At 66.1% G+C, this 54739-nt stretch carries 61 protein-coding genes (2 of these 61 running past the window's edge); 36 read left to right on the forward strand and 25 right to left on the reverse strand.

Features of this window, described 5'->3' with window-relative positions; translation table 11 throughout:
• From L8F96_RS07415 to rsmA, 4 genes are all read left to right on the forward strand, one after another.
• On the forward strand, positions 1-1751 hold the 3' portion of the coding sequence (locus L8F96_RS07415) for an LPS-assembly protein LptD (RefSeq protein ID WP_145119143.1). The gene continues 499 nt to the left of window position 1, outside the view; 1751 of the gene's 2250 nt are visible here — the last part of the coding sequence; its start codon lies off the left edge, out of view; it ends in the stop codon at positions 1749-1751.
• A gap of 81 nt (positions 1752-1832) precedes the next feature.
• Positions 1833-3194, forward strand: a complete 1362-nt coding sequence (locus L8F96_RS07420; protein ID WP_046410625.1) for a peptidylprolyl isomerase — start codon at positions 1833-1835, stop codon at positions 3192-3194.
• A 1-nt stretch (position 3195) separates the two neighbouring features.
• Positions 3196-4200, forward strand: coding sequence for a 4-hydroxythreonine-4-phosphate dehydrogenase PdxA (pdxA, locus tag L8F96_RS07425; RefSeq protein ID WP_136451315.1), 1005 nt, complete (start codon positions 3196-3198; stop codon positions 4198-4200).
• The gene (rsmA, locus tag L8F96_RS07430; RefSeq protein ID WP_125944967.1) at positions 4197-5012 is read left to right on the forward strand and encodes a 16S rRNA (adenine(1518)-N(6)/adenine(1519)-N(6))-dimethyltransferase RsmA; all 816 of its coding nucleotides are present in this window, start codon (positions 4197-4199) and stop codon (positions 5010-5012) included. Before pdxA ends, rsmA begins: the two co-directional genes overlap by 4 nt.
• Before the next feature lie 21 nt (positions 5013-5033).
• On the opposite strand, the gene L8F96_RS07435 is transcribed toward rsmA, so the two are convergent.
• The 3 genes from L8F96_RS07435 to guaB are packed head-to-tail and all read right to left on the reverse strand — an operon-like array spanning position 5034 to position 8204.
• A complete protein-coding gene (locus L8F96_RS07435) occupies positions 5034-5534 on the reverse strand; it encodes a tetratricopeptide repeat protein (protein WP_125944968.1) in 501 nt (166 codons plus the stop codon).
• Between the two features lie 33 nt (positions 5535-5567).
• Positions 5568-6740 (reverse strand): RsmB/NOP family class I SAM-dependent RNA methyltransferase, encoded by a 1173-nt coding sequence (locus tag L8F96_RS07440; RefSeq protein WP_334655679.1) that lies wholly within the window; start codon positions 6738-6740, stop codon positions 5568-5570.
• 6 nt (positions 6741-6746) lie between these two features.
• Positions 6747-8204 carry an IMP dehydrogenase gene (gene guaB / locus L8F96_RS07445; RefSeq protein ID WP_046410632.1) on the reverse strand — a complete coding sequence of 486 codons (1458 nt, stop codon included), beginning with the start codon at positions 8202-8204 and terminating at the stop codon, positions 6747-6749.
• Between the two features lie 122 nt (positions 8205-8326).
• Here guaB and L8F96_RS07450 point away from each other — a divergent pair, with 122 nt between their 5' ends.
• The gene (locus L8F96_RS07450; RefSeq protein WP_046410634.1) at positions 8327-9310 is read left to right on the forward strand and encodes an SPFH domain-containing protein; all 984 of its coding nucleotides are present in this window, start codon (positions 8327-8329) and stop codon (positions 9308-9310) included.
• Positions 9307-9756 (forward strand): NfeD family protein, encoded by a 450-nt coding sequence (locus L8F96_RS07455; protein WP_334655680.1) that lies wholly within the window; start codon positions 9307-9309, stop codon positions 9754-9756. Before L8F96_RS07450 ends, L8F96_RS07455 begins: the two co-directional genes overlap by 4 nt.
• Here the strand turns inward: L8F96_RS07455 and L8F96_RS07460 are convergent.
• A complete protein-coding gene (locus L8F96_RS07460) occupies positions 9753-10841 on the reverse strand; it encodes a mechanosensitive ion channel family protein (RefSeq protein WP_334655681.1) in 1089 nt (362 codons plus the stop codon). The genes L8F96_RS07455 and L8F96_RS07460 overlap by 4 nt on opposite strands.
• A 104-nt stretch (positions 10842-10945) precedes the next feature.
• Here L8F96_RS07460 and L8F96_RS07465 point away from each other — a divergent pair, with 104 nt between their 5' ends.
• The 9 genes from L8F96_RS07465 to L8F96_RS07505 are packed head-to-tail and all read left to right on the forward strand — an operon-like array spanning position 10946 to position 17497.
• Complete coding sequence (locus tag L8F96_RS07465) at positions 10946-11650, forward strand: response regulator transcription factor (RefSeq protein ID WP_136451209.1); 705 nt, start codon at positions 10946-10948, stop codon at positions 11648-11650.
• Positions 11619-13187 (forward strand): sensor histidine kinase, encoded by a 1569-nt coding sequence (locus L8F96_RS07470; RefSeq protein WP_334655682.1) that lies wholly within the window; start codon positions 11619-11621, stop codon positions 13185-13187. The genes L8F96_RS07465 and L8F96_RS07470 overlap by 32 nt, the downstream gene beginning before the upstream one ends.
• Before the next feature lies 1 nt (position 13188).
• A complete protein-coding gene (locus L8F96_RS07475; RefSeq protein WP_334655907.1) occupies positions 13189-13620 on the forward strand; it encodes an HPr kinase/phosphorylase in 432 nt (143 codons plus the stop codon).
• Entirely contained in the window at positions 13617-14531 is a 915-nt protein-coding gene (gene rapZ / locus L8F96_RS07480) for an RNase adapter RapZ (protein ID WP_301090049.1), read from the forward strand. Before L8F96_RS07475 ends, rapZ begins: the two co-directional genes overlap by 4 nt.
• A 17-nt stretch (positions 14532-14548) precedes the next feature.
• A complete protein-coding gene (locus L8F96_RS07485) occupies positions 14549-14962 on the forward strand; it encodes a PTS sugar transporter subunit IIA (protein WP_046411740.1) in 414 nt (137 codons plus the stop codon).
• A complete protein-coding gene (locus L8F96_RS07490; protein WP_046410643.1) occupies positions 14959-15228 on the forward strand; it encodes an HPr family phosphocarrier protein in 270 nt (89 codons plus the stop codon). The genes L8F96_RS07485 and L8F96_RS07490 overlap by 4 nt, the downstream gene beginning before the upstream one ends.
• Positions 15229-15241: 13 nt before the next feature.
• The gene (locus L8F96_RS07495; RefSeq protein WP_334655683.1) at positions 15242-16048 is read left to right on the forward strand and encodes a TrmH family RNA methyltransferase; all 807 of its coding nucleotides are present in this window, start codon (positions 15242-15244) and stop codon (positions 16046-16048) included.
• Positions 16049-16054: 6 nt separating this feature from the next.
• Entirely contained in the window at positions 16055-16531 is a 477-nt protein-coding gene (locus tag L8F96_RS07500; RefSeq protein WP_046410647.1) for an RNA pyrophosphohydrolase, read from the forward strand.
• Positions 16532-16588: 57 nt separating this feature from the next.
• Positions 16589-17497 (forward strand): DUF481 domain-containing protein, encoded by a 909-nt coding sequence (locus L8F96_RS07505; protein ID WP_231621995.1) that lies wholly within the window; start codon positions 16589-16591, stop codon positions 17495-17497.
• A 57-nt stretch (positions 17498-17554) separates the two neighbouring features.
• Here L8F96_RS07505 and L8F96_RS07510 read toward each other — a convergent pair whose 3' ends face one another.
• From L8F96_RS07510 to thiE, 4 genes are all read right to left on the reverse strand, one after another.
• Positions 17555-18367 (reverse strand): inositol monophosphatase family protein, encoded by an 813-nt coding sequence (locus L8F96_RS07510; RefSeq protein ID WP_125944975.1) that lies wholly within the window; start codon positions 18365-18367, stop codon positions 17555-17557.
• Between the two features lie 108 nt (positions 18368-18475).
• A complete protein-coding gene (efp, locus tag L8F96_RS07515; protein ID WP_046410650.1) occupies positions 18476-19039 on the reverse strand; it encodes an elongation factor P in 564 nt (187 codons plus the stop codon).
• Positions 19040-19073: 34 nt separating this feature from the next.
• The gene (locus L8F96_RS07520) at positions 19074-19667 is read right to left on the reverse strand and encodes a M23 family metallopeptidase (protein WP_334655684.1); all 594 of its coding nucleotides are present in this window, start codon (positions 19665-19667) and stop codon (positions 19074-19076) included.
• Positions 19668-19790: 123 nt separating this feature from the next.
• Positions 19791-20468: a thiamine phosphate synthase gene (gene thiE, locus L8F96_RS07525; RefSeq protein WP_334655685.1), complete on the reverse strand. Its 678-nt coding sequence runs from the start codon at positions 20466-20468 to the stop codon at positions 19791-19793.
• Between the two features lie 105 nt (positions 20469-20573).
• Here thiE and L8F96_RS07530 point away from each other — a divergent pair, with 105 nt between their 5' ends.
• Positions 20574-21254: a fasciclin domain-containing protein gene (locus L8F96_RS07530; protein ID WP_136451215.1), complete on the forward strand. Its 681-nt coding sequence runs from the start codon at positions 20574-20576 to the stop codon at positions 21252-21254.
• A 20-nt stretch (positions 21255-21274) separates the two neighbouring features.
• Here the strand turns inward: L8F96_RS07530 and L8F96_RS07535 are convergent, their stop codons facing one another.
• From L8F96_RS07535 to pgsA, 3 genes are read right to left on the reverse strand one after another with little or no spacing between them, the layout of a single operon-like run.
• Positions 21275-21724 carry a molybdenum cofactor biosynthesis protein MoaE gene (locus L8F96_RS07535; RefSeq protein WP_136451216.1) on the reverse strand — a complete coding sequence of 150 codons (450 nt, stop codon included), beginning with the start codon at positions 21722-21724 and terminating at the stop codon, positions 21275-21277.
• The gene (gene moaD / locus L8F96_RS07540) at positions 21721-21972 is read right to left on the reverse strand and encodes a molybdopterin converting factor subunit 1 (RefSeq protein WP_136451217.1); all 252 of its coding nucleotides are present in this window, start codon (positions 21970-21972) and stop codon (positions 21721-21723) included. The genes L8F96_RS07535 and moaD overlap by 4 nt, the downstream gene beginning before the upstream one ends.
• 6 nt (positions 21973-21978) lie before the next feature.
• Positions 21979-22545 carry a CDP-diacylglycerol--glycerol-3-phosphate 3-phosphatidyltransferase gene (pgsA, locus tag L8F96_RS07545; protein WP_046411745.1) on the reverse strand — a complete coding sequence of 189 codons (567 nt, stop codon included), beginning with the start codon at positions 22543-22545 and terminating at the stop codon, positions 21979-21981.
• 159 nt (positions 22546-22704) lie between these two features.
• On the opposite strand from pgsA, the gene L8F96_RS07550 reads away from it, so the two are divergent.
• The 3 genes from L8F96_RS07550 (at position 22705) to L8F96_RS07560 (ending at position 25865) form a co-directional block, all read left to right on the forward strand.
• Positions 22705-24000 carry an MFS transporter gene (locus tag L8F96_RS07550; protein ID WP_046410657.1) on the forward strand — a complete coding sequence of 432 codons (1296 nt, stop codon included), beginning with the start codon at positions 22705-22707 and terminating at the stop codon, positions 23998-24000.
• A gap of 287 nt (positions 24001-24287) precedes the next feature.
• Positions 24288-24812, forward strand: coding sequence for a gamma carbonic anhydrase family protein (locus L8F96_RS07555; RefSeq protein WP_046410659.1), 525 nt, complete (start codon positions 24288-24290; stop codon positions 24810-24812).
• 75 nt (positions 24813-24887) lie between these two features.
• Positions 24888-25865 (forward strand): NAD(P)H-dependent flavin oxidoreductase, encoded by a 978-nt coding sequence (locus L8F96_RS07560; RefSeq protein ID WP_046410661.1) that lies wholly within the window; start codon positions 24888-24890, stop codon positions 25863-25865.
• Positions 25866-25965: 100 nt separating this feature from the next.
• Here L8F96_RS07560 and L8F96_RS07565 read toward each other — a convergent pair whose 3' ends face one another.
• Positions 25966-26244 (reverse strand): DUF3297 family protein, encoded by a 279-nt coding sequence (locus tag L8F96_RS07565; protein ID WP_125944984.1) that lies wholly within the window; start codon positions 26242-26244, stop codon positions 25966-25968.
• A gap of 101 nt (positions 26245-26345) precedes the next feature.
• Positions 26346-26711: a hypothetical protein gene (locus tag L8F96_RS07570; RefSeq protein WP_046410664.1), complete on the reverse strand. Its 366-nt coding sequence runs from the start codon at positions 26709-26711 to the stop codon at positions 26346-26348.
• 140 nt (positions 26712-26851) lie between these two features.
• Here L8F96_RS07570 and L8F96_RS07575 point away from each other — a divergent pair, with 140 nt between their 5' ends.
• Positions 26852-27259: an EVE domain-containing protein gene (locus tag L8F96_RS07575; RefSeq protein WP_334655686.1), complete on the forward strand. Its 408-nt coding sequence runs from the start codon at positions 26852-26854 to the stop codon at positions 27257-27259.
• A 28-nt stretch (positions 27260-27287) separates the two neighbouring features.
• On the opposite strand, the gene L8F96_RS07580 is transcribed toward L8F96_RS07575, so the two are convergent.
• The 4 genes from L8F96_RS07580 to L8F96_RS07595 all read right to left on the reverse strand — a co-directional run bounded on the left by L8F96_RS07580 (position 27288) and on the right by L8F96_RS07595 (position 33627).
• Positions 27288-27992 (reverse strand): hypothetical protein, encoded by a 705-nt coding sequence (locus L8F96_RS07580; RefSeq protein ID WP_296220682.1) that lies wholly within the window; start codon positions 27990-27992, stop codon positions 27288-27290.
• 30 nt (positions 27993-28022) lie between these two features.
• Entirely contained in the window at positions 28023-29114 is a 1092-nt protein-coding gene (locus tag L8F96_RS07585; protein ID WP_334655687.1) for an oxidoreductase, read from the reverse strand.
• A 176-nt stretch (positions 29115-29290) separates the two neighbouring features.
• A complete protein-coding gene (gene typA / locus L8F96_RS07590) occupies positions 29291-31114 on the reverse strand; it encodes a translational GTPase TypA (protein ID WP_046410670.1) in 1824 nt (607 codons plus the stop codon).
• Positions 31115-31239: 125 nt separating this feature from the next.
• Positions 31240-33627, reverse strand: coding sequence for a TonB-dependent receptor (locus L8F96_RS07595; RefSeq protein ID WP_334655688.1), 2388 nt, complete (start codon positions 33625-33627; stop codon positions 31240-31242).
• A gap of 202 nt (positions 33628-33829) precedes the next feature.
• Here L8F96_RS07595 and L8F96_RS07600 point away from each other — a divergent pair, with 202 nt between their 5' ends.
• From L8F96_RS07600 to dcd, 7 genes are all read left to right on the forward strand, one after another.
• Entirely contained in the window at positions 33830-35041 is a 1212-nt protein-coding gene (locus tag L8F96_RS07600; RefSeq protein ID WP_046410673.1) for a toxic anion resistance protein, read from the forward strand.
• Complete coding sequence (locus L8F96_RS07605) at positions 35038-35766, forward strand: hypothetical protein (RefSeq protein WP_052742597.1); 729 nt, start codon at positions 35038-35040, stop codon at positions 35764-35766. The genes L8F96_RS07600 and L8F96_RS07605 overlap by 4 nt, the downstream gene beginning before the upstream one ends.
• Before the next feature lie 90 nt (positions 35767-35856).
• On the forward strand, positions 35857-36636 hold the full coding sequence (locus L8F96_RS07610; RefSeq protein ID WP_334655689.1) for a tyrosine-protein phosphatase: 780 nt from the start codon (positions 35857-35859) through the stop codon (positions 36634-36636).
• 135 nt (positions 36637-36771) lie between these two features.
• Positions 36772-37365: an EF-hand domain-containing protein gene (locus L8F96_RS07615; protein WP_334655690.1), complete on the forward strand. Its 594-nt coding sequence runs from the start codon at positions 36772-36774 to the stop codon at positions 37363-37365.
• A 95-nt stretch (positions 37366-37460) separates the two neighbouring features.
• Entirely contained in the window at positions 37461-38180 is a 720-nt protein-coding gene (locus L8F96_RS07620; RefSeq protein ID WP_125945079.1) for a response regulator, read from the forward strand.
• Between the two features lie 7 nt (positions 38181-38187).
• Positions 38188-39507 (forward strand): sensor histidine kinase, encoded by a 1320-nt coding sequence (locus L8F96_RS07625; RefSeq protein WP_417158951.1) that lies wholly within the window; start codon positions 38188-38190, stop codon positions 39505-39507.
• Between the two features lie 85 nt (positions 39508-39592).
• A complete protein-coding gene (dcd, locus tag L8F96_RS07630) occupies positions 39593-40147 on the forward strand; it encodes a dCTP deaminase (RefSeq protein ID WP_046410677.1) in 555 nt (184 codons plus the stop codon).
• 104 nt (positions 40148-40251) lie between these two features.
• Here the strand turns inward: dcd and L8F96_RS07635 are convergent, their stop codons facing one another.
• The 5 genes from L8F96_RS07635 to L8F96_RS07655 all read right to left on the reverse strand — a co-directional run bounded on the left by L8F96_RS07635 (position 40252) and on the right by L8F96_RS07655 (position 43373).
• Positions 40252-40596 carry a tetratricopeptide repeat protein gene (locus L8F96_RS07635; protein WP_145119173.1) on the reverse strand — a complete coding sequence of 115 codons (345 nt, stop codon included), beginning with the start codon at positions 40594-40596 and terminating at the stop codon, positions 40252-40254.
• A gap of 244 nt (positions 40597-40840) precedes the next feature.
• Positions 40841-41269 (reverse strand): ExbD/TolR family protein, encoded by a 429-nt coding sequence (locus L8F96_RS07640; protein WP_046410680.1) that lies wholly within the window; start codon positions 41267-41269, stop codon positions 40841-40843.
• Positions 41270-41292: 23 nt separating this feature from the next.
• Positions 41293-41778, reverse strand: a complete 486-nt coding sequence (locus L8F96_RS07645) for an ExbD/TolR family protein (RefSeq protein WP_082103117.1) — start codon at positions 41776-41778, stop codon at positions 41293-41295.
• Positions 41779-41865: 87 nt separating this feature from the next.
• Positions 41866-42663, reverse strand: coding sequence for a MotA/TolQ/ExbB proton channel family protein (locus L8F96_RS07650; protein WP_046410681.1), 798 nt, complete (start codon positions 42661-42663; stop codon positions 41866-41868).
• Between the two features lie 44 nt (positions 42664-42707).
• Entirely contained in the window at positions 42708-43373 is a 666-nt protein-coding gene (locus tag L8F96_RS07655; protein ID WP_046410683.1) for an energy transducer TonB, read from the reverse strand.
• Positions 43374-43616: 243 nt separating this feature from the next.
• Here L8F96_RS07655 and L8F96_RS07660 point away from each other — a divergent pair, with 243 nt between their 5' ends.
• Entirely contained in the window at positions 43617-44477 is an 861-nt protein-coding gene (locus L8F96_RS07660; protein ID WP_417158958.1) for a hypothetical protein, read from the forward strand.
• A gap of 8 nt (positions 44478-44485) precedes the next feature.
• Here L8F96_RS07660 and L8F96_RS07665 read toward each other — a convergent pair whose 3' ends face one another.
• Complete coding sequence (locus tag L8F96_RS07665; RefSeq protein ID WP_046410684.1) at positions 44486-44857, reverse strand: dihydroneopterin aldolase; 372 nt, start codon at positions 44855-44857, stop codon at positions 44486-44488.
• 103 nt (positions 44858-44960) lie between these two features.
• Here L8F96_RS07665 and L8F96_RS07670 point away from each other — a divergent pair, with 103 nt between their 5' ends.
• From L8F96_RS07670 to L8F96_RS07685, 4 genes are all read left to right on the forward strand, one after another.
• Complete coding sequence (locus L8F96_RS07670; RefSeq protein WP_334655908.1) at positions 44961-45461, forward strand: GNAT family N-acetyltransferase; 501 nt, start codon at positions 44961-44963, stop codon at positions 45459-45461.
• A gap of 63 nt (positions 45462-45524) precedes the next feature.
• A complete protein-coding gene (locus L8F96_RS07675) occupies positions 45525-46085 on the forward strand; it encodes a DUF1285 domain-containing protein (RefSeq protein ID WP_046411757.1) in 561 nt (186 codons plus the stop codon).
• Between the two features lie 41 nt (positions 46086-46126).
• Entirely contained in the window at positions 46127-46684 is a 558-nt protein-coding gene (locus tag L8F96_RS07680; protein WP_046411759.1) for a CoA pyrophosphatase, read from the forward strand.
• Positions 46672-47859, forward strand: a complete 1188-nt coding sequence (locus L8F96_RS07685) for a CCA tRNA nucleotidyltransferase (RefSeq protein ID WP_334655692.1) — start codon at positions 46672-46674, stop codon at positions 47857-47859. Before L8F96_RS07680 ends, L8F96_RS07685 begins: the two co-directional genes overlap by 13 nt.
• On the opposite strand, the gene L8F96_RS07690 is transcribed toward L8F96_RS07685, so the two are convergent.
• Together L8F96_RS07690 and parC are read right to left on the reverse strand one after the other, a co-directional pair.
• Positions 47832-49523: a putative bifunctional diguanylate cyclase/phosphodiesterase gene (locus L8F96_RS07690; RefSeq protein WP_334655693.1), complete on the reverse strand. Its 1692-nt coding sequence runs from the start codon at positions 49521-49523 to the stop codon at positions 47832-47834. The two genes, L8F96_RS07685 and L8F96_RS07690, sit on opposite strands and share 28 nt — an antisense overlap.
• Before the next feature lie 52 nt (positions 49524-49575).
• The gene (parC, locus tag L8F96_RS07695) at positions 49576-51831 is read right to left on the reverse strand and encodes a DNA topoisomerase IV subunit A (protein WP_334655694.1); all 2256 of its coding nucleotides are present in this window, start codon (positions 51829-51831) and stop codon (positions 49576-49578) included.
• 197 nt (positions 51832-52028) lie between these two features.
• Between parC and L8F96_RS07700 the strand changes: the two genes are divergently transcribed.
• The 4 genes from L8F96_RS07700 to purQ all read left to right on the forward strand — a co-directional run.
• Entirely contained in the window at positions 52029-52907 is an 879-nt protein-coding gene (locus L8F96_RS07700) for an alpha/beta hydrolase family protein (RefSeq protein WP_334655695.1), read from the forward strand.
• Positions 52908-53034: 127 nt separating this feature from the next.
• A complete protein-coding gene (purC, locus tag L8F96_RS07705) occupies positions 53035-53814 on the forward strand; it encodes a phosphoribosylaminoimidazolesuccinocarboxamide synthase (RefSeq protein ID WP_046410689.1) in 780 nt (259 codons plus the stop codon).
• A gap of 61 nt (positions 53815-53875) precedes the next feature.
• The gene (purS, locus tag L8F96_RS07710; RefSeq protein ID WP_046410691.1) at positions 53876-54106 is read left to right on the forward strand and encodes a phosphoribosylformylglycinamidine synthase subunit PurS; all 231 of its coding nucleotides are present in this window, start codon (positions 53876-53878) and stop codon (positions 54104-54106) included.
• A protein-coding gene (gene purQ, locus L8F96_RS07715) for a phosphoribosylformylglycinamidine synthase subunit PurQ (RefSeq protein ID WP_334655696.1) crosses the window boundary here: on the forward strand, positions 54103-54739 show its 5' portion. The gene runs 29 nt beyond the window's last position; 637 of the gene's 666 nt are visible here — the first part of the coding sequence; its start codon is at positions 54103-54105; the stop codon falls past the right edge of the window. The genes purS and purQ overlap by 4 nt, the downstream gene beginning before the upstream one ends.

Raw genomic sequence — 54739 nt, forward strand, 5'->3', positions numbered from 1 at the left:
TCGTCAGCTCGGATGGCTGCCCGAAGGAGCCGACGTGGAAGGTCACGGCGGTCCGCGTAACCTACCGCCCCGATCGGGAGCGAGTCTATTACGTCGGCGCCCAGGTTCATCTGTTTGGGCTGCCGTCGATCCCGCTCCCCAAGTTCTCGCATCCAGTTGGAGAAGCGACCGCGAGCGGGCTGCTCTCGCCCACGATCCGCTATGACCGGGTCAACGGTCTGGAAGTGGCCACACCCTATCTGTTCAGCCTCGCACCCAACCGAAAGCTGACGGTGACGCCGCACGTCTATTCGGCGGTGTTGCCGATGATGCAGGCCAATTATGAGCAGTTGGACGAACTGGGCGCCTTCAGCGTGACCGGCTACGGGACGGTCAGCCGGCGGAGCGACGATCTGGCAAGCGGCTTCAATTCTTCGACCGAACAGGCATTCCGCGGCTATCTCGACGGTGTCGGACGTTTTCAGTTCAACGAGAATTGGAGCCTTTCCGGATCGCTGCGGCTGGCAACCGATCGCACGTTCTTGCGCCGATACGACATCTCGAACGCCGATCGTCTGCGGACGACCGCGGCGCTGGAGCGGATCGATCAGGATAGCTACTTCTCGCTTGCCGGATGGGCGACCCAGACACTTCGCGTCGGTGAACGCCAGGGTATGCAGCCGGTTGCCTTGCCGGAAATGGACTATCGCCGGCGCCTGCAGGAAAATGTGCTTGGCGGGACGGTGCAGCTGCACGTCAATACACTCGCGATCGGGCGCAAGGCCGGCCAGGATACCCAGCGTGCCTTCGCCAGCGCGCGATGGGATCTCAGGCGCCTGACCAACTGGGGCCAGGAAGTCACCTTTACGGCATTCGCACGGGGCGACGCCTATAACACCAGCGACACGGCGGCGACGCGGATCGCGAGCTATCGCGGGCTGGACGGTTTCCACACACGCGCCATCGGTGCCCTGGCGGTGGACGTGCGCTGGCCGTTTGTTGGAGCGGTCGGCAATGGCACGCAACGCATCTCGCCCCGCCTCCAGATCGTCGCCTCGCCGAGGATCAAGAATCTCGATATTCCCAACGAGGACGCACGATCGATCGACCTGGAGGATTCGAACCTCTTCGCGCTCAACCGCTTCAACGGCTATGATCGCTGGGAAGACTCGACCCGCGCGACCTATGGCTTTGAGTATGCTCTAGATCTTCCGGGCTTCAGCGCGACGGCCAACATCGGACAAAGCTATCGCCTGTCAGATCGCGTCGCGATCTTCCCGTCCGGTACAGGGCTGAGCGACCGGTTTTCCGACATCGTCGGCCGCACCACACTTCGCTTCCGCGATTTCGTGTCCTTCACGCATCGCTACCGCGTCGACAAGGACAGCCTGGCGGTCCGGCGCAATGAAATCGACGCCACGGTCGGATCTCGGTCCACCTACGTGGTCGTCGGGTACCTGAGGCTCAACCGTGACATCGACGAGTTGGAGGACCTTCAGGACCGCGAGGAAATCCGCGTTGGTGGCCGCGTGCAATTCGCGCGCTTCTGGTCGGCGTTCGCGTCGGGCCTGATCGATCTCACCGATCGCAGCGATGACGTATTCTCGGTCGCGGACGGGTTCGACCCGATCCGGCACAGGCTCGGCGTCCAGTACGAGGATGACTGCCTCACTTTGGGCCTGACCTGGCGCCGGGACTATCGGACCACGGGCGACGCACGCCGGGGCAGCAGCTATCTGTTGACGCTGGCATTCAAGAACCTCGGACGCTAAGCCGCGGTTCAGCTACGGATATGCATGTGCCGTGATGGGCACCATGGCGTGCAAGATGGGATTCCGGAACGAGTGACGACGATGGGCAACAAGGCGGCACGACTCGGCCGGCTCGCAGGCTTGGTTCTGGCTGTCGCTGCTGCAGGAGCAGCGACCGGCCAGACCGGAAGCACGACTGTTGAGGATCAAGCAGTTCCGGAAACGGGCCTGAACATCCCACAGAACCTGCAGATCTTCGGCAATGTCGATCCGAACGTCCGCAAGGCGACAGCGATCGTGAACGACAATGTGCTGACGCGTACCGATGTGGACCAGCGTGTGGCGTTGATCCGCGCAGCGAACAACGTGGACCTCAGCCCGGAGGATATGGACCGCCTGCGCCTTCAGGTCCTACGCCAACTCATCGACGAAGTGCTCCAGATCCAGCAGGCAAAGACCGCTGATATTACGATCACCGATGACGAGCTGAACCAGAGCTTCGCGCGCGTCGCGCAGAACTTCAACCGTACCCCGGATCAGTTCCGCGAATTCCTGCGTCAGCAGGGCTCCTCGGAACGGTCGATCAAGCGGCAGATCGAGGGCGAACTGGCATGGCAGCGGTATCTGCGCCGCCGCGTCGAGCCGTACGTCAACGTCGGTGAGGAAGAGGTGAAGGCGATCCTGGATCGTCTGGAAGCTGCCAAAGGCACCGACGAATATCACCTGAACGAGATTTACCTGTCGGCCACGCCTGACCGCACCGAGGAGGTGTATGGCGCGGCTCGTCAGTTGATCGGTGAGATCCAGAAGGGCCAGGCTCCGTTCGGCTATTTCGCCCGCAACTTTTCCGAAGCGTCGACGCGCGGCGTGAACGGCGACCTTGGCTGGGTACGCGCGGCGCAGCTGCCGGCTGAACTGGCCGAAGCCGCGGGCCAGATGCAGGTCGGTCAGGTGGTCGGCCCGGTGGCCGTCCCGGGTGGCTTCTCCATCCTGTATCTCGTCGACAAGCGTCAGGTTCTCATGGCGAACGCGCGCGATGCGCGGCTCAGCCTGAAGCAGATGACGATCAAGTTCCCGGCCGGCACGACGCAGGCGCAGGCAACCCAGCGCACGGCGAAATTCGCTGACACGATCCGCCAGCTTCAGGGCTGCGGCTCGGTTGAAAAGGTGGCCGCGACGATCAACGCCGAAGTCGTCCAGAACGACGCGATCCGGATCCGCGATCTTCCTGCGCCGCTGCAGGACATCATGGTCAACCTGCAGGTCGGCCAGGCGACCCCGCCCTTCGGCAACCCTGAGGAAGGCGTGCGCACGCTGGTCCTTTGCGGCCGGGACGACAGCGCCTCTGCCCAGCTTCCGGGCTCGGAGCAGATCCAGAGCCAGCTCGAACAGCAGCGCGTCAATCTGCGTGCGCAGCAGGCGCTGCGCGACCTGCGGCGTGACGCGATCGTGGAGTATCGTTGACATCGCGAGCCTAGCACCACTTGCCGTTTCGATGGGCGATCCGGCTGGCGTCGGGCCAGAGGTGATCGCCAAAGCCTGGGCTGCACGTTCGATTGCCGCCCTGCCCCGCTTCTTCGCCGTGGGCGATGCGCGCGCGATCGAGCGGGTGTGGAAAGGGCCGGTCGCCAAGATCAACGATTTGCGTGAGGTGGACGGGGCGTTCGATCAGGCGCTCCCGGTCCTGACCGTCGAGGACGCCGGAGAGATTACGCCGGGAGAGCCGGACGCGGACGGTGCGCGATGTGCGCTGCACTCGCTGGAGCTGGCGGTGGGGCTTGCACGATCGGGTGCTGCGCGTGCGCTTGTCACCGGACCGGTGTCGAAGGCGCAGCTTTATGATATTGGCTTCAACTATCCCGGCCAGACGGAGTTCGTGGCCGAGCGGTTCGGCGTCGCGCGCGAGAATGCCGTGATGATGCTCGCCGGCCCATCGCTGCGGGTCGTGCCGATGACCACCCATGTGGCATTGGCGGACGTACCCGGGCTGCTCTCGATCGACCTTATCGTTGCGAAGGCCCGCGCGACGGCCAGGGGCTTGCGCCGCAACTTCGGCATCGAAAAGCCGCGTCTCGCCTTCGCCGGCCTCAATCCTCACGCCGGAGAATCCGGCGCGTTGGGGCATGAGGAGATCGAGGTGATCGAGCCTGCCATCGCGATTTTGCGCGAGGAGGGTATCGCCGCGGTGGGCCCGTTTGCGGCCGACACGATGTTCCATGCGCGTGCGCGCAGCCATTATGACGCGGCCTTGTGCTGCTACCATGATCAGGCGTTGATCCCGCTAAAGGCGCTCCATTTCGATGATGGCGTCAACATCACATTGGGGCTGCCCGTGGTTCGCACCTCGCCCGATCATGGCACCGCCTTCCCGCTCGCTGGCCAGAACCAGGCGGAGCCGGGCGCCATGATTGCCGCGATCCTGATGGCCGCAGAGGCTGCTGCCCATCGGGCTGCCTGCCCAAATCTATGACGGAGCTGCCGCCGCTGCGCGACGTGATCGCGCGGCATGGATTGAGCGCGTCAAAGGCGCTTGGTCAGAACTTCCTGTTTGACGCGCAGCTGCTCGCGCGCATCGCGCGTATTCCGGGCGACCTTGCTGGCGCCGAAGTGCTGGAGGTCGGCCCCGGGCCGGGCGGGCTGACGCGTGCCTTGCTGCAAGCTGGCGCGAACGTGACCGCCATTGAGCGCGACCGTCGCTGCATCCCTGCGCTCGACGAACTGAGCGTCGCGTTCCCCGGCCAGTTGTCGGTCATCGAGGGCGATGCGCTGGCGATCGACCCTCGACCGCTGTTCAAGGGCAAGCCGCACATCGCCGCCAACCTTCCGTACAACGTCGGAACCGCGCTTCTCGTCGGCTGGCTGTCGGCAGAGTGGTTTCCGTGGTGGCAATCGCTTACCCTGATGTTCCAGCGCGAGGTTGCCGATCGCATCGTGGCTGCACCGGGCACCGACGCCTACGGGCGGCTGGCGGTGCTGGCGCAGTGGCGCAGCGTTCCGCGGATCGCGATGCCCGTTCATCGCTCGGCGTTCACGCCGCCGCCAAAGGTGATGTCTGCGGTCGTTCACATAGTGCCGAAAGAAGCGCCGGAGGGCGTAGACCTGCGCCGCTTGGAAGCGCTGACCGCCGCCGCATTCGGCCAGCGTCGAAAGATGCTGCGCCAGAGCCTCCGCAGCCTTCCCGGCGCGCTCGAGGCATTGGAGGCGGAGGGTATCGACGCAACCCGACGCGCCGAGACAGTCAGCGTGGCGGAGTTCGTCGCTGTGGCTCGCCGGCTCAGCTAAACGCCCTCCGGGGCTTGGCGATCAGTCCTTTGCGGTAGGTTTCACCGGCACCGTGCTGGCGGTCGCAACCGGCGGCCCCTTGGCGATCACACTCGCCAGCGCGTTGGCCTGCGGACAAGCGGTCTTGCAGAGGGTCTTTACCCGCGCCAGATTTGCCTTGGCCCGCTCGACCGCGCCCTTCGCCACCAAGGCTTCGCCCTGGCCCTGAAGGGCGTTCACGTCATTGGGCTCCAGCAACAACGCCTCGCGATAAAGCCGGATCGCCTTGCCCGGCAGGCCACGCGCCCGCGACAATTCGGCCAGCTCGATGAAGCCCTGCCGATTGCGCGGATCAACGACGACCGCCGTTTCAATGAGGTCGATCGCGCCCTCGACATTGCCTGCAGCCCGGGCTGCACGGCCCTGCTCCAGCAACGCCATCGACTTTGCATCAATCTGGTCGTCCGGCCGCGCGCCGTGCAGCGACGTCGAGATCGAAACCATCGCGAGAGCGGCTGCGACGGCGACGGACGTGTAACGCATCAAGGGCTCCAGCTTCGGCACGACGTCAACGAGTTAGCATGGCGCCAGCAGCCGCGCGACGAAAAAACCGTCCGTGCCGTCACGCGCCGGGGTCAGCCGATGGCCATTGCCGTGAGCAGCGCCAAGGGGAAGATCGATGGGAGCGGCGCTCCAGCCGGCATGACCGCGCAGGAACGCATCCACCTGGTTGCTCCCCTCCTCGTCAAGGAGCGAGCAGACCACATAGACTAGCGCCCCGCCCGGCCGCACCAGCGTTTCTGCCACCTCGAGCACGTGTGCCTGGGTCGCGGTCAGTCGAGCAAGCCGATCCGGCGTGAGGCGCCACCGTGCCTCGGGGTTACGCCGCCAGGTCCCCGTCCCCGAGCATGGCGCGTCGACGAATACCACGTCTGCGGTGCGCTGCAGGTCGGCAAGCGCCTCCAGCTCCCGGTTAGGGTTGAGGAGGCGAGTCTCCACGATCGAAAGCCCCGCCCGGGCGGCGCGCGGCGCCAGACGCGAGAGACGTGCGCGATCAACATCGCAGGCGACGATGCGACCTTCACCGCCCATCGCGTCGCCCAGTGCCAGCGTCTTGCCGCCAGCTCCCGCGCACAGATCCACTACCGTCATGCCTGCGGACGCCGCTGCGGCGAGCGACACCGCCTGGCTGCCAGCGTCCTGCACCTCCACCGCGCCCGCCATCGACGCGACATCGGTTCCCGAGGGCAATCGCAGCCCCTGCGGCAATCCCGGGATCACCTGCGCATCGGGCCAGCGTGCGAGCACCTCTGCATGGCCCACATCCTTGCGCAGACGTACGTCCAGCGGCGCCCGCTCAATCAGTGCGGGCCATTCGTCCGGACCGATCCCGGCGCGTTCGAGCGCCTCGCCGATCCAGCCCGGTACCGTTCCCGGAACCGCCACTGGCTCGTCGGTTGATAAAGGCGCAGGACCATGAGCTGAGCCGTCGAAGGTCGCGGCAAGCTGCTCATCCGTCCTTGCCAGCAGACACATGGCGGCACGGCCGGAGGCGGGAGCCTCACCGCAGGTGCGGATCGCGGCATATACCAGCTCTCGCACAGCACGCCGGTCCTTCGAGCCGGCATAGCGCCGCGCGGCAAAGTAGCGCGCGATCAGCGTATCTGCCGCCGCCCCGCCCTCGCGCGCCGCCGCAATGACCGCGTCAAGTAATTCGATCGCAGCCTGGGTGCGTGCAGCGGGCGTCACGGGAGATCAGCGCGTCGGGTAATTGGGGGCTTCGCGCGTGATCGTCACGTCATGAACGTGACTTTCCTTCAGTCCCGCGCCGGTGATGCGGACAAAGTTGGCGCGATCGCGCAGTTCGGTGATGGTTGCGGCACCGGTGTAGCCCATCGCTGCCTTGATCCCGCCGACCAGCTGGTGGATCACGTCACGCGCGGGCCCCTTGAACGGCACCTGTCCCTCGATGCCCTCCGGCACGAGCTTCAGCTGATCCTTGATGTCGCCCTGGAAGTAGCGGTCGGCAGAGCCGCGGCCCATCGCGCCAACGCTGCCCATGCCGCGGTACGACTTGTACGCACGGCCCTGGTACAGGAAGGTTTCGCCAGGCGCCTCTTCGGTACCGGCGAGCAACGATCCGACCATGCAGGTCGCGGCGCCAGCGGCGAGCGCCTTGGCGAGATCACCCGAGGTGCGCAGCCCACCGTCGGCGATCACTGGCACGCCGCTACCCCGTGCAGCCTCGGCGCAGTCCATGACGGCGGTCAGCTGCGGCACGCCCACGCCGGCGACGACACGGGTGGTGCAGATCGAACCCGGGCCGATGCCGACCTTGATCCCGTCCGCGCCCGCATCGATCAGCGATCGGGTCGCCTCGGCGGTGGCCACGTTGCCGGCCACCACCTGGACCGAGTTGGACAGCTTCTTCACCCGCTCGACCGCGCGGGCCACATCACGGTTGTGGCCGTGCGCCGTGTCGATCACCACCAGATCGCACTCGGCGTCGACCAGCGCCTCGGTGCGCTCGAACCCCTTGTCACCGACGGTCGTCGCCGCCGCCACGCGCAGCCGGCCTGCCGCATCCTTGGTGGCATCCGGATAGGTGACGGCTTTCTCGATATCCTTCACCGTGATCAGGCCGACGCAGCGATAATCCTCATCAACAACGATCAGCTTCTCGATCCGCCGCTGGTGAAGCAGGCGCCGCGCCTCTTCCTGCCCGACGCCGACGCGCACCGTCGCCAGGTTCTCGCGCGTCATCAGCTCTGACACAGGCTGCATCGGGTTTTCGGCAAAGCGGACGTCGCGGTTGGTCAGGATGCCGACCAGGCGGCCGTTCGCCTCCACGACCGGGATGCCACTGATCCGGTTCTGCGCCATCAGCGCCTGCGCTTCGGCCAATGTCGCCCAGGGGCTGATCGTGATCGGATTAACCACCATTCCGCTTTCGAAGCGCTTCACCTGACGCACCGCCGCAACCTGTTCTTCGATGGTCAGATTGCGGTGCAGCACCCCCATGCCGCCCAGCTGCGCCATGACGATCGCCATGTCCGCCTCTGTCACTGTATCCATCGCGGAGGAGAGGATCGGGATATTAAGAGCGATGTCCCGCGTTACCCGCGTGCGGGTATCCGCTCCGCTCGGCAACACCTCGGAAGCGCCGGGGACGAGCAGTACGTCGTCGAAGGTGAGGCCGAGCCGAATATCCATGAGATGCCGTTTCCGTTGCGCAGGGAAGTGGCGGGCCATGTAACCGCGCGGGCGCCAATCCGCTAGGCCCCCTCGCATCCGACTGCTAGGCTGTTGAACGAAAAGCGAGAGGATCGAGGCGAATGGCACTTCTCACCGCGGCGCTCGTTCTGGTGCTGGTCCTTCTGTACCTGATGATCAGCATCAAGATCGTGCGCCAGGGCTATCAATACACGATCGAGCATTTCGGCCGGTACACCACCACGGCGGCGCCGGGGTTCAATTTCTATCCGGCCTTCTTCTATCGCGTTGGCCGCCGGGTGAACATGATGGAACAGGTCATCGACATTCCGGGGCAGGAGATCATCACCAAGGATAATGCGATGATCTCCACCGACGGGGTCGTCTTTTTTCAGGTGCTGGACGCCGCCAAGGCCGCCTATGAAGTCTCCGACATGCATACGGCGCTGCTGCAGCTGACGACCACCAACCTGCGCACTGTCATGGGATCAATGGATCTCGACGAAACCCTGTCCAAACGTGACGAGATCAACGCGCGGCTTCTCGCGGTAGTCGACCATGCGACGACTCCGTGGGGCGTCAAGATCACCCGCGTCGAGATCAAGGACATCCGCCCGCCCGCCGATATCGTGAATGCCATGGGACGCCAGATGAAGGCGGAACGCGAAAAGCGTGCGAATATCCTTGAGGCGGAAGGCATGCGCGCTTCCGAAATCCTGCGCGCTGAAGGCCAGAAGCAGGCCCGAATCCTCGAAGCAGAAGGCCGCCGCGAAGCCGCATTCCGCGAAGCTGAAGCGCGCGAGCGCGGCGCTGAGGCCGAGGCGAAGGCGACACAAGTCGTATCGGACGCCATCGCGCAGGGCGGGACGCAGAGCCTCAATTACTTCATCGCGCAAAAGTACGTCGAGGCGGTCGGCAAATTCGCGACGAGTCCGAATGCCAAGACGATCCTCTTCCCGGTAGAGGCCACCCAGCTGGTTGGCACGCTGGGCGGGATTGGCGAACTGGCCAAGGCTGCACTTGCTGAAGCCGGCGTGGCGACCAACCCGCCACCTTCCGCCGCGCGCCAGACGGTGCCTCGTGTTCGCGAACGCGGACCTGAATGATGCTGGACGGCATCCTCTCCAACATGGCGCTGGTGTGGCTCATCGGCGCGGTGCTTCTGGCGATTGCGGAGCTGCTCGTTCCCGGCATCTTCCTGATCTTCGTTGCCATTGCGGCCGCGGTGCTGGCGGCGGTGACCTTCGCGTTTCCGGATTTGCCGATCGCGGTGCAGCTCGCCGTATTTGCAGCTTGGAGCGTGATGACCGTGATGATCGGCCAAAGCTGGTACCGCGACTATCCGGTGGATTCGAGCGATCCGCACCTGAATGATCGCGCGGCCCGGCTCGTCGGCCAGCATGTGACCGTCACCGCGCCGATCGTTTCCGGCCGGGGCCGTGTCCGGATCGGCGACGGCGAATGGCCTGCCACTGGACCTGACAGCCCGGCCGGGGCGACGGTGCGCATCGTCAAATTCGATGGCGTCACTGCCGTAGTGGAGAAGGTCTAGGCCCGGGCCGGGTGATCAGCGGCAAGCACATCATCCACCTGAACAAGGCGACGGCGCGGCAGCGCCTCGGGCATTTCGTCGCGAATGAAGGCGAGCATGGCTTCCCGAAGATCGCACCGCAGGTCGAAGGCGGTGGTCGCATTCTTGGCGGTCGCGAGGACACGCACCTCGATCGCGTCGGGCCTCGTATCGGTTACCTGAAGAACAAAGGCGCGACCGTCCCAGCGCGGGTTCGCACGGACGACCTGTTCGTAATGTGCGCGAAGCCTGGGAATGTCGGCGGTCGGATCCAGCCAGAAGAAGGCGCTGCCAAGCAACTGGCTCGTGTTGCGGGTCCAGTTCTGGAACGGCATCTCGAGAAAGCGGGATACCGGAACAACCAATCGGCGCTCATCCCAAAGAGCAACCACCACATAGGTGAGGCGGATCTCCTCCACCCTTCCCCACTCACCCTCGATAATCAGCACATCGTCGATCCTGATCGGCTCGGTAAAGGCAAGCTGGACGCCGGCGATCAGGTTCTTGAGCGCAGGCTGCGCTGCGGCACCCACTGCAAGACCGGCAAGGCCGGCGGATGCCATGAGCGTGATCCCGATGCTCCTGATGCTGGGGATAGACAACAGCATCAAGGCGATGGTGATCAGCGCGATGGCAATGACGCCGATCCGGCTGAGGATCGTGGTTCGTGTGCGCCGGCGGCGGGCACGAAGATTGTCTTCGACCGCGATGTCGTATCGGATCTCGACCGCCCGCGCATATACCCGAACGATCGTGATCAGCAGCCACCCGATCAGGCCGGGGACGATGAAACCCGCGGCGAGCCCCCAAAGCTCGTTGGCCCAGGATGGCAGATCGAGGAAGCGTCGGCTCGCCGCGAGCGCAATTGCGGCTGCGATCCAGCGCAGCGGTCGCTTCGCGAGCGCCAACGCGGCGTCGTCAATCGAATCTGGTGTGCGTGCGGCCAGACGCCGGCCTACCGCCATGAAGAGCGCGTGAACAACGAGCCCGACCAACACCGCCGCGGCCGCGATCGCGACATTGGCGATCAGCGACGGCACCTCCCAGCCAGTCCACTCGATCCTCATGCCAGCACAAGCGACCTTGAGGAGCCGCGGTTCCACTGCATTGCAGCATCACTCTTGTCACACGCCATTGAGACATCAGCCGCTTTGCAGTATCGCTCCGTTCCATGACGGCAACGATCGCGCTCGTCGACGACGACCGAAATATCCTCACCTCCGTGTCTATCGCGCTTCAGACCGAAGGGTTTCTGACGCGGGTGTATTCGGATGGTGAGACAGCGCTGAAGGCTCTGGTGGATAATCCGCCGGACCTCGCAATCTTCGACATCAAGATGCCGCGGATGGATGGGCTGGAACTCCTTCGGCGCTTTCGTGAGCGCAGCCAGGTTCCGGTCATCTTCCTGACGAGCAAGGATGATGAACTCGACGAGGCGCTTGGCCTCGCGATGGGCGCGGATGATTATATCGCCAAGCCCTTTAGCCAGCGGCTGCTGATCGCGCGTATCCGCGCCATCTTGCGCCGCACCGACCTCGCGCTGGCGAGCGAGCCTGGGGAGGCGGAGGTCGCGGCGGCGCTCGACCGCGGGCACCTCTCGATGGATCCCGCGCGGCATAAGGTGACGTGGAAGGGTGAACCGGTCACGCTGACGGTCACCGAATTCCTGATTCTGGAGACGCTGGCGCAGCGCCCTGGCATCGTGAAGACCCGCAATCAGTTGATGGACGCGGCGTACCAGGACGACATCTACGTCGATGATCGCACGATCGATTCCCACATCAAGCGCGTTCGTCGCAAGTTCCGACAGGTTGATCCGGCCTTTGACGCCATCGAGACTTTATATGGCGCCGGATACCGTTTCTCAGAAGAATGACTCCAGCGACCTGACGCTTCGCTGGTCCGGCCGGGTATCGCTTACTCGCCGGATCCTCGCGGTGAATGTGTTCGCCCTCCTGCTTCTGGCAGGCGGGTTCTTTTACCTCGATTCCTATCGCAGCAGGATCCTCGATAGCCGAACGGAGCAGGCGATCCGGGAGGCGCGCCTCATGGCGGAGGCTCTGGCCGTCGCCCCGCCGGCTTCGCGCGCGCCGCTCATTCGCCTGTTTGCGCGCGATACGGGCACACGCATCCGCCTTTTCGCTGCCAATGGCGACCTGCTCTACGACAGCCGGGCCTTGGGCGAGCGCAACTTCCTGCTGCGCGATCCAGACAAGGACGGCCTCGGCCAGCGAATTGCGCGCTTTCTCGACGCCGGCATCGACACCGTCGTCGGAGCCAAACGCCCGCCATTGTATCGTGAGCGTGACGATGGGCTGGACTGGACGGACGTGAAGAGCGCGCTGACCGGTTACCCATCGGGCACGGTGTGGCGGGCGCCCGATCGCACCCCGGTCATTACCGCAGCCGCGCGGCAGCCGAACGGTAACGCCGCCCTGATGACCACGATCAACGCGCGAGACATTACCCAGACCGTACGGGTCGAGCGTTTCCGGCTGAGCGTCGTCCTGGCCGTCGTGACGCTGGTGTCGATCCTCCTGTCGCTCTTCCTCGCGCGCACGATCGTCCGGCCGCTCCGCCGGCTCGCGCGGGCGGCGGTTCGCGTCCGCTTGGGACGTGCGCGCGAGGTGGTGGTGCCGCGCCTGCCGGATCGACGGGACGAAATCGGCATGCTGGCGCGCGCGCTGTCGGACATGAGCCTCGCGCTGCGGGCACGCATCGACGCGACCGAGGCATTCGCAGCCGACGTCACGCACGAATTGAAGAACCCCCTCGCCTCCCTCCGCTCCGCCGTTGACGGCCTCGCCAGCGTCAAGGATCCCGAACTTCAGGAGCGCCTGTTGGCGATCGTTCGGGACGATGTGCACCGCCTGGATCGTTTGATCAGCGACATCTCCGATGCCTCGCGACTGGACGCGCAGCTCAGCCGCGCAAAATTCGAACCCGTCGATATCGGCGCGATGCTGAAGGCGATCATTGCCCATCATCAGGAGCGCGGTATCGACCGTGACGTTCGCCTTCGGTTCGATGATGCGGGCGCAACGTCACTCGTCATCCTTGGGGAAGGCGCGCGCCTCGAGCGGGTGTTCGAAAATCTGATCGATAATGCGGTCTCGTTTTCCCCGCAGGGCGGTGTCGTGTCGATCGCGCCCTCGGTCCGTGCGGGCAAGCTGGAGCTGCGCTTCGAGGACGAAGGGCCAGGCGTGCCCGAAGACGCGCGCGAAGCCATCTTCCGTCGATTTCAGTCGATCCGTCCCGACGGCGAAGATTTCGGGCGGCATTCCGGCCTGGGATTGGCGATTGCCCGGACGATCGTAGAGGCGCATGGCGGGACAATTCACGTCGAGTCGCGGGAGGATCGATTAAGTGGCGCCCGCTTCGTCCTCCGACTACCCTTCCCCGGTTATCAATAACATGTCTGGCATTGAGACCATTCACGCCTCGACCGTTGCGATCGACGGGCGGGGCATAATGCTGATGGGTTCATCCGGCGTCGGCAAATCCGATCTCGCGCTTCGCCTGATCGACCGGGGAGCTTTGCTCGTGTCCGATGATTATACCCGGCTCACACCGACGCCCTCGGCATTGCTCGCCAGTGCGCCAATGACCATCGGCGGGCGCCTGGAAATCCGCGGCCTCGGGATTGTGCCGGTTCCCCACGTTGATGACGTGCCCGTCGTGCTGGCCGTCCGGCTTCTCCGGGACAACATGCCCGCGCCCGACCGTATGCCGGAACGATTGTTCGAGACGTTCGCTGGAATAGCGGTTCGGCTCGTGAACCTTGATCCACGACCGGCCTCCGCACCGCTCGTCATCGAATATGCCTTGAGACACGATTTCCCATGACGCCTCCTTCGCAAATCCTGCTGGTCACCGGGATGTCGGGAGCAGGCAAATCCACCGCCCTGAACACGCTGGAGGATCTGGGATGGGAGATCGTCGACAATCTCCCCCTGTTCCTGCTCGATCGCCTGCTTAGTGCCGAGGCGGCTTCGGGACGTGATGAGACGTCACGCCCTCTTGCGATCGGCATCGGCGCGAACACGCGGGACTTCGATGCAGAAGCGATCGTGCGACTGGTCGATCGGCTTCGGTCCGCCGGTCGGCACGACATCAGCGTCCTGTTCCTTGACTGCGCATCCGACGAGCTCGCCCGGCGCTATGATGAGACGCGCCGTCGCCACCCCCTCGCCGCCGACCGCCCCGCACGGGAAGGGATCGAGCGGGAGCGTGCCCTGGTCGATCCACTACGCCGCTGGGCGGCGGGCCTGATTGACACCAGCTACTACACCAGTGCCGATCTCGCACAGGCTATCCGGCGCCGGTTCTTCCACCCGGGTCTGGGAGAGCCCGCGATCACGGTCATGTCTTTCGGCTTCTCGCGGGGCTTGCCCCGCGACGCCGATCTCGTGTTCGACATGCGGTTTTTGCGCAACCCGCATTGGGATCCCGCCCTGCGTCCGGGCACGGGAATCGACGGGCCGGTCGCGGATTATGTTGCGCAAGATCCTGCCTATGAGCCTGCCGTATCGCGGATCGAGGACCTTCTGCTGCTCTTGCTACCCCGCTACCGCGCCGAAGGAAAATCCTATATCAATATCGCCTTCGGTTGTACCGGCGGAAGACACCGGTCGGTCCATGTGGCGGAGCGCGTGGCAGCGCGGTTGCGCAGCGCGGCATTTTCGCCCACGGTGGTCCATCGGGATCTTGCGGCACTGCAGCAGGGTACGTTCGAGGATCGGCCTGACGGGCAATGAACGGATTGACGACACAGATGATCGGGCTGGTGCTCGTTACGCACGGCCGGCTGGCCGATGAATTCGTGACGGCAATGGAACATGTGGTGGGGCCGCAGGAGCAGGTGCGCACGGTCGCGATCGGCCCTGACGACGACATGGAGGCGCGCCGCGCGGATATTCGCCAGGCGATCGCCGATGTTGACGGCGGGCGCGGCGTCATCGTCCTGACCGACCTGTTCGGCGGCACGCCCTCCAACCTCGCCATTTCGTTGATGGAGCGCGGCCACATCGAGGTGATCGCAGGCATCAACCTGCCCATGCTGATCCGGCTTGAGTCGGCGCGTCGCAAGATGGGGGTTGCCGCCGCGGTCGCAGCCGCGCGAGAGGCAGGGCGAAAGTACATTTCCGTCGCCTCCGAGGTTCTGGGCATGGGCGAAGCGGTCGCGTGACGGTCTCGCGCGAGGTTCTCATTTCCAACCGCCGTGGGCTCCACGCACGGGCCAGCGCGAAGTTCGTCACCCTCGCGACGCAGCAGCCGATCGCGGTGCAGGTCGCGAAGGGCAGTGCCACCGTGACGGGCACGTCGATCATGGGGCTGATGATGCTGGGTGCCGCGAAGGGCGACACGATCACGATCAGCGCGCAGGGCGACAATGCCGCTCAAGTGGTCGACACGATGTGCGCCCTTGTCGAAGAGAAGTTCGGCGAAGACTGACAACGGATCAGAGATGCCGCGTACCATCACCGCTTTTTCCAATCCGCTGGTCAAGCGGATCCAATCGCTGCGCGACAAGCGTCATCGCCGCGAAGAAGGCCTCTTCCTTGCCGAGGGGCTGCGCATCCTGACTGAGGCGCGCGAGACAGGCCGTGTTCCGCGCTATCTGTTCTTTGCCGCCCCCAGCGCCCGGCATCCGCTCGTATCCGCACTGGTGGATGCGGTCGAAGGCAGCGGCGGCGAAGCGATCGAGACCAGCGAAGCGATCCTCTCGAAGCTGTCGGGCAAGGATAATCCCCAGGCCGTGGTTGGTGCGTTCGACACGTTCGATTCGCGTCTGGAGGATCTTGATCGTACCACCAGCCCAATCTGGCTTGTCGCCGAACGGCTCCGAGATCCCGGCAATCTCGGCACGATCCTGCGCACGGGAGATGCGGTGGGTGCGGGCGGACTGATCCTCATCGGCGACAGCGTCGATCCATTCTCGACCGAAGCAGTGCGGGCCAGCATGGGGGCGCTGTTCACCGTGCCACTGGTGCGCGCATCGTGGGACCAGTTCCTGCCTTGGCTGCGAAGCGGGCCCGGCCAGTTGGTCGGCCTGAGCCTGCGCACCGACAACCATTACCGTCATGCAGATTATCAAACGCCCACCTTCCTTCTCACGGGCAACGAAGCGCAAGGCCTGCCGGCGGAGATCGAGGCGGAATGCGACCTCCTCGTCAAAATGCCGATGCTTGGTAAAGCGGACAGCCTGAACGCGGCTGTCGCGACTGCGGTGATGGCGTATGAGGTCCTCGCCCACGCGCAGAACAGAGGGTAGCTTTTCATGTCCACGGCCGATCTCCCGTACCGACCCTGCGTGGGCGTCATGCTGCTCAATGGCAGCGGCAAGGTATTCGTCGGCCAGCGGCTGGATACTACCCTGGAGGCTTGGCAGATGCCCCAAGGCGGCATCGACCCGGGCGAGCAACCCCTGGAAACGGCGCTGCGCGAACTGGGCGAGGAAACCGGTATCCGGCCAGAGCACGTCTCCCTGATCGCCGAGGCGCCGCAGGAGTTCCGCTACGACCTTCCGCCTGAGCTCATTGGGAAGGTATGGAAGGGCCGCTACCGCGGGCAAGTCCAGCGCTGGTTCCTCTTCCGCTTCCTCGGCTCGGACAATGACATCCGGATCGACACGCAGCATCCCGAATTCCGCGCCTGGAAATGGGCAGACCCCGCAGACTTGCCGACCATCATTGTTCCGTTCAAGCGCACGCTCTATCGGGAAGTGCTCGGCGCCTTTTCAACTCACCTCGGTTGACCCACTGCCCACCGGCCTTCCGTTCACCCGCTTCACGCTTTTAGGTATGACTGCATCGTGATCTACCCGCTCCTCCTGATCGCTGCGACAGCTGCTGCTGATGGAGGCGCCACGCAGGATGAGGAGCGGATCGTCATTCCGCCGCCGATCCGCGCGATGCTGGATGCCGCCATCGCCTCGGGTAACGAGAACGAGGTTTCGACCATCGTCAAATATGCCCGCGCCGCCGATCCGGCGAGCGGCGATGCTGTGCTGCGGATCGCGGACGAATGGCGCGAGGTGCGCGCCAAGGATCGCCAGACGCGGATCGTCCGGGCCGGCTGGACCGACCTGTGGGTCGGGCGCGCCGAGGTGGGAGGCTTCATCACGACCGGTAATTCCAACACGGCGGGCGCAACCGGCGTGCTGGACCTGACGCGCGAAGGGCTGGAGTGGCGGCACAAGCTACGCGGGCGGATCGATTACCAGCGCAGCCTCGGCATCACCACGCGCGAACATTATCTCGCCGCTTATGAGCCCAACTGGAAACTCGATTCCCGTCGCTATGTCTATGGCGCGCTTCAGTATGAAAGCGATCGCTTCCTGGGCTATTCCGATCGTTATTCGGCATCGGCCGGTGCGGGTTACAGCGCGATCCAGTCACCCAAGGTGACGCTGAACCTGGAACTGGGCCCTGCCTTCCGTCACACGGAATTCACCGATGCAACGGTGGAGAGCAGCATCGCAGCGCGCGGGAGCGTGGACTTTGACTGGAAACTGACCCCCGGCCTGACGCTGCGGCAGGACGCATCGGCCTATCTGCAGCAGTTCAACTCCACCGTCAGCAGCACGACCGCGATGGCCGCCAAGCTGCTGGGGCCGCTCTCCGCGCAGGTGAGCTACACAGTACAATATGAAAGCATGCCGCCCGAGGGCCGCGTGTCCACGGACACGATCAGCCGGGCGTCGCTGGTGTATACGTTCTGACAGCCATGCGCGCGCGCCTTGAACGGGCACGCGCAAACATTCCCGAGCAGCGTCAACTCAGCGGAGCGCACCAGCCAGCAGCTTGTGCAATTTGGAGTGCAGGCCGTCATTGGCGGCGAGGAACTCGTTGCGTTCCAGCGCGCGATCACCACCGCGGAAATCGGTCACGAAGCCGCCGGCTTCCTTGACCAGCAACATGCCGGCGGCGACGTCCCAGATGTGCAGCTTTGATTCCCAATAACCGTCGAACCGGCCGGCCGCGACCCAGGCAAGATCAAGCGCCGCCGAGCCCAACCGGCGGATACCCGCCACCTGCGGCGCAATGGAGCCGAAGATGCGGGTCCATTCGGCAAAGTCACCATGGCCCATGAACGGGATGCCGGTCGCGACGACCGCCTCGGTCAGCTCACGACGAGAAGATACGCGCAGGCGCTGGTCCTGCAACCACGCCCCGCGTCCCTTCTCCGCCCAGAAGCTTTCGTCGGTCAGCGGCTGGTAGATCAGCGCGGTCGTGATCTCACGCTTGCCGTTGGGCATCGGCTCTTCAACCGCGATCGACATCGCGAAATGCGGGATGCCGTGCAAGAAGTTGGTGGTGCCATCGAGCGGGTCGATGATGAAACGCGGCTTGTTGGGGTCGCCCGCCACTTCGCCGCGCTCTTCCATGATGAAGCCCCAGTCGGGTCGCGCCTTGGAAAGCTCCTCATACAGCGTCTGCTCGGCACGCTTGTCAGCCATGGACACGAAATCCGCCGGCCCCTTGCGGCTCACCTGAAGGTGCTGGACTTCGTTGAAGTCGCGCCGCAGCCGTGGCGCGGCCTTGCGAGCGGCGCGTTCGATGACGGTGAAGAGACCGGAATGAGCTGGCATGTCGTCTACTTTCTTGCTTCCCCGTGAGGAAGCGAGGGGAGGGCCTGAAACGAAAACGCGACGCCGGGAGACATGCCCTCCCCTGGCCCCTCCCGCCTGCGGGAAAGACTATTCGGCGCGGCGGACGTAGGTCTGCTCGTACACGTCGACCACGATGCGCGTGCCGCTTGCGATGTGCGGCGGCACCATCACGCGCACGCCATTGTCGAGCACGGCCGGCTTGTAGCTGGACGAGGCGGTCTGCCCCTTCACCACGGCGTCCGCCTCGACGATCGTCGCCTCGATCGTATCCGGCAGCTGCACGCTGATGGCTTCCTCTTCGTAGAGTTCCATCACCACGTCCATGCCATCCTGCAGGAACGCGGCGGCATCACCAAGCAGATCGCGCGGCAGCGTCACCTGGTCATAGGTTTCCTTGTCCATGAACACGAGGCTGTCGCCCTCAGCGAACAGGAACTGGAAATCCTTGGTATCAAGGCGAACGCGCTCCACCGTTTCCGCCGAGCGGAAACGCACGTTATTCTTGCGACCATCGCGCAGGTTCTTGAGTTCGACCTGCATATAGGCGCCGCCCTTGCCGGGCTGCGTATGCTGGATCTTCACGGCGCGCCAGATGCCGCCTTCATACTCGATAATGTTACCCGGACGGATATCGACGCCGCTGATCTTCATGGTCTATACCTGCTGGAAAGAGCGATGGGCGCGTCTAGCGGCGAAGTGCCGATCCGGCAAGCAGCGGGTACGGATTGACCGGCGTTCCCTGATGCCAGCGCTCACCCGGCGCCATCCGGTTGACCGCGAAATGCAGGTGCGTGTTGCCCGCCCCCGCGTTGCCCGTGTCGCCGACAAATCCCAGCAGCGTGCCGCGCTGAACCGGTGATCCTTCGCGGATTCCCGGGGCGTAGCCGGCGAGATGCGCATAATAATAGATCCATTCCCGGCCCGGCGAGCGGACGTAGAGCGTGGTGCCGCCGGCGGCGCTTTCGAAGAGCTTTTCCACCTGCCCCGGGGCGGCCGCGAGGACCGGGGTTCCACCCGGGGCGAGGATGTCGATCGCCTGGTGCGCGCGGGTGCCGTCGCCGCGGCTGTCGCCCCAACTGTCGGCGATCTGATCCGCCGAAACCCCTGCGACGGGCATACCGATCGTGGCCGCGACCGCGGGTTCAGCGGGGGGTATCGGCCTGTCTGCGGAGAAGTTTGGCCGCTTCTGAGGAGCGACTGGCCCGAAGGACAGCATGGAGGCGAAACCGATCACCGCCAGCAGGATGAGGGACAAGATCGTTCCGCCCAGCCGCGTCATTGCATCCTGGCTCCCCTGCCGGTTCCAACCAAGCGAAGGCAGGGGCCGGAGCCTCTACCTTCATCATCGGCAAACCGATCAGGCGGCGGTTGTTTCCCGCCGGGCGACGGCTGAGCGTCGTGCTCAGCCGAGCGCGGCGTTGAACGCGCGGACGGCCGCTGCCTCGTCACCGCTCCAGACCGCGCCCGACGCGGCGATGAAGTCCGCGCCCGCAGCAACGAGCGGCGGCGCGTTTTCTGGGGTGATCCCGCCGATCGCCACGCAGGGCAATTCGAACAGGGTCGACCACCAGGACAGGATCACGGGTTCGGGGCGATGCTTCACCTGCTTGGTGGTGGTGGGATAGAAGCTGCCGAAGGCGACATAGTCCGCACCCGCGTCCCCCGCCTCCATCGCGAGGTGGCGGCTGTCGTGGCACGTGACGCCGATCTGGACGCCGGGGCCGAGGATCTGCCGCGCCTCGCGCGGGTCACCATCCTCCTGGCCGAGATGGACACCGTCGGCGCCGAGCCGCTTGGCGAGCGAGATGCTGTCGTTGACGATGAACGCCACGTCGCGGTCGGCGCAGATGCGCTGCAGCGGCTCGGCGAGACGCGCGGCATCATGCTGGTTGATGTCCTTCACGCGATATTGAAACGCGGCCACGGGGCCAGCATCGAGCGCGCGGGCGAGACGGTCCGGGAAAGCGCCGGCAACGTCGAGCGGGGAGATCAGATACAGCTGGCACGGCGGGCGACGATCGTCGCGCTTGAACGCGGCAGCAAATTCGGGGTCGAGCGGGCCCAGGGGATCTTCGATCATTTCACTCGCCTAGCCGCACGGACACGCATACGGAAGCCCGTGGCCAACACCTGCCCCCCGCTCCGCGTGCAACGAACGCCGTGCCTGCCGCGTTTAACCGCGATGATGGCACATCGTTCGAGAGCCTTCGCCCTGCCGGCAGCGGCCGGCATCCTGGCGGTGCTGGCCGGGTGCAGCCAGCCCGCAAAGCAGGTGGCGCAGCTGCCGCCCGCGCCGCCCGCGGTCGCGCACCAGCCGCCGCCGGTTGCACCGCCGCTGACCCTCGCGGGGATGCGCGCCGCTGCCGCCGCCACTGCGATCAACCCCTATGTCGGCGGCGCCGCGATGCTGGGCAACCGGACCATCGCGGAGAATTGCGCCAGCGCCCCCAATCTGCGGATGCTGACCCGGGCGATCAGCCTGAGCACCGCGCGCCAGACCTTGTCCGCGGCCAGCCCGGTCACCGTCTTCGCGCCCACCGACAGCGCCTTCGGCCGCCTGAACCGCGGTGCGGTGAACCAGCTTCTTGCCCCCGCCAACCGGCCTGCGCTGGACCGGGTCATGAGCTATCACATGGTGCCCGGCACGATCACCCTCGCCGACCTGCGCGGGCGGATCGCCGCCGCGGGGGGATCGGTGCAGCTGCCCACGGTCGCGGGCGTGCCGCTGACCGCAACCAGCGACGGACAGGCGATCGCGCTGATCGATGCCAATGGCAGCAAGAGCTATGTCGAGACGCCTGATGTCCAGCAGGTCAACGGGATCGTTCATGTGGTGAACGGGGTGCTCGTTCCCCGCATGGGCTGACGGCGAGGGTCTAGCCCGCCTCAGCCGCGCCAACGCGCGGCGGCCGCATCATCGGTGCTGCGCGCGTCCACCCAGCGCGTTTCCGCGCCCAGCCGCTCCCGCTTCCAGAACGGCGCATCGGTCTTCAACCGGTCGATGAGAAAGGCGCAGGCGTCGAGCGCGGCGGCGCGGTGCGCCGAACAGGCGGCGACGAACACGATCCGGTCGCCGGGGTGCATCGGCCCGACCCGGTGCACGATCGTCACCCCCGCGAGCGGCCAGCGCGCGGACGCTTCCGCGGCAAGCGCCTCGAGCGCCCTCTCGGTGGCGCCGGGATAATGTTCCAGCGTCAGTTCGGTGACGCCATCGTCACCGCGCACCAGACCAGTGAAGGTCGCGACGGCGCCGCCCTGCGTGTCGCCCGCGCCCTCGGCCAGCGTCATTTCCGCGGCGATATCGATCGGCGCGTCGCTGACCACGACCCGGATCATCCGCCCGTCACCGGGGGAAAGATCGCGATCTCCGCCGCGCCGTCGATCGGCGTATCGAGGGGCACGAAGTTCTGGTCACGCGCCGCCCGTAGCCGATCGCGGCGGGCAAAGGCCGTGGCGTGCGCCTCGGACCGACCGGCGAGCCAATCCACCAGATCGGCGATCGTGACCACGGTGGCTGGTGGAGCGACATCCTCCTCGGGCACGCCGACCTGCTCACGCACCCACGCGAAATACACCATCCGCATGGCCGGTCAGTCCATATGCCGGAGGCCAGCGCGCAGATAATCCCACCCGGTGACCAGCGTCAGCGCGGCGGCACCCCAGAGCGAGACCAGCCCGACCAGCTTGATCCAGCCGAGCGCGGGCAACGCGCCGGCGAGGATCAGCGCGCCGAACGAGACCAGCTGCAACGCGGTCTTCCACTTGGCGAGGCGCGAAACGGGGAGCGACACCTGAAGCCCCGCGAGGAACTCGCGCAGGCCCGAGACCGCGATTTCCCGCAACAGGATGATCAGCGCGGCGATGATGTGAACGCCGGTGATGACGGCGATGTCATTGTGCCGTGTGCCGACCAGCATCAGGATCACCGCCGCGACCATGATCTTGTCAGCGATCGGATCAAGGAAGACGCCCAGTTTCGAGACGGTACCCTGCGCGCGCGCCAGATAGCCGTCGAAATAGTCGGTCAGGCCCATCAGGCAGTAGAGCGCGAACGCAAGGCCGAAGCCGGTGTGCCAGCTGGGCCACCAGAGCAGCGCCACCAGCGCCGGCACGGCGACGATTCGCGACAGGGTGAGAAGGTTGGGAAGCGATAACACGACAGCAGACTTAAACCGGCAGCGCCCCGGTGCAAGCCTGCTCACCGTGCCGATCGGGTCCATGGGGCGGCATCGATCGTACTATGCGCAGGGTTGGCATCACCGTCGACCAACGGCTATGCCCGCCTCCATTCTGCCACAACCGGGCCATTTTGCGCCATGATCAATGCCCTCGGGCTTCTTAAACGGCGGCGCTTCCTGCCGCTTTTCATCACCCAGTTCCTCGGCGCGTTTAACGACAATCTGTTCAAGACCTCGATGGTCCTGTTCGCGACCTATGAGATTTTCGCGAGCGAAACGCAGGAAAGCTTCTTCAACGCGCTGGCCGCCGCGCTCTTCATCCTTCCTTATTTCATCCTGTCGGCGCTGGCCGGGCAGCTGGCGGATACGACCGACAAGGCGCGCATCATCCGATTGGTGAAAATCGCCGAGTTCGTGATCATGGCGATCGGTTGCGCCGGGTTGCTGCTCGCGCGGACGGGGCAAGTGACGCTGCCGGTCGCGCTGATGCTGCTGGCGATCGTCGGGCTCGGCATTCATTCGACCTTCTTCAGCCCGATCAAATACGCCATCCTGCCGCAGCATCTGGAGGATGAGGACGTGCTGGGCGGCACGGGCCTGGTCGAAGCGGGCACGTACCTGTCGATCCTGCTCGGCACGATCGTGGCCGGGTTCATCTACGAATCGATCACCCTCATCGCGACGACCACCTTCCTCGTTGCGCTGCTGGGCTATATTTCCGCGCGGCTGGTGCCCCCTGCCCCGCGCCTCGGCCCGCCGCTGAAGCTCGATTTCCATCCGCTGCGCGCGTCGTGGCGGCTGGTGGCGGGCACGATGCACATCCCACGCCTGTTCCTCGCGATCTGCGCGATCAGCTTCTTCTGGACGATCGGATCGGTGCTGGTGGTGATCTTCCCGCCGCTGGTGAAGAACGTGCTGACCGCGGACGCCAGCGTCGCCAGCCTGGTGCTCGCCATCTTCTCGGTCGGCGTGGCGATCGGATCGGTGGTGATCAACCTGATGCTGCGCGGGCAGATCTCGGCGCGTTATTCGCCCGCGTCGGTCATCGCGATGGGCGCGGCGGTGCTTGCCTTCTGGTTCGTCGCGACCCGCTGGGATGCCGCGCCTGCGGGGACGCTGTACGACATTCCCGCGTTCGTAACGCATCCGGGCGCGCCGCTCGTCCTGCTGACGTTGCTGTTCGTGGCGACATTCGGCGGCATGTTCGTGGTGCCGCTCTACGCCTTTCTCACCACCACCGTCCCCAAGGACCAGACCGCGCGCACCGTGGCGGCGAACAATGTCGTCAACGCCGGCGCGATGACGATCGGATCGGCCGCGGTGGCGGGGATCACGGCGCTGGGGGCGACGGCGAGCCAGTTGCTGCTGGTGGTCGCTGGCATGTGCCTCGTCTCGGCATGGATCGCGCAACGGCTCCATCGCGCCTGCGACTGACCCGCGGGCGCGACCGTCAGCTCGGGCGACGGGCGATCACATCATCAAGGTGTAGAAGCAGATGAAGAAGGCGGTGAAGCTCAGCACGAACAGCTTCAGATCCTGATCGTCGTCGCGCCGATCGCGCACCTTGGTGGGCGGCGCCATCCTCTGGCGCATCGGGTGGCGGAAGGATGACGGAGGAGGCTGACGATCCATAGGCAATGGTTAACGCCGCATTTACCTTTTCGCACCCGCCATTCGTGACCGCGGTGCGCAACTGTCCAAGGATGATACAGGAGAGAAAAATGCCTCTTTACGAATTCCGCGGCCGGCGGCCCGTCTGTCACGAGACCGCCTGGGTTGCGCCCAGCGCCGATCTGGTCGGAGACGTGCGGCTGGCGGAGGATAGCAGCGTGTGGTTCCGCGCGGTGATCCGGGGCGACAATACGACCATCCCGATCGGCGCGCGCAGCAACATCCAGGAAGGCGCGATGCTCCATTCCGATCCGGGCGCGCCGCTGACCATCGGCGAGGATTGCACGATTGGCCACCATGCCATCCTTCATGGCTGCACGATCGGCGACCGCGTGCTGATCGGCATGGGTGCGACCGTCCTTAACCGCGCGGTCATCCCCGATGACTGCATCGTCGGCGCCAACGCGCTGGTCACCGAAGGCAAGACCTTCCCGCCCGGCAGCCTGATCGTGGGCAGCCCGGCGCGCGCGGTGAAGCAGCTGGACGAGGCGGCGATCGCATCGCTGAAGGTCTCGGCAGCGCATTATGTGCAGAATGCACGCGATGCCGGCGACAACCTGCGCCGGGTGGACTGAGCGTCCTTTACGATTGTTCAGGGAGCCGATGGTACATGCTGGACAGATAGTTTCGGGGAGGACATAACCAAAATTATGTCTGTCCCAGCGATCCTTTCTCGCCTGCGGTTGCCGGTCATCGGCTCCCCGCTTTTCATCATCTCCGGGCCCGATCTCGTGATCGCGCAATGCAAGGCGGGGATCGTCGGATCCTTCCCGGCGCTCAATGCGCGGCCGCAGGGGCTGCTTGACGAGTGGCTGCACCGCATCACCGAGGAGCTGGCGGCGCACAACCGCGACAATCCGGATCGCCCCGCCGCGCCCTTCGCGGTGAACCAGATCGTGCACAAGTCCAACGACCGGCTCGAGGCGGATCTGGCCACCTGCGAGAAGTGGCAGGTGCCGATCACCATCACCTCGCTCGGCGCACGCGAGGAATTGAACCAGGCGGTGCACAATTGGGGCGGTATCACCTTCCACGACGTGATCGACGACCGGTTTGCGCGCAAGGCGATCGAAAAGGGTGCCGACGGGCTGATCCCGGTGGCGAGCGGTGCGGGCGGCCATGCCGGTCGCCTGTCGCCCTTCGCGCTGGTCAGCGAGATCCGGCAATGGTTCGACGGCCCGGTCGCGCTGTCGGGCGCGATCGCGACGGGAGATGCGGTGCTCGCCGCGCAGGCAATGGGCGCTGATTTCGCCTATATCGGATCGCCCTTCATCGCGACGGTCGAAGCGAATGCCGATGAGGGCTACAAGAATGGCATCGTCGAGGGGAAGGCGGCCGATATCGTCTATTCCAACCTCTTTACCGGCGTGCACGGCAATTACCTGCGCGGCTCGATCGAGCGGGCTGGGCTGGACCCCGACAATCTGCCCCAGGGCGATTACAAGACGATGAACTTCGGCCAGAATTCGAACGGCGAGCCGGCGAAGGCAAAGGCGTGGCGCGACATCTGGGGATCGGGCCAGGGCATCGGCGCGGTGCAGAAGGTGGAAACCGTCGCCGAGCGGATCGACCGCATGGAGCGCGAATATAATGCCGCGCGCGCGCGGCTGCAGCTGTCGGCTGCCTGAGTATCGGGCGCTGCGCCGGAATGTCGCCGGCGCCGCGCCTGATGGTACGTGATGATTGACGCGGGAAGGCGATCCCTCCCGCGTTTGTCACCAGCCGGATTTAGGCCTGGGCGTCGTCGCCTTCGTCAGCGACAGTGTCGCCGCCGGTCTGGAAATAGGCCTCAACCGGGCCGCTCAGCTTGATCGTCAGCGGGCGGCCGTGGCGATCGACCTTCTTGCCCAGCGCGACGCGGATCCACCCCTCCGAGATCGAATATTCCTCGACATCGTTGCGCTCGACACCCTTGAACCGGATGCCGATGCCGCGTTCCAGCGTCGGCTGGTCGAAATACGGGCTCGAAGGATCGATCGAAAGATGGTCGGGGGGCGTATCGGTCATGGCCGCGCGCGTAGCCGATCCGATCGCGGTGCCCAACAAAAAAAGCGGCGCGGGAAGCGTTGCTCCCCGCGCCGGTCCCTGCGTGCTGGTGGGACCCCGGCCTAGCGGCAGATGCGCACCGGCACCCGGCCGCCGTAATAAGGATCGTAGCGCCACTGCTGGAAGCAGCGCGGGCGATAATTGTAGCGGTAGTTGTTGTAATACCGGCGCGGCGCCCAGCCACGACGGTCGTAGCGATCGTAATAGCCGTCATAACCATAGCCGCCCCAGCGACCACGATCGTTGGACGACGCGATCGCCGCGCCAAGGCCAAGCCCGATGACGCCGCCGATCAGCGCGCCGGCAGCAACATCGCCGCCGCGATCATAGCCACGGCGCCAGCGCTGCGCCTCTGCCGGCGCGGCGGCGGCAAGGGCGGTGGCGGCCATCGCGGTCCCCAGCCCCGCCTTCATCAGAAAACCGTTCATCTCGAACCTCCTCATACAGCTACGCTCGGTCCGCTCTCCCGGTGCAAACGCATGATGCGGCAAGCGCGTTCATGCTACTTGCGCGATTCGGGCTGAACCGGCTCGGAATGTCGCGTTCACAAGGGGTTTAGGGAAAAGACATGGCCTATTGGCTGCTCCGGTCGGAGCCGGACGTTTACGGTTGGGATGATCTGGTCCGCGAGGGCGAGACCGAGTGGGACGGCGTGCGCAACTATACGGCACGCAATTTCCTCAAGGAGATGGAGCCCGGCGACCAGGCGATCTTCTACCATAGCAACAAGGAAAAGGCCGCGGTCGGCGTGATGGAGATCATCCGCGCATGGCAACCCGATGGCGACAAGGAACAATGGGCCAAGGTGCGGGTCCGCCCGGTAGAACGGCTGGCCAACCCGGTACCGCTGGCGACGATGAAGAGCCACCCGCGGCTCGCCAGGCTGGAGGTGCTGCGGCAGAGCCGGTTGTCGGTGACGCCGGTTCGCGACGAGGAGTGGGACGTGTTGATGGAATTGGGCGGCGCAGTCGGCTGACGCGTGCAGCCGGCGGCGGGGAACAGCGTCAGAACTCGCGCACGACGCGCAGGCCCGCGGTGGGCCGCGCGCGGTGGGCGCGCAGCTTCTCCACGCCAAGCGACAGCTGGACGTTGGCGGCGTGGGAGACGCGCCGGTGGATCTGCGGGCTGAGCTTGACGCTGCGTTCGGCGCCGCCGGCGACGTTCAGCTCGGCGCCCAGGATCGTGCCGGGTCGCGCATCGTAGAACAGCGCATGGTTGAGCAGCAGGCCATTGCGTCCCGTCCGCCGACCCAGGCTGATATCGTCGAGCCCGATCATGTTCATCGTGCTCCAGCGCGCGTTGAAGCGGTGGCCGGCGAGGTACAGCAAGGTGTTGGTGTAGCGGCCGCTGTCGCGGTGATAGATGCCGAGATACTGCACGCCATGCGCGCTGCGCCCGTCCGCCGACGCGCCGAGCGAGGATTGCAGGCCAAGCTTGTAGGCGGCCAGCCGGCGGCCGTCGAACGGCAGCTCGAACTCGATCGCATGCCCCCGGGCAAAGGCATATTCGATCTCTGGCGCCCATTCGGTCTCGTTCGCGCCGAAGGGCGAGCCGGTCTGGGCAAGGACATTGACCTCCAGCTCGCCGCGCTCCGCGCCGAGCGGGCGGACCATGTCGAAGATCATCGGCTCGGGGATCGAGGGATAGGTGCTGGCATGAGCGGCGCCGGCCAGGAAGGCGAGCGGCACCAGGGCACAGGACAGGCGCATGAAGTCTCCCGTTTTCACGAACGGTGACGCCTATGGGCGCGGCGGCCTGCCTTCCAGTCGCCAGGGCGTTTCCGACGACATTGTAACGTTTGCCGGGAGCGCGGGCGTGACCGCGCGTCGCTCCGCCGAGGCGCGCAGGCCAGCCTCGATCAAGGACATGGTGGCAAGTGCCTCTTCTGGCGGAACGGGATTGGGCCCCTCCCCGCGGATCGCGGCCACGACGCCCCGGTAGAAACGGCGCTGATCGCCGCTGACCGTGGCAACCGCCCGGCTGCCGGCGCCGTCGTGGAGGATCGCGGAATCGGGATCTTCCCCCCAGCCCGGCACGCCCGGGATCATGCCGGCCAGCAATTGCGCCTCCTGCTGATCGGGCATCGCCTTGACCAAAGTACCGCCCGTTCCATGCACCACGAAGCGCGGGCTGCCGCCGGCCGACAGCATGGAAGCGTGCACGATTACCCGCTTGTCGGGATAGGCGAGCACGGCGTGCGCCCAGTCATCAGCCTGCCCGCCCGGGCGAAGCACCGCCAGATCGGCCTCGATCCGCTCGGGCATGCCGAACAGATGCACCGCCTGATCGATCAGATGCGGCGCCAGATCATACCAGATGCCCCCGCCCGGCACGCGCCGCTCGCGCCAGCGATCGCGCACCTGCGGGCGGAAACGGTCGAAGTGGCTTTCGAAATGGACAACCTGCCCCAGGTCGCCGCGCGCGATCGCTGCCGCGACGGTGAGGAAGTCACTGTCCCAGCGGCGGTTGTGAAAGACGCTGACGAGCCGCTTTGCCCGGCGAGCGGCGTCGACCACCGCGGCGGCATCGGCGAGCGTCAGCGCGAAGGGCTTGTCGACCACGACATGCTTGCCGGCGTCCAGCGCCGCCATCGCGAGCGGGGCGTGACGATCATTGGGCGTGGCGATCACCACCAGATCGATGTCGTCGCGCGCGATCGCCGCCTCGGGCGTCGCCTCGACCGCGACATCGCCGAGCGCGGCGCGCACCGTATCGGGACGCGAGGAAGCGACCGCAGCGATCCGCAGCCCCTGGGTGGCGCCAATCAGCGGCGCGTGAAACACCCGGCCGGCATAGCCGAAGCCGATCAGCGCAACGCGGCAATCATCCATGGCCTTTTCTCTCCGCTGTCACGCGCGGGAGTGCAAGTCGCGACCTGCTGGGATGGGCGCAGGAGAAAGCCAGACACACGAACGCCGCCTCAGCCGGGGTGCCAGCAGCGCTGGCGTCCCGCGGCGAAGCGGCGTCGAATTGTCCGGGCCGATCACGACCCGTCCGGCAACAAGGATCAGGCGGCTTCGGCCGACCGCTTGTGGCGCTTGCGCTCGTTCGAATCGAGGTAGCGCTTGCGCAGGCGGATCGTCTTGGGCGTCACTTCGACCATCTCGTCGTCGTCGATGTACGCAATCGCCTGTTCCAGCGTCATCTTCTTCGGCGGGGTCAGGCGGATCGCATCGTCCTTGCCGCCCGAGGCGCGGAAGTTCGTCAGCTGCTTCGCCTTCATCGGGTTGACCTCAAGGTCTTCCGTCTTGGCGTTCTCGCCGATGATCATGCCCTCGTAGAGCGCCTCGCCATGGCCGACGAACAGGATGCCGCGCGCCTCGAGCGGGCCGAGCGCGTAGGACTGTGCCTCGCCGGCGCCGTTGGAGATCAGCACGCCGTTCTTGCGGCCCTCGATCGGGCCCTTGTGCGGGCCATATTTCTCGAACAGCCGGTTCATGATGCCCGTGCCGCGCGTGTCGGACAGGAATTCACCATGATAGCCGATCATGCCGCGCGACGGCGCGGAGAAGGTGATGCGCGTCTTGCCACCGCCCGACGGACGCATGTCGGTCATCTCGGCCTTACGCAGGTTCATCTTCTCGACGACGGTGCCCGAATGCTCCTCGTCCACGTCGATGATGACGGTTTCATACGGCTCGAGCTTCTTGCCGTTCTCGTCCTCACGGAACAGCACGCGCGGGCGGCTGATGCCGAGCTCGAAGCCCTCGCGGCGCATCGTCTCGATCAGAACGCCGAGCTGAAGTTCGCCGCGGCCGGCGACTTCGAAGCTGTCGCGGTCGGCCGATTCGGTCACCTTGATCGCGACGTTCGATTCCGCCTCGCGGAACAGGCGGTCGCGGATCATGCGGCTCGTCACCTTGCTGCCCTCACGGCCCGCCATCGGCGAATCGTTCACGGCGAAACGCATCGACAGCGTCGGCGGATCGATCGGCTGCGCCTGGATCGCCTCGGTCACGGTGATGTCGGCGATGGTGTTCGACACGGTCGCAACGGCAAGGCCGGCGAGGCTGATGATGTCGCCGGCGCGCGCCTCGTCGGTCGGCACGCGCTCAAGGCCCTGGAAGGTCATGATCTTGGACGCGCGGCCCGTCTCGATCACCTTGCCGTCCATGTCGAGCGCGTGGATCGGCTGGTTGATCTTCACCGTGCCCGAATTGACGCGGCCGGTGAGCACGCGGCCAAGGAAGTTGTCACGATCGAGCAGCGTCACCAGGAAGGTGAACGGTGCGTCGACGTCGAGCGCCGGCGGCGGCACGTGATCGACGATCTTCTGGAACAGCGGGGTCAGCGTGCCCTCGCGGCGATCGGGATCCTCGCTGGCGTAGCCGTTGCGGCCCGAGGCGTAGAGAACCGGGAAATCGAGCTGCTCGTCGGTCGCATCGAGGCTGACGAAGAGGTCGAACACCTCGTCCAGCACTTCCTGGATCCGCTGGTCGGGACGGTCGACCTTGTTGACGACGACGATCGGGCGCAGGCCCAGCGCCAGCGCCTTGCCGGTCACGAACTTCGTCTGCGGCATCGCGCCTTCCGACGAATCGACCAGCAGGATCACGCCGTCGACCATCGAGAGAATACGCTCCACCTCGCCGCCGAAGTCGGCGTGGCCCGGGGTATCGACGATGTTGATACGGGTGCCTTCCCACTCAATCGAGGTCGGCTTGGCCAGAATGGTGATCCCGCGCTCTTTCTCGAGATCATTGGAGTCCATGGCGCGCTCTTCGATGCGCTGATTGTCTCGAAAGGTGCCCGACTGGCGAAAGAGCTGGTCGACAAGAGTAGTTTTGCCATGATCGACGTGCGCGATGATGGCGATGTTGCGCAACTGCATCGGAATTCCTGAATGGCCGCGGCCCTCGCGGCGTTGAGGCGCCGTTAGCCTATTTGCTGCGCTGCGGCTAGAGCCGGCAGAACAGCCGGGCAGAGATGTAGTTCCCTGCCCGGCCGATCATCTCATCAGAAACGGCCGTACAGCTCTATGCCGTAGAAGCGCGGTTCGCCGGCGATATAGGTCGGCGTGCCGAACGTGCCACCGGTGTTGCCCGCGTCGATCAGATAGCGTTCGTTGGTGAGGTTGCGGGCAAAACCGCCGATCCGGTAGCGGCCGTCAGCAAACTCCACCCCGGCACGCACGTTGACCAGCGTATAGCCGTCCTGGCTGATCTCCTCCCGGTTGGGCAGTTCGAAGAACACCTTGCTCTGATAGCTCGCCGAGGGCGTGGCGTAGAAGGTGACGCCGTCCGCCAGCGGCAGGCGAAGCGATGCGCCGCCCGCCGCGATCACCTCCGGCTGGAGGCGGAAGCGGTTGCCGGCGAAGGCGTTGGTGCCACCGCCGGGCAGCGGCTTGTCGCTGATCCCGCCGTCGATATAGCCGAAGCTGCCGAAGACGCTGAGGAAGCGGGTCGGGCGCCAGGTGCCCTCCAGCTCGACGCCAAGGTTGTTGGCGGTGCCGGCGCTTTGCGTGGTCACGCGGCCGTCGGGATCGGTGACGCTGACCTGGAAGTCGTCATAGGTCTGGTAGAAGACCGACAGCGTACCAGACAACGTGCGGCTGCCCGCCTTGATGCCGGCTTCGTAGTTCCAGACGGTTTCCTCCGGCACGATCTGCAGCGCGGGTATCGCACCGGCCGGGCCGGCGGCGGAGCCGAGCTGCACCACGGGCGAGCGGCGCCCCTTGCTGACGGTGGCGAAGACGTTGAGGTCGTCGGTCACACGGTACAGCGCGTTCACGCGCGGGAGGACCGCGGCGAAGCTGCGCTCCGCCACGAACTTCGCACCGCCGGTGCCGACCGTGCCGAGCAGGCTGGTGCGCACGCCGAGCGAGGCGAGCAGCACCGAATTGGGCTGGATCGCGCTGTAGCCCGACTGGCGATCCTCGATCAGCACGCGCGCGCCGGCGGTCACCTCAAGGGCGTCGGTCGGGATCCAGGTAGCGTCGGCGAACACCGAATAGGTGTCGTTGTTGCCATAATTGGTGAATTCGGAACTGTAGGGCACGACGGTCGCAGCGCCGCGCGACAGGATCTGCGTGGCCCGCGCGGCGAGGATGGCGCCGTTGGGCGCGATGCAGTTGGTGCCGGTCGGCAGGCCAGCGGCGTTCAGCGCGGCGCGCACCTGCGCATAAGGCGCGGCGATGGAGCAGGCGATGTACGTCCCCTCTTCGGTCGAGAAGGGCACGCGCTGATAGCCGTTCTCGAAGAAGGCGTTCCAGCCGAACGAGGCGCGGTAGCGCTCCCCAGTGAAGTTGAAGCGACCTTCGTGGCTCCACTGGTCACCCTTCGCATCCTCGGCGAATTCCAGATACCAGGCGGGGCCACCGTCGGCGTCGAACGTCTCCAGCGCGTTGAAGCGGCGATAGCCGTTGACGGTGGTGAAGGTGACGCCGGGCGCGACATCGACGTTGATCGTCAGGTTCGCGTCATAGACGTCGCGGTCGAGCCCGAGCTTGCGCTTGCCGAGCACCTCCTGGCTGAACGGCGATCCGGAAAGCTCTGCATAGCCGAAGTCGCCGGTCTGCCCGCCGGTGGGCGCGAACACACGGCTCTTGAAGGCGGTGCCGGGATTGCGTTGCCCGTCATAGGTGAGGACGAGATCGGCTGTGACGGCGTCCGACGGCGTCCAGCGCAGCGAGCCGCGGATGCCGCGCTGATCCTGGCCGTTCAGATCGTCCTGATCGACGCGACCTTGGCTCTGGTTCGGCACATCCGGATCGCCAGCGATGTTGCGGACATAGCCGTCGCGATATTTGTACGCGAAGGCGAGGCGCGCGGCGAGCGTATCGTTCCCGGCATTAAGGAAGCCGGAGACCTGCGCGCGATCGTAATTGCCATAGCTCGCCAGCAATTCACCCGAAAAGCCCGGCTGCGGCTTCGCCGAGACGATGCTGACCGCGCCGATCGCGGCGGCGGTGCCGAACAGCGTCGCCTGCGGGCCCTTCACCACCTCGAGCCGCTCGAGATCGAAGAGGTCCTGATACGCCCCGCGAGACCGGCTGATATCAACGCCGTTATAGTAGAGGGTGACGCGCGCGCCCTGCTGCGACGATCCCGAATCCGAGGTGATGCCGCGGATCACGAAGCCGGGGTTGTTCGCGCTCTGCTCCTGCACGCGCAGGCCCGGGACGAACAACGCCACCTCGGCAAGCGAATTGACGCCGATCTCGCGCATCCGTTCCTGCGTGACGGCGGTGACCGCGAGCGGCACGTCCTCGATCCTTTGCTCCACCTTCTGCGCGGTGACGACGATGTCGCCATCATCTCCCGGCACCTGAGCCTGGGCGAGTGCGGCCGTCGAAGAACAGGCGAGCAGCGTTGCGACGACGCCGCCCGAGAAGGCGCGGTTCATGATATTCCCCCGAATGTTCTGGCTGTGGTGAGCGGCCGCTAGGCCCCTGTCGTGGCAGCTTCGTTACTTTTCCGTGCCAATCGAAAGACAGCGCGTGAAATCAGGCACGTTTGCGCGAGTCCGACCAGCGTATTATATCACTGGTACACTTGAACGAAGCACCGTCAGCCGCCATCGTGGAGGCTGACGCTGGAGGATGTAGATGGCGACCACCCCTGAAACGATCACCGCGACGGACACGGCGCTGAAGCTGACGCCGCCCGACCCGGTGCCCACCGTGACGGCGGAGAAGGCCGCGGGACTTGTACCGGTCGAGGAAGGCGTGAAATCGAAGCTGGAGGAACGCGCCGATTACGCCGTTCAGCAGCTGATGGAGCGCGACGCCAACAGCCCGGAATTCGGCAAGGTGGTCGATGCGATCACCAACATGGGCGCCAAGGAAATCCGCGATGCGGCGGGCCAGTCCAACCGCTTCCTCGATCGTCCCGTGCGGGCGATGGATCAGGAAACCGGCGTTGGCAAGGATCTCGCCCAGCTGCGCCGCGTGGTCGAGGATCTCGACCCCGGCAAGAAGGGCAATCTGACCGCGCCGCAGAAGCTGTTCGGGATCATCCCGTTCGGCAACAAGATGCGCAATTATTTCGACAGCTACAAATCCAGCCAGACGCACATCGCCTCGATCCTGAAGAGCCTGGCGTCGGGCAAGGACGAGTTGTTGATGGACAATGCGTCGATCGACACCGAGCGCGCCAATTTGTGGAGCGCAATGGGCAAGCTGGAACAGATGATCCAGCTGTCGAAGATGCTGGACCAGAAGCTGGAGGACAAGGCGAACGAGCTGGACGCGACCGATCCGGCCAAGGCGAAGGCGATCCGCGAGACCGCCCTGTTCTACGCCCGGCAGCGGACACAGGACCTGCTGACCCAGATGGCGGTCACGGTGCAGGGCTATCTGGCGCTAGACCTGGTCAAGAAGAACAATGTGGAGCTGATCAAGGGCGTCGATCGCGCATCGACCACCACGGTCGCGGCGCTGCGCACCGCGGTGACGGTGGCGCAGGCGATGACCAACCAGAAATTGGTGCTGGAACAGATCACGCAGCTCAACACCACGACCGCCAACATCATCGATTCGACCGGCAAGCTGCTGCGGTCCAACACCGCGCGCATCCATGAGCAGGCGGCGAGCTCCGCCATCCCGCTTGAGACGCTGCAGCGCGCGTTCCAGAACATCTACGAGACGATGGACGCGATCGACACGTTCAAGCTGAAGGCGCTGGATTCGATGAAGACCACCGTCGACACGCTGTCGGGCGAGGTCGAGAAATCGCGCGGCTATATCGCCCGGGCGGAAGGCGCGGCGCAGAACCGGCTGGGCAATTCGCCCGAGACCTTCAAGCTGGAGTCGCTGTGACCTCGCACGAGACCGATCAGGCGCTGTCGAGCGCGCGCAACACGCTCGATCGCGTGCGGCTGCAATCGTTCGACACGCTGCCGGGCACGCGCGCGGTCAGCCGGCGGCCGCGGCAACGGCGCAGCGTGGCGAAGCGCGTCGCGGCGATCGGCGTGGCCAATGCCGCGATCCTGTTTGCCGCGGCGATCATCGGCATCGCGATAATGCCGATCGGGCTGTTCGGCGCGTTGGCGGTGCTGATGATGATGGCGGCAGTGACGCTCGCGATCGCCTTTGCCCCCGGCCCGCGCCCGGTGACTCATGAAAAGCTGGCGCGCAGCGACCTGAAGGCGCTGCCGATGCAGACGACGCGCTGGCTCGATGCGCAGCGACCGGCCCTGCCCGCGCCTGCCGTCCAGATCGCCGACCGAATCGGCCTCCGGCTCGACACGCTGGGCAAGCAGTTGCAGACGGTCGGCGACGAAACGCCCGCCGGTGCCGACATCCGCCGGCTGGTCGGTGAGCAGCTGCCCGATTTCGTCCGCGACTATCAACGCGTGCCGCCCGAGCTGCGCGCTACCGAGCGCAACGGCAAGACGCCCGACCGCCAGCTGATCGAGGGGCTGGAACTTATCGAGCGCGAGATCGGCCAGATGAGCGAGGAGCTTGCCCGCGGTGATCTCGATTCGCTCGAAACGCGCGGCCGCTTCCTCGAGATGAAGTACAAGGATGGCGACCCCGCGTGACGATCGGCGGGGAACACTGCCGCTCGTTCAGCTAAGCCATCTTCATTAAACGACGCGACATTGTCATCGAAATGGGGTAGCGCGGCGGGCATGAACGAACGCGTCCGTACCTTCGAAGGCATCCACAATTTCCGTGACTATGGCGGCTATGCGGCGCGCGATGGCCGGCTGAGGAGCGGGATCCTCTGGCGGTCCGGCCAGCATGGCGCCGCCACCCCCGACGACCTCGCCGGCGTGGCGCAGATCGGCCTGTCGACGGTGATCGACCTGCGTGGCGACAGCGAGCGGCAGTCGATGCCCTGCCTGCGGCCCGAGCCGTTCGATGCCGTCGTGCTGTTCGCGGCGGGCGAGACCGTCGGCTCCGAACTGGCGCCGCACGAAGAGGCCGGGCGCGGCATCGCGACGGCGGCGGAGGCGAAGGAGGCGATGACGCGGCTCTACGTCAACATGCCCTATCGCGAAGTGCTGGTCCGCTCGCTGAGCCTGTACTTCGACGCGCTGGCCACCCGCGAGGGACCGAGCCTTCTGCACTGCCTGGCGGGCAAGGACCGCACCGGGCTTGCGGCGGCGCTGCTCCACCGCCTGCTCGGCGTTCATGAGGATGACGTGATGGCGGATTACCTCCTCACCAACGTCGCGGGCAATCAGGCGCGCCGGATCGCGGCCGCGGGCGATTCGATCCGCGAGCGCTATGGCAGCCAGATCACCGGCGACGCGATCGTGACGTTGATGGGCGTCGATGCGGATTACCTGCACGCCGCGACGCGCTCAATCGAGGAGCGCCACGGATCGGTCGAGCAATATGCCGAGGCGGTGCTGGGCGTGGATGCAGCACGCCGCGAGGCGCTGCGCCAACGACTGATCGATTGAGCCGGAGCAGCGGCAGCACCGTGACAATTTGCGACACTTTTGCGGCGCGCTGACAAACACGCGCGACAATCGGTGTGCATATGGGTCCCATGACGGGAAGCAAGAGCTTCTCCTTTAGGAAGGACCCGTAAGTCAATGAAACGCTTTATCTTTGCAGCCGCCCTCGCTGGCACCGCGATCTCCGGTGCGGCCATCGCCCAGACCGCCGCCCCCACCGCTGCCACGCAGCGGGGCCCCGGCGCTGCCGACACCAACCGCGACGGTGTGGTGACCCGTGCCGAGGCGCTGGCCGCGGCTGATGCCCGCTTCGACCGGCTCGACGCGGACAAGAACGGCAAGCTGACCGCTGGCGAGCACCGCGGTCGCCGTGGCGGCGCTGAGGCGGAGGTAACCCGCGAGCAGTTCCGTGAACGTGCCGGCCAGCGCTTTGATCGCATGGACGCGAACAAGGATGGCCGCATCGACGCGGCCGAGCGCCAGGCGATGCGCGACAAGTGGAAGGGCAAGCGCGGCGGTCGTCATGGCGGCGGCATGGGCATGATGATGGGTGCCGATGCCAACCGCGACGGCGTGCTGACCAAGGCCGAAGCCGTTGCAGCGGCCGGCGCCATGTTCGACCGCGTCGACACCAACCGCGATGGCCGCATCGACGCGGCCGAGCGGCAGGCCGCCCGCGGCGCGATGAAGATGCGCGGTGCCCCCAACGGCGAGGCTCGACCGGCGCGCTGAGCCCACGCCGTGCGATCAACCGATGACCGGAGCCGGGCGACGATCATGTCGCCCGGCCCTTTCCGGCGGAGCATGACATGCTAGATGCCGACATCATGGTCGATACGCCCCACCTGCTGCTCGTCGACGACGAGCGGTCAATCCGCGAGCCGCTGGCGCAATATCTGGTCAAACAGGGGTTTCGGGTCACGCAGGTTGGCGATGCCGAGGCTGCGCGCATGCGGCTGGGCGCCTATGCGATCGATCTCGTCATCCTCGACATCATGATGCCGGGCGAGGACGGGCTGAGCCTCTGCCGCCATATCCGCGCGACCAGCGACATCCCCGTGATCCTGCTCACCGCCAAGAGCGAGGAAACCGACCGGATCGTCGGGCTGGAGATGGGCGCCGACGATTATATGGTGAAGCCCTTCTCCCCGCGTGAGCTTGCCGCCCGGATCAAGGTGGTCCTACGCCGTGTGCAGGCGGGCGGTGCGCGGCAACATGCGCCGGAGGCAGGCGCTTACGCCTTTGCCGACTGGATCCTGAAGACTGGGGAGCGAACGCTTGTCGACCGCGAGGGCGTGGCCGTGCCGCTGTCGACCGGCGAATATAACCTGCTTCACGCACTCGTGACCCGGCCACGTCAGGTGCTGACCCGTGACCAGCTGCTCGACCTGACGCAGGGCCGCGAGGCGGCGGCGTTCGATCGCGCGATCGACAATCAGGTCAGCCGCCTGCGCAAGAAGATCGAGGCCGATCCGCGCAATCCGCAGCTCATCAAGACGGTGTGGGGCGGCGGCTATACGCTCGCCGCGGAAGTAACCCGGCTGTGACCCGCCCGTGATCCTGCGCTTTCCCCGCAACCTGTCGGGGCAGCTTGCGCTGCTGCTGGCGATCGCGCTGTTTGCGGCGCAGGCGATCAACCTCGCGCTGATCCTGCGCGAGCGCGCGGCTTTCAAGATCGCTCAGGCCACCAGGCCGGCGGCGGTGCGGCTGGCGGACGCGCTCGACCATGCGGTCGACCGGCCCCTGGTGACCGACCGTGGCCGGGTGCGGCAACGCGCCAGCAATCCCATTCCCGCGGGGTTTGAGCGTCTTCCGAAGGTTGGCGAGGAACTGCGCCAGCAACTGGTCGAGCTCGGCGTCACGCCCGGACGGATCGATACCGGCATCCGGCCGGGCGACCATCGAAGCCCGCGTGCGGCGGCGCGCCATGGCGGGCGGCCCACCGACACGTTGATGTTCGCCGTCCAGCAAGCCGACGGCAGCTGGGTGACCACCAACGCGCCCTGGCCGCGCCACAACAACCGCATCTTCTGGGCGCTGCTGGGGCAGACGCTGATCATCTACATCCTGATCCTGCTGCCCGTGTTATGGATCGCGCGCCGCATCTCGCGGCCGATGCGCGCGCTTGCGGTGGCAGCCGGCGCTTTCACCCCGCGCGGGGAAATCTCCGCCGTCCCGGTCGAGGGGCCGAGCGACGTGCGCGATCTCATCGTCGCCTTCAACGGCCTGACCCGGCGCGTCACCGACATGCTGGACGAAAAGGACCGAATGCTCGGTGCAATCGGCCATGATCTGCGTACGCCATTGGCGGCGCTGCGTGTGCGGATCGAATCGGTCGAGGACGAACAGGATCGCGCGCGCATGGCGGCGACGATCGAGGAAATGAGCCGCACCCTCGACGACATTCTGTCGCTGGCGCGGCTCGGGCGGCCGAGCGAGGCGGTGACCGAGGTTGACCTCGCCGCGCTGGTCGATGCCGTGGTGGAGGATTTCCGTGATCTGGGCGCCGACGTCGCCTTTGAAGACGTCGAGCGGTTGCGCATGCGGCTGCGCCCGACGCTGTTCCGCCGCGCCGTCCGCAACCTCATCGAAAATGCCGTGAAATATGCCGGCGCCGCGGAAGTGGCGATCACCGCGGGCGAGCGGTCCGTCGCAGTGTCGGTCGCCGATCGCGGACCCGGCATCCCGGACGATCAACTGGCTGCCGTCTTCAATCCTTTCACCCGGCTGGAAGGATCGCGCAACCGCGACACCGGCGGGATCGGCCTCGGCCTCGCGCTGACCCGCGCGATCGTGCAGGACGCCGGCGGCGAGGTGACGCTCGCCAATCGTCCCGACGGCGGATTGGTCGCGACGATCACCCTCCCCCGCTGATCCCACCCACCAACCCGGCGATTGACACGCCGGGACTTGTCACCGCCAGCGCGGGAGGCGAAGAGCACGCGGAGGGAGCAGCCGCATGTCCATTCTGTCCGACCGTTGGATTCGCGAACAGGCACGCGAACACGGCATGATCGAACCGTTCGTCGAGGCGCAGCGGCGCGATGGCTGCATCAGCTATGGTCTTAGCTCCTACGGCTATGATGCTAGAGTTGCTGACGATTTCAAGATCTTCACCAATGTCGATTCGGCCACGGTCGATCCGAAGGATTTTGCCGCAAACAGCTTCGTCGATCGCAAGACCGACGTCTGCATCATCCCGCCCAACAGCTTCGCGCTGGCGCGGACGGTGGAATATTTCCGCGTGCCGCGCGACGTGCTCGTCATCTGTCTGGGAAAATCGACCTATGCCCGGTGCGGGATCATCGTGAACGTCACGCCGCTGGAACCCGGCTGGGAGGGGCATGTGACGCTGGAGTTTTCCAACACCACCCCGCTGCCGGCCAAGATCTACGCCAACGAAGGCGCCTGCCAGTTCCTGTTCCTGCAGGGGAACGAGCCGTGTGAGGTCAGCTACGCCGATCGCGCGGGCAAATATATGGGGCAGCGCGGGGTCACCCTGCCTCGGCTTTGATAACCGGAGGCGAGCCAGACTGCGTCCACTCGCCCCCGCACCTTTTCAGAAGCACGGCGTCGCAGCGCTGCCACGGATGCCTAGGCGGCCGCGCGTTCGCGCGCTTATCTGACCGCGAGTGTCGTCGGCGCTAGGCTGCGCAAGCCGCGCCGGGCGACATCATGCGAGGTGGCGATCGCGCCACCCGGCAACGCCATCTCCACCGCCTCGGCATCCAGCGCCGCGCGATACAAGCCCTCCGCCTCCGCGAGGCGGCCGGTGCGGGCATAGACGGTGCCGAGGTTGATCATCAGCTCGGGCCGGCTGGGAAAGATGCGCCGCTCGTTGAGCAACACTTTCTCCGCTGCCGCATAATCCCGTGCCTCGATCGCCTTAAAGCCCGTGCGATCGCGCGCGAGCGCGGGGCTGGCCAAGCAGCCGGCCAGAGCAAGGAGGTACACGACGCGCATCACACCTTCTCCCGTTCAGCGCGAAGCCACATGCTTCGTTACGCTTTTATGACAGGATGGTGTCACTTTTCTGACAACGGCGCAAGTGCGGGGAAGCGGCAGATAGAGGCGCAGCGCGGGGCCTCGTCGGCGTCCAGCTCGGGCGCCGCCAGACCAAGGCGCTGAAGCGCGCCCTGCGAACGAGGCACAAAAAAAGGGCGACCTCCAGGAGGCCGCCCCGTTGCGCTTCTGATGACCAGAGTGATCAGAATTCGCGGTAATATTGCTCGTTGCCGATGAAGCCGAGCTTCGTCACGTTCGACCGCTTGATCACTGCCAGCGTCTGATCGACCGTGTCGTAACGAACCGTCGGATCCGGCTGGAAGTGCAGCTCGGGCTCCGGGTTCATCGCTGCCGCCACGTCGAGGTACTGACGCAGGCGGACCGGGTCGACCGGCGAGCCGTTCCAGCTGACGGTGCCATCGGTCGCGATGGTGATCTTGTTCTTCTGCGGATCGACCGGCGGCCGAGTCGCATTCGGATCATTCACCGGCAGATCGACCTTCACCGCGTGGGTCTGGATCGGGATGGTGATGATGAACATGATGAGGAGAACGAGCATGACGTCGATCAACGGCGTCGTGTTCATCTCCATCATCGGCTCGCCATCGTCCTTGCCGCCACTCATTGCCATATCGATTACTCCTGGTGGCTTGCTTACAGACGCTCGGTGCCGGTGCCCGGCGGCGGCTCGGAAATGAAGCCGACGCGTGCGAAGCCCGCCATCTGCATGTTGTAGATCGCGCCTGCCACGCACTTCCACGGCACGTTCACGTCACCGCGCACATGCGCTTCGGGCAGTTCCAGGCCGGGGGCGTTCACGCCGCCCTGCCGTTCGATCTCGGCCTTCAGCTTGGCCACGGCGCGATCCAGCAGCTCCTCGTGAGTCACCGGGGTCATGCCCCAGTAAACGGCACAGGCACCATCAGGCTTGGTCGTGATCGAGAGGGAAACGTTCTCGGGCTTGGTGGTGGTCGGGTCGAAGCGTACGCTCGGCAGCTTCACCGGAACCGATTGGATCACGACCGGCACCGCGATCAGGAAGATGATGAGGAGCACCAGCATGACGTCCACGAGAGGCGTCGTGTTGATGTCCGACATCGGGGTTTCTGCGGCGGAGTCTCCACCAACGCTCATCGCCATAAGTCAGGCTATCCTATGTCTTCGTTCCCACCGGTTATCCGGTCGGGAAAGGTGGCGGGGTCGCCGGCTGGCAACCCCGCTTTCCCATTACGAGCGGGTCTGCACGCCACCGGCCTGGCCGGCCGTGGTGGTAGCAGCCGGCTTCGTTGCGACCGGCTTGGCCGCACCAGCAACCGCCGGGCGCACCGCGCCGTTCGAGGCGAGGTAGCCGAGCACGTCGTTCGAGAAAGCCGACAGGTCTTCCGCGATCGACTTGTTGCGACGCTGCAGCCAGTTGTAGCCGAGCACCGCCGGAACGGCGACGGCGAGACCGAGCGCGGTCATGATGAGCGCTTCACCGACCGGACCGGCGACCGCGTCGATCGACGCCTGGCCAGCCGCACCGATCTTGATGAGCGCGCGGTAGATGCCGATAACCGTACCGAACAGACCGATGAACGGTGCGGTCGCACCCACGGTCGCCAGGAACGCCAGGCCGGTGCCCAGACGCGAGTTGATCATCGCTTCCGAACGCGCGAGCGAGCCGTGCAGCCAGTCATGTGCCTCGACCGGGTCGGTCAGCTTCGAGTGCTGCTCCTGAGCCTGCAGGCCGTCGTCGACGATCTGCTTGTAGGCCGAGTTCTTCTCCAGCTTCGCCGAACCCTCGCGCAGCGAGGTCGTCTGCCAGAACGAGCCGCGGACGCGCTTCGCCTGGTTGATGATCTTCTGCTGCTCGAAGAGCTTGGTGAACATGATGTAGAACGAGACGACCGACATCAGCACGAGGATGCCGAAGGTGCTCTGGGCGATGATACCGCCCTGCTCAAGCGCGGCGGCGAGGCCGTACGGGTTCTCGCCGCCGTGGTCTGCCGCACCTGCGGCAGCAGCGAAGATGGTGGTGATCATTCGATTAGTTTCCCTCTGAAAAGCGCGATTCTATTAAGGCTGGATCAATCCCGTGGCAGCTTCCAGACCACGCGGCGCGTCTGCGTCGTCGCGATCGGGTTGCCCGCTGCGTCCGTGGCCGGCGTGTACCGGGCCCGACGGGTCAGCGCGCGGCATGCCGCCTGGTCTAGCGCATTCGAGCCGCTCGACTCGGTGGTGACGCAATTCTCCACGCGACCCTGGGCGTTGATCGTCCACTTAATCACGGTCGTGCCTTCTTCTTCGGCACGGATCGAGCTGGGCGGATAATCGTCCGTGGTGATCCAGTCCGCAGGGTTACCCTTTGCACCGGCAGCCTTGCTGACCACCGGCGGCGCGGGAGGCGCAGGCGGCGGGGGTGCAGGCGGCGCGACCGGCGTCGGTACATAGACCGGCGGCGGAGTCGGCACGGTAGCGATCGTCACCGGCGGTGCCGGAGTCGTCACGATGGGCGGCGGCGCCACAACGGGCGGCGGCGTCATCGGAACGTCAGGCGGCGGCGGTGGCGGTTCGTCCGGCGGCGGGGGCGGTGGTTCCTCAACGTCAAACGTATTCAGCTTCTCCGACACCTTTTTCACGTACTGGAACGCGAGGCCGGTGACGAAGGCGTAGCCGAGAGCAGCATGGATGAGCGCCACGATGACGATCGCGACGACCTTGCTCCCGCTCATCTTCTGGTCAGAGTAGGCCATTCAGCAAAAGCACTCCCTAATCCCTATGGCCCGAGGGGGCCGGGCGGCCTGCCGCGGCTTCCGCTAGGCGGAAAATGGGCGTGCCGGTCCGTCGGCAAGGGCTAAACGGTACCCTTGCACCGAGCGACTCCTAACTTGCGCCTTAACGACACGCAAACGCTTTGTCGGACGCAACAAACGTACAATCGCCCTGCGACAGATTTATTTCTGTATCATAGAGAGGGGATGGATTAACCGATGCGCATGGTCACCCGAACGATTAGTGCCTCCGCGCTTGGTTTCGCGCTCATTGCCGTCACCCCCTTCACCGCCGCCGCCCAGCAGCCAGGAGCCGGAGCTTACGCCGCGCCGGCGCTCTCCTATGCGGAGACAGCCGACCTGGTGATCGCCAGCCCGATCGTTCTCGACGCGACGATCGCTTCTGCCGTGCGCATCAAAGGCGCGGAGGCGGCGAATGTTCCGCCGGGTTTTATGCGCTTTTATATCGAGGCTGATGTCGGGGCGCTGATCCGCGGGCCGGGCGCGATCCCACCGAGGGTCGGGTATGTTCTGGATGCGCCGGTCGGCCCGGGGGGCCGTGCGCCGAAATATCGCAAGGCACGCGTCCTCCTGTTCGCACGCCCGGTGCCCGGCGATCCCACGCAGATTCAGCTGACCGGCCCCGATTCCCAGCGCGCCTTTGACCCCGAGCTCGATTCCCTCACCCGGCGAATCAGTCGCGAACTGGTGTCGCCCGACGCACCGCCGGTCGTGACCGGGGTCGGCAACGCCTTCCACGTCGCCGGGTCGCTCCCGGGCGAAGGCGAGACGCAGGTGTTCCTGACCACGCAGGACAACCGCCCGGTGTCGCTCAACATTTTGCGCCGCCCCGGCGAAGAGCCGCGCTGGGCCGTGGCGCTGTCGGAGATCGTCGACGACTCGGCCGGCCCGCCGCAGCGCGGTACCCTGTTATGGTATCGCCTGGCCTGCGCCCTGCCCCGCGCGTTGCCCGCACGCAGCACCCAGGCGCTGGAGCCGGCCGACGCGGCGATCGCGCAGCAGGACTATCGCTTCGTGCTGCAGCAACTGGGCCCGTGCCGGCGAGCGCCGACCAACGCCTATTGATCAGCGCGTCAGCGGCGGTGGCGGACGAGGGTGATCCCGATCGATTCGCCATCCTCGGCGATGGCGAGCTTGACGATCTTGATCTTCACCCGGCGGACGCGCGCATCCTGCAGGAACAGCGTCTCGGCGATATGATCCGCGACCCCTTCGATCAGGGTGAAGTGGACCCCGGGCGGCAGCGCGGTCGTCGCGGCATGTTTCAGATCGAGATAATTCTTCGAGGCGGTCAGCGGCGTATCGGGCGCGAATCGGGCGGGCGCGTCGAGCAGCACCGTCATCGAGATCCGCAGCGGCTGGGGCAGGTGCGTTTCCTCTGAATAGACGCCGGTCAGCACCGGCACCTCCAGATCGTGCACCTCAAGTTCGAGCATGTCTTCCACGCCGCGCGCTTAGCGCCACGCACGCGCCGACGCCATGCCCGCTTGCGTTCAGGCCGACTATCGATAGAGCGCCCGTCCCTTGACGTACGGGCAGGAGAAGCCGGTGATCGAGGTGATCGGGCTGGAGCAGATTGATGGGCAGTTGGTCGAGCAGTTGCTCGACCGCGCGTTTGGCACGGACCGGCACACGCGCACCGCCTATCGCCTGCGCGAGGGCGTCGCCGCCCTCGCCGGCCCCAGCCTGGCCGCAATCGAGGATGGCGAATTGATCGGGACGATCCAGTTGTGGCCGGCCATGTTCCGCGGCGAGGATGGACGGCGCGTGCCGCTGGTCCTCGTCGGCCCCGTCGCGGTCGTGCCCGAGCGGCAGGGGTCGGGGATCGGCCGCCGGCTGGTCGAGGAAGCGCTGGAGCGCGTCCCCGACGCGGCGCTGATGCTGATCGGCGATCCCGAATATTACGGCCGCTTCTTCGGCTTCACCGCCGACCGTACCGGCGGCTGGCGCCTGCCGGGTCCGGTCGAGCGCCACCGCCTGCTGGCGCGCGGCGAGGGGGTTCCCGATGGCGCGGGAGAGATCGGCCCCGGTGACCCGCCCGCGGGCTGAAGCTTGTCGGGAAGCTTGGGAGGCGATCTTTACCCCGCCGCCGCCCTCACCTACCTGTTGGCCATGCCCATGGCACCGCCTCCTGCGTTCGACACGCTCACCATTGCCGATATCGCCCGCCTTGCCGACGAGGATCGCCTGCCGCCGGTAGAGCGCTGGCATCCCGATCACTGCGGGCCGAGCGACATGCGCATCGCCCGCGACGGCACCTGGTATCATCAGGGATCGCCGATCGGCCGCCCGGCCATGGTACGCGCGTTCAGCCGCATCCTCCGCCGCGAGCCCGACGGCAGCTACGTCCTCGTCACCCCGGTCGAGAAGCTCGATATCGACGTGGAAGATGCGCCCTTCGTCGCCGTCGAGCTGAAGGCGGAAGGGACTGGGAAAGACAGCCAGCTCGCCTTCCGCCTGAACACGGGTGAAATCGTGACTGCCTCGGCGGAGCATCCGCTTCGCTTCGAGGAACATGCCGACGGCCCCCACCCCTATGTTCATGTCCGCGGCGGGCTGGAGGCGCTGATCGCCCGGCCGGTCTATTATGAACTGGCCGAGCGCGCGCTCGCCGGCGACCATGATCCCCCCGGCCTGTGGAGTGGGGGAAGCTTTTTCCCGATCGCGCCGTGACGTCGCTGGCGGAGCGCCTCAGCCGGGCGCTGACCGAAGGGATGGCGCAGCAGACCATCACGCTCGCTGGCGACCATGGCGACCTAGCCCGGATCGCGGAGGGCAGCATGAAGCCCGCAGCTGTGCTGGTGCCGGTAACCGATCGCGCGCGTCCGGGTGTGATCCTGACGCAGCGCACCGACACGCTGCGGCAGCACGCCGGGCAGGTTGCCTTTCCCGGCGGCCGGCTCGACCCCGGCGAGGATGCGGTTGCGGCCGCGCTGCGCGAAGCGGAGGAGGAAATCGCCCTCGCCCCGTCAGCGGTCAGGATCGTCGGCGAGGCCGATCGCTATCGCACCGTCACCGGCTATACCGTCACGCCGGTCGTCGGCGTGGTGCCGCCCGACATTGACCTCCATCCGTCGGAGGCGGAAGTGGCGCGAGTGTTCGAAGTGCCGCTCGACTTCCTGCTCGACACGGCCAATCACGTGGAGGCGCGATCGCACTGGCAGGGGCAGGAGCGACGCTATTACGAGATCATGTGGAACAATCATCGCATATGGGGCGCAACCGCGGCCATGATCGTGAACCTGGGGCGTCGGCTGCAATGGAGCCTGTGACGCTGCCCGCCGGCGGCTGGCGCGATCGGGCGGGACTGCACGAACTGGTGACGGCGCTGGATGCGGCAGGCGGCAACGCGCGGTTCGTGGGCGGCGCGGTGCGCGACACGTTGCTCGGCCTGCCGGTGTCCGACATTGACGTCGCGACGCGCTTCGCACCGCAGGAGGTGATCACCCGGCTCGAGCGTGCCGGGATCAAGGCGGTGCCGACCGGCCTCGCCCATGGCACGATCACTGCCGTGTCGTCGGGCACCGTGGTCGAGGTAACGACGCTGCGACGCGACCTCACCACCGACGGCCGCCATGCCACCGTCGCCTTCACCGGCGACTGGCAGGAGGATGCCTCACGGCGCGATTTCACCATGAACGCGCTGTTCGCCGATCCGGTCGACGGCATTGTGTTCGACTGGTTCGGCGGGCTGGAGGATCTGCGCGAGGGGCGGATCCGCTTCATCGGTGATCCCTATCGCCGGATCGCCGAGGACCATTTGCGCATCCTGCGCTTCTTCCGCTTCCACGCGCGGTTCGGGCGGGTGATCGACGAGGACGGGCTTGATGCCTGCACCGCGCGCGCCAACGACCTCATGACCTTGTCGCGTGAGCGGATCGCGGCGGAGCTGCTGAAGCTGCTCGTCGCGCCGCGCGCCGTTCCGGTCGTCGCCTTGATGGTCGAGCGGGGCATCTTCCGCCCGGTCCTGCCGGAGATCGAGGATACCGCCGCGCTCGCCGCACTGGCGGAGCGGGAGGCGGCGGCGGGCATCCCCCCTGATCCGATCCGGCGCCTCGCCGCGCTGATCGCGCCCGCCGCGGCTGAGGGGGTGGGCGCACGGCTGCGGCTGTCCAACGCGGACCGGAAGCGGCTGGAGATTGCTGTTGGTCCCATCGGCGACGAAGGGCCCCGCCCGCTGGCCTATCGCATCGGCTGCACCGGCGCGATCGATCGCCTGCTGCTCGCGGGCGCGCCGGTCGACGCGCTCACCGGGTGGACGCCCCCGCGCCTCCCAGTCTCCGGCGGGTCACTGGTCGGGCGCGGGATCGCCAAAGGCCCCGATGTCGCGCGCGCGCTCCGCCAGATCGAGGAACAGTGGATCGCAGAAGGGTTTCCCGACGCAGACCGCGCCGAGGCGATCGCGCAGGAAGTGCTCGATCAGCTGTTGCAGCGAAGCAGCAGCTGATAGGCGTCGTCCGCCGGCAGCGGCGGCGAAAAGGCATAGCCCTGCCCAAAGGTGCAGCCGAGCGCGGCGAGCGTCTGGCTGACGTCGCGGCTTTCGATCCCCTCGGCGATCGTGTCCATGCTGAGCGTCGCAGCGAGGCTCAGGATCGCGCGCACGATCGCGATCTTGTCGCGATCCGCCATCATGTCGGTGACGAAGCTGCGATCGATCTTCAGTATGTCGATCGGCAGGCGCTGAAGATAGGCGAGGTTCGAATAGCCGGTACCGAAATCGTCCATCGCGATCGAGGCACCGGTATCCTTCAGCGCGCGCAGCATGGCGGCGTTGCGATCGGGATCCGCAATCAGCGCGCTTTCGGTCAGTTCCAGCTTCAGGCGTCCACCGGCGAGGCCGTGACGCGCCAGCGCCGCCTCCACCACCGGCGGCAGGTGATCGCGCTGCAACTGGATCGGCGAGATATTGACCGCCATCTGCACGTCGCACGATCCACCCGCCAGCGCGTCCCATTCGGCCAGGGTGCGCAGCGCGCCATCGATCGCCCAGCGGCCGATCGGCACGATCAGCCCGGTTTCCTCCGCGACCGAGATGAAATCGGCCGGTGAGATGATTTTGCCATCCTCGGTCGTCCAGCGTGCCAGCGCCTCGAACGCGATGATCTTGCCGGTCGCAAGGTCACAGACCGGTTGATAGTGAAGCGTCAGCTGCTCGGCATCGATCGCCCGCCGGAGCGCGGTTTCCATCGCGAATTGTGCGCGGGCCCGGTCGAGCGCCCGGGTCTCGTATGCCTCGGCCTTGCCCGTCTCCTTCGACTTGCGCACGGCAAACTGGGCATGGCGGATCACATCCTCGGCATCCTGCGCGGGGTTGTCGGCGAATGCCATGCCGATCGCGCAGGTGATGCGGATCTCGAAATCGCTGAGCCTAAACGGCGTGGCGAGCACGTCGCGGATCCGACGAACCGCATGTTCGGCTTCATCGCGCCCCTCGTCCAGGGTCAGCAGGACGCCAAATTCATCGCCGCCGATCCGGCCGAGCACGTCCGTCGCGCGCAATGCGCCCTTGATCCGCCGCGCCGCCGTCATCAGCAATTCGTCGCCGGCCATGCTGCCGAGACAACTGTTGATCCGGCCGAAGCGATCGAGGTCGATGACCAGAACCGCACAATCCGTCGCACCTGCCGTCAGCCGCTCCTCCAGCCGATCGCCAAAGCCTTCGCGGTTCGGCAACCCCGTCAGGCTGTCGGTGGTCATTTCGCGCCGCAAACTCGTCTCGGTGCGCATCTCGGCCGTCTGGTCGAGCAACGTCAGCAGGCAGTGGGGCGCCCCTTCCCCGGCGATCCGCGCCAGCGTGACATCGAAACGGCGCTGTTCCACGCAACTGCCCAATGTCAGCGACAGGCGCTCGCGCACGTCCTCGCCCGACAGGAAATCAATGATCCGCCCGCTCAATTCGGTCAGCGGCTCGGCGAACTTGCGCGATTCCGCCGTGCCCAGTTCCAGGCGGCGAAACATCGCATTGGGCAGCTGGAAAGTGAGCCTGCGGCCCTCCAGCCGCACCACCACCGCCGCGATCGGCAGCAGCTCCAGCGCCCCCTCGGCCGCGGTTCGCCCTGGCGCGCTCTGTTGAGGCTCGCGAGGCGTGGTAAGGACGGCGGAGAAGGGCATTGTCCTCTCGCTACCCCCGCGCGCGTTAAGTTTCGCTAAATCGAAGAAGATTTCAGGTGAAGCGGTTGTCGCGCGGGAAGCCGGTGGGCGGCATCCGCCCCGCAGCACCACGTGCGGCACGCCACGGCGACACGTCGCTCTCCGTGCGTGTACGCCCGGTCTCGCCACCCATCGCCCAGCTGATCCCATCGGCATAGCGGAAGGTGATGGCATCGCTCAGCCCGCCATCGCGATAGCGTTGCAGCTGCGCGCCCTGCCCCCGCGTCATTTCCGGCAACTCGCTCAACGGGAACACCACCAGCTTGCGATTGTCACCGATCGCCGCGACATAATCGTCGTCCTTGCCGACCGGGCGCACCACCGACAGCCGCGCGCCCGGGCGCGGCGTCACCACCGTCTTGCCCTTGCGCGTTTCGGCGATCACGTCGTTGACCGGCACCACGAAGCCCCGCCCGTCGCTCGCCGCGACCAGCAGCTTGCCGTCGCGCTCCGCCTTCAGCAGCCGCACGATGCCGATCCCGCCATCGAGGTCGATCGTCGCGCGCACCGGCTCGCCAAAGCCACGCCCGCCGGGAAGCCTGTCCGCCGCCAGCGTGTAGAAGCGCCCGTTCTCCGCCGACAGCAGCAGCTTGTCCGTCGTCTGCGCGTGGAAGGCGAAGGCGGGGCCGTCGCCCTCCTTGAACTTCAGCGTCTCGGCCGAGGCCAGCTCGACATGCCCCTTCATCGCGCGGATCCAGCCGCGCTGCGACAGGATCACGGTGATCGGCTCGCGCTCGATCATCGCCTCCAGCGGGATCTCGCGCGCCGGCGCGGCTTCCTCCAGCGTGGTGCGCCGCTTGCCCAGCGCCGTCTCCGGACCATAGCGGTCACGGATCGTCGCCAGATCCTTCTTCATCCGCGTGCGCTGCCGCTGGTCGGAACCGAGCAGCAACTGCAGGCTCGCCTGCTCCTTTTCCAGCGCGGCCTGCTCGCGCTTCAGCTCCATCTCCTCCAGCTTGCGCAAGCTGCGCAGCCGCATGTTGAGGATCGCCTCGGCCTGCCGGTCAGTGAGGTCGAACTCGGCGATCATCACGGCCTTTGGCTCATCCTCGGTGCGGATGATCTCGATCACCCGGTCGAGGTTGAGGAAGGCGGTGATATAACCCTTCACCAGCTCCAGCCGATCGGCGATCTTGCCCAGCCGATGCTCGGTACGACGACGGAGCACGATGAACTGATGCTCCACCCAGGCGGCGAGCGCCTCGGCCAGGCTCATCACCCGCGGGGTGCGCCGCGCGTCGAGCACGTTGAGGTTCAGCGGCACGCGCGTTTCGAGATCGGACAGGCGGTAGAGCCCGTCCATCAGCACCTGCGGATCGACCGTGCGGCTGCGCGGTTCCAGCACCAGCCGGATCTCCGCGTCGGATTCGTCGCGCACATCGGCCAGGATCGGCAGCTTCTTGTCATTCACCAGGCCGGCGATCTGCTCGATCAGCTTGCCCTTTTGAACGCCATAGGGGATCTCGCTGACCACGATCTGCCAGCCGCCGCCCTTTTCCTTTTCCACGCTCCAGCGACACCGCACGCGGAATGCGCCGCGGCCCGTGGCATAGGCCTCGCGGATGATCGCCGGCGGATCGACCAGCAAGCCGCCGGTGGGGAAATCCGGCCCGTGGACGAACGCCAGCGGATCGGCCGCGGGATCGTCGATGAGCGCGATGGCGGCGTCGAGCAGCTCGGCAGCATTGTGCGGCGGGATCGACGTCGCCATGCCGACCGCAATGCCACTCGCCCCGTTCGCCAGCAGATTGGGGAACAGCCCGGGGAACAGCTCGGGCTCCTGCTCCTCGCCATTATAGGTCGGGCGGAAGGAAACGGCGTCCTCGTCCAGCCCGTCCATCAGGTCGATCGCGACCTGGGTCAGCCGCGCCTCGGTATAACGATAGGCCGCGGCATTATCGCCATCGATGTTGCCGAAATTACCCTGCCCGTCGACCAGCGGATATCGCAGCGCGAAATCCTGCGCGAGCCGCACCATCGCGTCATAGACCGACTGGTCACCATGCGGATGGTATTTACCGATCACGTCACCGACGACGCGCGCGCATTTCTTATACCCTTGCGTCGGATCGAGCCGCAGCAGCCGCATCGCCCACAGCAGACGCCGATGAACCGGCTTCAGCCCGTCGCGAACATCGGGCAGCGATCGCGCGGTGATCGTCGACAGCGCATAGACGAGATAGCGCTCGGACAGCGCGGAATCGAACGGCGCGTCGAACACGCCGACAGGCGGATTGTCGGGGGGCAGCACGGTCGCATCAGTCGGCATGGCGGGCGTGCTAGCAGGCGTCGGCCATGTTCCACAACCGTTCCGCACACCGATCTATGCGGCTCCTGCGTGCCGTGCCACAGATAGCGGCCATGCCCGCCTCCCCAATCGCGCCACGCCGTACCAACCGCCGCACATTCAGAGTGGCCTTGCCGCTTGCCTGCGCCCTGCTGGCTGCGCCATGGTCCGCCCCAGCCATGCCGCCCCAGACCGATCAGAAAACCGCCGCGCAGGAAGCCGCGTCCTTCAAGCCGCTCACCTGGGACGACCTGACCAGTCGCCCCCGCCCGGCGGCGGACGCCACGGTCGCTTATGGTGCGGACCACATGCAGAAGGTGGACGTGTGGGTGCCCGCCGGGCCCGGCCCGCATCCCGTCGTCCTGATGGTCCATGGCGGATGCTGGCAGACCTCGATCGCCGATCGCACGCTGATGGACCGGGTGGCCGGCGACCTGCGCGACTCGGGCATCGCCGTGTGGAACATCGATTACCGGGGGGTCGACCGGGCGGGCGGCGGCTATCCCGGCACCTTCGCCGACGCGGCGGCGGCGGCCGACCGTCTGTTGACGGAGGCGGCACGCTTCCGCCTCGACCCCTCGCGCGTCGTCGCCGTGGGCCATTCCGCCGGTGGCCACCTCGCATTGTGGCTCGCCGGCCGGTCGCGGCTGCCGCGATCCAGCCCGCTGCACACCGCCACACCGCTGCCGATCCACCATGTCATCAGCCTCGGCGGGCTGCCCGACCTGGAGGCGACCGCCGCCAGCCCCGACAATGGCTGCGGCATAAAGGTGGTGGAGCGGCTGGTCGGCAGCGATCGGGCGGATCCATATGCCGACACCTCCGTCCCCCGCCTCTTCCCGCTCGGCGTTGCGCAGACGCTGATCAACGGGCGCGAGGATCGCATCATCCCGTACCGGATGGCGACCGACTATGTCGCGCGCGCCACCGCTGCCGGCGATCGAGTCGCGCTCGTCACCGTGCCTGAAACGGGACATGTCGAGCTGGTCACGCCTGATACCGCAGCCTGGGCGGCAACCCGCACGGCAATCCGCACGGCGCTCGGGATGCGCGACTAAGCGCGCTACGCGGTAATCCGCATCCGATTGCGTGCGCACGCCCCTTCCCGTATAGGCCTCGCCATTCCCGCCCCGGCCGCGCCGCTTCCGTCGCGTCGCCGGGGCTGTCCATTTCAGGGGTGATGCGATGGCGCGGCGCCGGCAGATTTACGAAGGCAAGGCGAAGATCCTGTACGAGGGTCCCGAACCCGGCACCTTGATCCAATATTTCAAGGACGATGCCACTGCCTTCAATGCCCAGAAGAAGGGCACGATCAACGGCAAGGGTGTGCTGAACAACCGGATTTCGGAGCACATCTTCACCCTGCTCGGCAACATCGGCGTGCCGACCCACTTCATCCGCCGCCTCAACATGCGCGAGCAGCTGATCCGCCAGGTCGAGATCGTGCCGATCGAGGTGATCGTCCGCAATGTCGCCGCCGGCTCGCTCAGCAAGCGGCTCGGGATCGAGGAAGGCACCCAGCTGCCGCGCACGATCCTCGAATATTGCTACAAGGACGATGCGCTCGGCGATCCGATGATCTCCGACGAACATATCGCGGCGTTCGGCTGGGCCAGCCAGGAAGAGATGCACGACATCGCCGACCTGGCGATCCGCGTAAACGATTTCCTCTCGGGCCTGTTCGGCGCGGTCGGCATCCGCCTGGTCGACTTCAAGCTCGAGTTCGGCCGCGTGTGGGACAATGACTACAGCCGCATCATCCTTGCGGACGAGATCAGCCCCGACGGCTGCCGCCTGTGGGACATGACCACCAACGAGAAGCTGGACAAGGACCGGTTCCGCCGCGACCTCGGCGGTGAGGTGGAGGCCTATCAGGAGGTCGCCCGCCGGCTTGGCCTGCTGCCCGAAGGTGGCGAAACGGCGATCCTCGACATGGCCGAGCATCGCGAGCGCCGGGGCAAGTAAGCCCCGGCTGGACACCAGCAACGGTTGCGATCCGCGACCGCATCGAATAGCGGGCCACGGCATGAAGCTTCGCATCTACGTAACGCTCAAGCCCGGCGTGCTCGACCCGCAGGGCAAGGCCATCGAACACGCACTGTCGGGCCTCGGCTTCGCCGGTGTCGAGGGTGCCCGCGTGGGCAAGCTGATCGAGCTGGACGTCGCCGACACGGTCGATGACGCGCAGGTCGACGCGATGTGCCGCCAGCTGCTCGCCAATACGGTGATCGAGAATTACCGGGTGGAGCGCGCATGAAGACAGCGGTCGTCGTCTTTCCGGGGTCGAACTGCGATCGCGACATCGCCGTGGCGCTCGAAAGCGTCACCGGCACGCCGCCGATCATGGTCTGGCACCGCGAAACGGAGCTGCCGGAGGGCCTGTCCCTCCTGGCCGTGCCGGGCGGCTTCTCCTACGGCGACTATCTGCGCTCCGGCGCGATGGCCGCGCGGTCGCCGATCATGCGCGCCGTAGCGGACAAGGCCGCCGGCGGGCTTCCCGTCTTTGGCGTCTGCAACGGCTTCCAGGTGCTGACCGAGGCTGGCCTGCTGCCGGGCGCGCTGATGCGCAACGCCGGGCTGAACTTCGTCTGCCGCGATGTCGCGCTGACCGTCGACAACAGCCAGAGCGCATTCACCAGCCGCTATGCCGCGGGTGAGACGATCACCGTCCCCGTCGCGCACCACGACGGCAATTACGTCGCCGATCAGGAGACGCTCGACCGGCTCGAAGGCGAAGGGCGCGTCGCGTTCCGCTATGCCGAGGACGTCAACGGCTCCGCGCGGCGGATCGCCGGGATCCTCAATGATGCCGGCAACGTGCTGGGCATGATGCCGCACCCCGAGCGTCGCGTCGAAAGCGCGCATGGCGGGCTCGACGGCCGCCGCCTGT

It is taken from the genome of Sphingomonas panaciterrae, from assembly GCF_036890205.1.
In the GTDB taxonomy this organism is placed as follows: Bacteria; Pseudomonadota; Alphaproteobacteria; order Sphingomonadales; family Sphingomonadaceae; genus Sphingomonas; species Sphingomonas panaciterrae.

Bases quoted from the DNA above. Each gene is read 5' to 3' on its own strand.
- L8F96_RS07420 (WP_046410625.1), top strand. From the start codon at position 1,833: ATGGGCAACAAGGCGGCACGACTCGGCCGGCTCGCAGGCTTGGTTCTG.
- rsmA (WP_125944967.1), top strand. From the start codon at position 4,197: ATGACGGAGCTGCCGCCGCTGCGCGACGTGATCGCGCGGCATGGATTG.
- L8F96_RS07435 (WP_125944968.1), bottom strand. From the start codon at position 5,534: ATGCGTTACACGTCCGTCGCCGTCGCAGCCGCTCTCGCGATGGTTTCG.
- guaB (WP_046410632.1), bottom strand. From the start codon at position 8,204: ATGGATATTCGGCTCGGCCTCACCTTCGACGACGTACTGCTCGTCCCC.
- L8F96_RS07450 (WP_046410634.1), top strand. From the start codon at position 8,327: ATGGCACTTCTCACCGCGGCGCTCGTTCTGGTGCTGGTCCTTCTGTAC.
- L8F96_RS07455 (WP_334655680.1), top strand. From the start codon at position 9,307: ATGATGCTGGACGGCATCCTCTCCAACATGGCGCTGGTGTGGCTCATC.
- L8F96_RS07460 (WP_334655681.1), bottom strand. From the start codon at position 10,841: ATGAGGATCGAGTGGACTGGCTGGGAGGTGCCGTCGCTGATCGCCAAT.
- L8F96_RS07465 (WP_136451209.1), top strand. From the start codon at position 10,946: ATGACGGCAACGATCGCGCTCGTCGACGACGACCGAAATATCCTCACC.
- L8F96_RS07470 (WP_334655682.1), top strand. From the start codon at position 11,619: ATGGCGCCGGATACCGTTTCTCAGAAGAATGACTCCAGCGACCTGACG.
- L8F96_RS07475 (WP_334655907.1), top strand. From the start codon at position 13,189: ATGTCTGGCATTGAGACCATTCACGCCTCGACCGTTGCGATCGACGGG.
- rapZ (WP_301090049.1), top strand. From the start codon at position 13,617: ATGACGCCTCCTTCGCAAATCCTGCTGGTCACCGGGATGTCGGGAGCA.
- L8F96_RS07485 (WP_046411740.1), top strand. From the start codon at position 14,549: ATGATCGGGCTGGTGCTCGTTACGCACGGCCGGCTGGCCGATGAATTC.
- L8F96_RS07495 (WP_334655683.1), top strand. From the start codon at position 15,242: ATGCCGCGTACCATCACCGCTTTTTCCAATCCGCTGGTCAAGCGGATC.
- L8F96_RS07500 (WP_046410647.1), top strand. From the start codon at position 16,055: ATGTCCACGGCCGATCTCCCGTACCGACCCTGCGTGGGCGTCATGCTG.
- L8F96_RS07510 (WP_125944975.1), bottom strand. From the start codon at position 18,367: ATGCCAGCTCATTCCGGTCTCTTCACCGTCATCGAACGCGCCGCTCGC.
- efp (WP_046410650.1), bottom strand. From the start codon at position 19,039: ATGAAGATCAGCGGCGTCGATATCCGTCCGGGTAACATTATCGAGTAT.
- L8F96_RS07520 (WP_334655684.1), bottom strand. From the start codon at position 19,667: ATGACGCGGCTGGGCGGAACGATCTTGTCCCTCATCCTGCTGGCGGTG.
- thiE (WP_334655685.1), bottom strand. From the start codon at position 20,468: ATGATCGAAGATCCCCTGGGCCCGCTCGACCCCGAATTTGCTGCCGCG.
- L8F96_RS07530 (WP_136451215.1), top strand. From the start codon at position 20,574: ATGGCACATCGTTCGAGAGCCTTCGCCCTGCCGGCAGCGGCCGGCATC.
- L8F96_RS07535 (WP_136451216.1), bottom strand. From the start codon at position 21,724: ATGATCCGGGTCGTGGTCAGCGACGCGCCGATCGATATCGCCGCGGAA.
- moaD (WP_136451217.1), bottom strand. From the start codon at position 21,972: ATGCGGATGGTGTATTTCGCGTGGGTGCGTGAGCAGGTCGGCGTGCCC.
- L8F96_RS07550 (WP_046410657.1), top strand. From the start codon at position 22,705: ATGATCAATGCCCTCGGGCTTCTTAAACGGCGGCGCTTCCTGCCGCTT.
- L8F96_RS07555 (WP_046410659.1), top strand. From the start codon at position 24,288: ATGCCTCTTTACGAATTCCGCGGCCGGCGGCCCGTCTGTCACGAGACC.
- L8F96_RS07560 (WP_046410661.1), top strand. From the start codon at position 24,888: ATGTCTGTCCCAGCGATCCTTTCTCGCCTGCGGTTGCCGGTCATCGGC.
- L8F96_RS07565 (WP_125944984.1), bottom strand. From the start codon at position 26,244: ATGACCGATACGCCCCCCGACCATCTTTCGATCGATCCTTCGAGCCCG.
- L8F96_RS07570 (WP_046410664.1), bottom strand. From the start codon at position 26,711: ATGAACGGTTTTCTGATGAAGGCGGGGCTGGGGACCGCGATGGCCGCC.
- L8F96_RS07575 (WP_334655686.1), top strand. From the start codon at position 26,852: ATGGCCTATTGGCTGCTCCGGTCGGAGCCGGACGTTTACGGTTGGGAT.
- L8F96_RS07580 (WP_296220682.1), bottom strand. From the start codon at position 27,992: ATGCGCCTGTCCTGTGCCCTGGTGCCGCTCGCCTTCCTGGCCGGCGCC.
- L8F96_RS07585 (WP_334655687.1), bottom strand. From the start codon at position 29,114: ATGGATGATTGCCGCGTTGCGCTGATCGGCTTCGGCTATGCCGGCCGG.
- typA (WP_046410670.1), bottom strand. From the start codon at position 31,114: ATGCAGTTGCGCAACATCGCCATCATCGCGCACGTCGATCATGGCAAA.
- L8F96_RS07595 (WP_334655688.1), bottom strand. From the start codon at position 33,627: ATGAACCGCGCCTTCTCGGGCGGCGTCGTCGCAACGCTGCTCGCCTGT.
- L8F96_RS07600 (WP_046410673.1), top strand. From the start codon at position 33,830: ATGGCGACCACCCCTGAAACGATCACCGCGACGGACACGGCGCTGAAG.
- L8F96_RS07610 (WP_334655689.1), top strand. From the start codon at position 35,857: ATGAACGAACGCGTCCGTACCTTCGAAGGCATCCACAATTTCCGTGAC.
- L8F96_RS07615 (WP_334655690.1), top strand. From the start codon at position 36,772: ATGAAACGCTTTATCTTTGCAGCCGCCCTCGCTGGCACCGCGATCTCC.
- L8F96_RS07620 (WP_125945079.1), top strand. From the start codon at position 37,461: ATGGTCGATACGCCCCACCTGCTGCTCGTCGACGACGAGCGGTCAATC.
- dcd (WP_046410677.1), top strand. From the start codon at position 39,593: ATGTCCATTCTGTCCGACCGTTGGATTCGCGAACAGGCACGCGAACAC.
- L8F96_RS07635 (WP_145119173.1), bottom strand. From the start codon at position 40,596: ATGCGCGTCGTGTACCTCCTTGCTCTGGCCGGCTGCTTGGCCAGCCCC.
- L8F96_RS07640 (WP_046410680.1), bottom strand. From the start codon at position 41,269: ATGGCAATGAGTGGCGGCAAGGACGATGGCGAGCCGATGATGGAGATG.
- L8F96_RS07645 (WP_082103117.1), bottom strand. From the start codon at position 41,778: ATGGCGATGAGCGTTGGTGGAGACTCCGCCGCAGAAACCCCGATGTCG.
- L8F96_RS07650 (WP_046410681.1), bottom strand. From the start codon at position 42,663: ATGATCACCACCATCTTCGCTGCTGCCGCAGGTGCGGCAGACCACGGC.
- L8F96_RS07655 (WP_046410683.1), bottom strand. From the start codon at position 43,373: ATGGCCTACTCTGACCAGAAGATGAGCGGGAGCAAGGTCGTCGCGATC.
- L8F96_RS07660 (WP_417158958.1), top strand. From the start codon at position 43,617: ATGGTCACCCGAACGATTAGTGCCTCCGCGCTTGGTTTCGCGCTCATT.
- L8F96_RS07675 (WP_046411757.1), top strand. From the start codon at position 45,525: ATGCCCATGGCACCGCCTCCTGCGTTCGACACGCTCACCATTGCCGAT.
- L8F96_RS07680 (WP_046411759.1), top strand. From the start codon at position 46,127: ATGGCGCAGCAGACCATCACGCTCGCTGGCGACCATGGCGACCTAGCC.
- L8F96_RS07685 (WP_334655692.1), top strand. From the start codon at position 46,672: ATGGAGCCTGTGACGCTGCCCGCCGGCGGCTGGCGCGATCGGGCGGGA.
- L8F96_RS07690 (WP_334655693.1), bottom strand. From the start codon at position 49,523: ATGCCCTTCTCCGCCGTCCTTACCACGCCTCGCGAGCCTCAACAGAGC.
- parC (WP_334655694.1), bottom strand. From the start codon at position 51,831: ATGCCGACTGATGCGACCGTGCTGCCCCCCGACAATCCGCCTGTCGGC.
- L8F96_RS07700 (WP_334655695.1), top strand. From the start codon at position 52,029: ATGCCGCCCCAGACCGATCAGAAAACCGCCGCGCAGGAAGCCGCGTCC.
- purC (WP_046410689.1), top strand. From the start codon at position 53,035: ATGGCGCGGCGCCGGCAGATTTACGAAGGCAAGGCGAAGATCCTGTAC.
- purS (WP_046410691.1), top strand. From the start codon at position 53,876: ATGAAGCTTCGCATCTACGTAACGCTCAAGCCCGGCGTGCTCGACCCG.